This is a genomic window from Acinetobacter sp. Ac8, from assembly GCF_055392545.1.
Genome location: NZ_AP043689.1, coordinates 2531068 through 2588738, shown reverse-complemented (window position 1 = coordinate 2588738; position 57671 = coordinate 2531068). Strand labels below are relative to the sequence as shown.

Annotated in this window: 52 protein-coding genes, 1 pseudogene and 1 riboswitch (2 of these 54 only partly in view); of the genes and pseudogenes, 30 read left to right on the top strand and 23 right to left on the bottom strand. The window is 37.7% G+C overall.

All coding sequences use genetic code 11. The features are described 5' to 3' along the window. Nucleotides 1–2478: the 5' portion of a trifunctional transcriptional regulator/proline dehydrogenase/L-glutamate gamma-semialdehyde dehydrogenase gene (putA, locus tag ACZ5QH_RS12250; protein WP_303576873.1), read on the bottom strand. Its footprint begins 1278 nt before the window's first position; the window shows 2478 of its 3756 coding nt (coding positions 1–2478); its start codon is at nt 2476–2478; its stop codon lies beyond the left edge, outside the window. Nucleotides 2479–2598: 120 nt separating this feature from the next. Here putA and ACZ5QH_RS12245 point away from each other — a divergent pair, with 120 nt between their 5' ends. Continuing rightward, nucleotides 2599–3096, top strand: coding sequence for an Lrp/AsnC ligand binding domain-containing protein (locus ACZ5QH_RS12245; protein WP_004821915.1), 498 nt, complete (start codon nt 2599–2601; stop codon nt 3094–3096). A 51-nt stretch (nt 3097–3147) separates the two neighbouring features. On the opposite strand, the gene putP is transcribed toward ACZ5QH_RS12245, so the two are convergent. After that, on the bottom strand, nt 3148–4653 hold the full coding sequence (putP, locus tag ACZ5QH_RS12240; protein ID WP_303576875.1) for a sodium/proline symporter PutP: 1506 nt from the start codon (nt 4651–4653) through the stop codon (nt 3148–3150). A 374-nt stretch (nt 4654–5027) separates the two neighbouring features. Here putP and aspA point away from each other — a divergent pair, with 374 nt between their 5' ends. Continuing rightward, nucleotides 5028–6479: an aspartate ammonia-lyase gene (gene aspA, locus ACZ5QH_RS12235; RefSeq protein ID WP_303576876.1), complete on the top strand. Its 1452-nt coding sequence runs from the start codon at nt 5028–5030 to the stop codon at nt 6477–6479. 144 nt (nt 6480–6623) lie between these two features. Next, the gene (locus ACZ5QH_RS12230; protein ID WP_303576877.1) at nt 6624–7625 is read left to right on the top strand and encodes a DUF4349 domain-containing protein; all 1002 of its coding nucleotides are present in this window, start codon (nt 6624–6626) and stop codon (nt 7623–7625) included. Nucleotides 7626–7679: 54 nt separating this feature from the next. Here the strand turns inward: ACZ5QH_RS12230 and ACZ5QH_RS12225 are convergent, their stop codons facing one another. After that, a complete protein-coding gene (locus ACZ5QH_RS12225; RefSeq protein WP_303576878.1) occupies nt 7680–8381 on the bottom strand; it encodes an SIR2 family NAD-dependent protein deacylase in 702 nt (233 codons plus the stop codon). 87 nt (nt 8382–8468) lie between these two features. Between ACZ5QH_RS12225 and ACZ5QH_RS12220 the strand changes: the two genes are divergently transcribed. Next, entirely contained in the window at nt 8469–8630 is a 162-nt protein-coding gene (locus ACZ5QH_RS12220) for a hypothetical protein (protein ID WP_303576879.1), read from the top strand. A 137-nt stretch (nt 8631–8767) separates the two neighbouring features. Here ACZ5QH_RS12220 and ACZ5QH_RS12215 read toward each other — a convergent pair whose 3' ends face one another. Together ACZ5QH_RS12215 and ACZ5QH_RS12210 are read right to left on the bottom strand one after the other, a co-directional pair. Then, nucleotides 8768–9103, bottom strand: a complete 336-nt coding sequence (locus tag ACZ5QH_RS12215; protein WP_004821903.1) for a hypothetical protein — start codon at nt 9101–9103, stop codon at nt 8768–8770. 109 nt (nt 9104–9212) lie between these two features. Further along, on the bottom strand, nt 9213–10511 hold the full coding sequence (locus ACZ5QH_RS12210) for an MFS transporter (RefSeq protein WP_303576880.1): 1299 nt from the start codon (nt 10509–10511) through the stop codon (nt 9213–9215). 320 nt (nt 10512–10831) lie between these two features. Here ACZ5QH_RS12210 and ACZ5QH_RS12205 point away from each other — a divergent pair, with 320 nt between their 5' ends. Next, nucleotides 10832–10996 carry a hypothetical protein gene (locus ACZ5QH_RS12205; protein WP_303576928.1) on the top strand — a complete coding sequence of 55 codons (165 nt, stop codon included), beginning with the start codon at nt 10832–10834 and terminating at the stop codon, nt 10994–10996. A gap of 136 nt (nt 10997–11132) precedes the next feature. Here ACZ5QH_RS12205 and benE read toward each other — a convergent pair whose 3' ends face one another. From benE to catA, 6 genes are all read right to left on the bottom strand, one after another. Beyond that, nucleotides 11133–12359, bottom strand: coding sequence for a benzoate/H(+) symporter BenE (gene benE, locus ACZ5QH_RS12200; RefSeq protein ID WP_303576881.1), 1227 nt, complete (start codon nt 12357–12359; stop codon nt 11133–11135). Nucleotides 12360–12418: 59 nt separating this feature from the next. Then, complete coding sequence (gene benD, locus ACZ5QH_RS12195; RefSeq protein ID WP_303576882.1) at nt 12419–13204, bottom strand: benzoate diol dehydrogenase BenD; 786 nt, start codon at nt 13202–13204, stop codon at nt 12419–12421. 27 nt (nt 13205–13231) lie between these two features. Next, complete coding sequence (gene benC / locus ACZ5QH_RS12190) at nt 13232–14248, bottom strand: benzoate 1,2-dioxygenase electron transfer component BenC (RefSeq protein ID WP_303576883.1); 1017 nt, start codon at nt 14246–14248, stop codon at nt 13232–13234. Nucleotides 14249–14357: 109 nt separating this feature from the next. Next, entirely contained in the window at nt 14358–14867 is a 510-nt protein-coding gene (gene benB, locus ACZ5QH_RS12185; protein ID WP_303576884.1) for a benzoate 1,2-dioxygenase small subunit, read from the bottom strand. Then, entirely contained in the window at nt 14864–16264 is a 1401-nt protein-coding gene (gene benA / locus ACZ5QH_RS12180) for a benzoate 1,2-dioxygenase large subunit (RefSeq protein ID WP_004719896.1), read from the bottom strand. The genes benB and benA overlap by 4 nt, the downstream gene beginning before the upstream one ends. Before the next feature lie 82 nt (nt 16265–16346). Next, entirely contained in the window at nt 16347–17267 is a 921-nt protein-coding gene (gene catA, locus ACZ5QH_RS12175; RefSeq protein ID WP_004719897.1) for a catechol 1,2-dioxygenase, read from the bottom strand. 282 nt (nt 17268–17549) lie between these two features. Between catA and ACZ5QH_RS12170 the strand changes: the two genes are divergently transcribed. The 3 genes from ACZ5QH_RS12170 to ACZ5QH_RS12160 all read left to right on the top strand — a co-directional run bounded on the left by ACZ5QH_RS12170 (nt 17550) and on the right by ACZ5QH_RS12160 (nt 21688). Next, nucleotides 17550–18476 carry a LysR family transcriptional regulator gene (locus ACZ5QH_RS12170; protein ID WP_004821871.1) on the top strand — a complete coding sequence of 309 codons (927 nt, stop codon included), beginning with the start codon at nt 17550–17552 and terminating at the stop codon, nt 18474–18476. 461 nt (nt 18477–18937) lie between these two features. After that, the gene (locus tag ACZ5QH_RS12165) at nt 18938–20311 is read left to right on the top strand and encodes an MFS transporter (protein ID WP_303576885.1); all 1374 of its coding nucleotides are present in this window, start codon (nt 18938–18940) and stop codon (nt 20309–20311) included. Nucleotides 20312–20422: 111 nt separating this feature from the next. Further along, nucleotides 20423–21688, top strand: a complete 1266-nt coding sequence (locus tag ACZ5QH_RS12160) for a DcaP family trimeric outer membrane transporter (protein ID WP_303576886.1) — start codon at nt 20423–20425, stop codon at nt 21686–21688. A gap of 464 nt (nt 21689–22152) precedes the next feature. On the opposite strand, the gene ACZ5QH_RS12155 is transcribed toward ACZ5QH_RS12160, so the two are convergent. Continuing rightward, nucleotides 22153–23064, bottom strand: a complete 912-nt coding sequence (locus ACZ5QH_RS12155; RefSeq protein ID WP_303576887.1) for an alpha/beta fold hydrolase — start codon at nt 23062–23064, stop codon at nt 22153–22155. Between the two features lie 8 nt (nt 23065–23072). After that, on the bottom strand, nt 23073–23624 hold the full coding sequence (locus ACZ5QH_RS12150) for a PadR family transcriptional regulator (protein WP_303576888.1): 552 nt from the start codon (nt 23622–23624) through the stop codon (nt 23073–23075). Nucleotides 23625–23792: 168 nt separating this feature from the next. Here ACZ5QH_RS12150 and ACZ5QH_RS12145 point away from each other — a divergent pair, with 168 nt between their 5' ends. The 3 genes from ACZ5QH_RS12145 (at nt 23793) to ACZ5QH_RS12135 (ending at nt 27541) form a co-directional block, all read left to right on the top strand. Then, nucleotides 23793–25817 (top strand): NADPH-dependent 2,4-dienoyl-CoA reductase, encoded by a 2025-nt coding sequence (locus ACZ5QH_RS12145; RefSeq protein WP_303576889.1) that lies wholly within the window; start codon nt 23793–23795, stop codon nt 25815–25817. 139 nt (nt 25818–25956) lie between these two features. Then, nucleotides 25957–26367: a nuclear transport factor 2 family protein gene (locus ACZ5QH_RS12140; RefSeq protein WP_056511542.1), complete on the top strand. Its 411-nt coding sequence runs from the start codon at nt 25957–25959 to the stop codon at nt 26365–26367. Nucleotides 26368–26458: 91 nt separating this feature from the next. Continuing rightward, nucleotides 26459–27541, top strand: a complete 1083-nt coding sequence (locus tag ACZ5QH_RS12135) for a YheT family hydrolase (RefSeq protein ID WP_303576890.1) — start codon at nt 26459–26461, stop codon at nt 27539–27541. A 290-nt stretch (nt 27542–27831) separates the two neighbouring features. On the opposite strand, the gene ACZ5QH_RS12130 is transcribed toward ACZ5QH_RS12135, so the two are convergent. After that, nucleotides 27832–28707 (bottom strand): LysR substrate-binding domain-containing protein, encoded by an 876-nt coding sequence (locus ACZ5QH_RS12130; protein WP_004821857.1) that lies wholly within the window; start codon nt 28705–28707, stop codon nt 27832–27834. 145 nt (nt 28708–28852) lie between these two features. Here ACZ5QH_RS12130 and ACZ5QH_RS12125 point away from each other — a divergent pair, with 145 nt between their 5' ends. Next, nucleotides 28853–30271: an aspartate ammonia-lyase gene (locus tag ACZ5QH_RS12125; protein WP_303576891.1), complete on the top strand. Its 1419-nt coding sequence runs from the start codon at nt 28853–28855 to the stop codon at nt 30269–30271. 144 nt (nt 30272–30415) lie between these two features. Here ACZ5QH_RS12125 and ACZ5QH_RS12120 read toward each other — a convergent pair whose 3' ends face one another. Next, entirely contained in the window at nt 30416–30880 is a 465-nt protein-coding gene (locus ACZ5QH_RS12120) for an internalin (protein ID WP_303576892.1), read from the bottom strand. A gap of 229 nt (nt 30881–31109) precedes the next feature. Here ACZ5QH_RS12120 and ACZ5QH_RS12115 point away from each other — a divergent pair, with 229 nt between their 5' ends. The 10 genes from ACZ5QH_RS12115 (at nt 31110) to ACZ5QH_RS12070 (ending at nt 42670) form a co-directional block, all read left to right on the top strand. After that, a complete protein-coding gene (locus ACZ5QH_RS12115; RefSeq protein WP_303576893.1) occupies nt 31110–32750 on the top strand; it encodes a CTP synthase in 1641 nt (546 codons plus the stop codon). A 30-nt stretch (nt 32751–32780) separates the two neighbouring features. Further along, nucleotides 32781–33638, top strand: coding sequence for a 3-deoxy-8-phosphooctulonate synthase (gene kdsA / locus ACZ5QH_RS12110; RefSeq protein ID WP_004719923.1), 858 nt, complete (start codon nt 32781–32783; stop codon nt 33636–33638). A gap of 45 nt (nt 33639–33683) precedes the next feature. Further along, nucleotides 33684–34973, top strand: a complete 1290-nt coding sequence (gene eno / locus ACZ5QH_RS12105; RefSeq protein WP_004719930.1) for a phosphopyruvate hydratase — start codon at nt 33684–33686, stop codon at nt 34971–34973. A 404-nt stretch (nt 34974–35377) separates the two neighbouring features. Next, nucleotides 35378–35764 carry a cell division protein FtsB gene (gene ftsB, locus ACZ5QH_RS12100; RefSeq protein ID WP_004719933.1) on the top strand — a complete coding sequence of 129 codons (387 nt, stop codon included), beginning with the start codon at nt 35378–35380 and terminating at the stop codon, nt 35762–35764. After that, a complete protein-coding gene (gene ispD / locus ACZ5QH_RS12095) occupies nt 35727–36446 on the top strand; it encodes a 2-C-methyl-D-erythritol 4-phosphate cytidylyltransferase (protein WP_034615302.1) in 720 nt (239 codons plus the stop codon). The genes ftsB and ispD overlap by 38 nt, the downstream gene beginning before the upstream one ends. Before the next feature lie 99 nt (nt 36447–36545). Then, nucleotides 36546–37682, top strand: coding sequence for a rod shape-determining protein RodA (gene rodA / locus ACZ5QH_RS12090; protein WP_004719936.1), 1137 nt, complete (start codon nt 36546–36548; stop codon nt 37680–37682). Between the two features lie 551 nt (nt 37683–38233). Beyond that, entirely contained in the window at nt 38234–39502 is a 1269-nt protein-coding gene (locus ACZ5QH_RS12085; RefSeq protein WP_004719943.1) for a D-amino acid dehydrogenase, read from the top strand. Nucleotides 39503–39520: 18 nt separating this feature from the next. Next, the gene (locus ACZ5QH_RS12080; RefSeq protein ID WP_004821845.1) at nt 39521–40180 is read left to right on the top strand and encodes an Imm19 family immunity protein; all 660 of its coding nucleotides are present in this window, start codon (nt 39521–39523) and stop codon (nt 40178–40180) included. Nucleotides 40181–40472: 292 nt separating this feature from the next. After that, nucleotides 40473–40561: riboswitch (glycine riboswitch) on the top strand. A gap of 173 nt (nt 40562–40734) precedes the next feature. Further along, the gene (locus ACZ5QH_RS12075; protein WP_303576894.1) at nt 40735–41979 is read left to right on the top strand and encodes a D-amino acid dehydrogenase; all 1245 of its coding nucleotides are present in this window, start codon (nt 40735–40737) and stop codon (nt 41977–41979) included. 82 nt (nt 41980–42061) lie between these two features. After that, entirely contained in the window at nt 42062–42670 is a 609-nt protein-coding gene (locus tag ACZ5QH_RS12070; protein ID WP_239045532.1) for a DUF4303 domain-containing protein, read from the top strand. An 80-nt stretch (nt 42671–42750) separates the two neighbouring features. Here ACZ5QH_RS12070 and nfsB read toward each other — a convergent pair whose 3' ends face one another. From nfsB to ACZ5QH_RS12055, 3 genes are all read right to left on the bottom strand, one after another. Further along, a complete protein-coding gene (nfsB, locus tag ACZ5QH_RS12065) occupies nt 42751–43404 on the bottom strand; it encodes an oxygen-insensitive NAD(P)H nitroreductase (RefSeq protein WP_004821838.1) in 654 nt (217 codons plus the stop codon). A 98-nt stretch (nt 43405–43502) separates the two neighbouring features. Beyond that, nucleotides 43503–44249, bottom strand: a complete 747-nt coding sequence (locus tag ACZ5QH_RS12060) for a UDP-2,3-diacylglucosamine diphosphatase (protein WP_303576895.1) — start codon at nt 44247–44249, stop codon at nt 43503–43505. Nucleotides 44250–44342: 93 nt separating this feature from the next. Then, complete coding sequence (locus tag ACZ5QH_RS12055) at nt 44343–44852, bottom strand: peptidylprolyl isomerase (RefSeq protein ID WP_004821835.1); 510 nt, start codon at nt 44850–44852, stop codon at nt 44343–44345. Between the two features lie 168 nt (nt 44853–45020). Here ACZ5QH_RS12055 and ACZ5QH_RS12050 point away from each other — a divergent pair, with 168 nt between their 5' ends. Together ACZ5QH_RS12050 and ACZ5QH_RS12045 are read left to right on the top strand one after the other, a co-directional pair. Beyond that, nucleotides 45021–46742: a glutamine--tRNA ligase/YqeY domain fusion protein gene (locus tag ACZ5QH_RS12050; RefSeq protein WP_303576896.1), complete on the top strand. Its 1722-nt coding sequence runs from the start codon at nt 45021–45023 to the stop codon at nt 46740–46742. Between the two features lie 136 nt (nt 46743–46878). Next, entirely contained in the window at nt 46879–47199 is a 321-nt protein-coding gene (locus ACZ5QH_RS12045; protein ID WP_034615323.1) for a pyrimidine/purine nucleoside phosphorylase, read from the top strand. Nucleotides 47200–47223: 24 nt separating this feature from the next. Here the strand turns inward: ACZ5QH_RS12045 and ACZ5QH_RS12040 are convergent. Continuing rightward, a pseudogene (locus ACZ5QH_RS12040) lies at nt 47224–48119 on the bottom strand (LysR family transcriptional regulator). Nucleotides 48120–48223: 104 nt separating this feature from the next. Here ACZ5QH_RS12040 and ACZ5QH_RS12035 point away from each other — a divergent pair. Beyond that, complete coding sequence (locus tag ACZ5QH_RS12035; protein ID WP_303576897.1) at nt 48224–49276, top strand: aldo/keto reductase; 1053 nt, start codon at nt 48224–48226, stop codon at nt 49274–49276. Between the two features lie 110 nt (nt 49277–49386). Beyond that, nucleotides 49387–49830, top strand: a complete 444-nt coding sequence (locus ACZ5QH_RS12030; RefSeq protein ID WP_244012707.1) for an SRPBCC family protein — start codon at nt 49387–49389, stop codon at nt 49828–49830. Nucleotides 49831–49887: 57 nt separating this feature from the next. Here the strand turns inward: ACZ5QH_RS12030 and ACZ5QH_RS12025 are convergent, their stop codons facing one another. Then, complete coding sequence (locus tag ACZ5QH_RS12025; RefSeq protein ID WP_004821822.1) at nt 49888–50424, bottom strand: lecithin retinol acyltransferase family protein; 537 nt, start codon at nt 50422–50424, stop codon at nt 49888–49890. 188 nt (nt 50425–50612) lie between these two features. On the opposite strand from ACZ5QH_RS12025, the gene ACZ5QH_RS12020 reads away from it, so the two are divergent. Continuing rightward, entirely contained in the window at nt 50613–51371 is a 759-nt protein-coding gene (locus ACZ5QH_RS12020; protein WP_303576898.1) for a phosphodiester glycosidase family protein, read from the top strand. A gap of 90 nt (nt 51372–51461) precedes the next feature. Here ACZ5QH_RS12020 and ACZ5QH_RS12015 read toward each other — a convergent pair whose 3' ends face one another. Together ACZ5QH_RS12015 and ACZ5QH_RS12010 are read right to left on the bottom strand one after the other, a co-directional pair. Next, nucleotides 51462–51707, bottom strand: a complete 246-nt coding sequence (locus tag ACZ5QH_RS12015; RefSeq protein WP_004719975.1) for a hypothetical protein — start codon at nt 51705–51707, stop codon at nt 51462–51464. Nucleotides 51708–51900: 193 nt separating this feature from the next. Further along, nucleotides 51901–53142 carry an OmpP1/FadL family transporter gene (locus tag ACZ5QH_RS12010; protein ID WP_303576899.1) on the bottom strand — a complete coding sequence of 414 codons (1242 nt, stop codon included), beginning with the start codon at nt 53140–53142 and terminating at the stop codon, nt 51901–51903. 516 nt (nt 53143–53658) lie between these two features. Here ACZ5QH_RS12010 and ACZ5QH_RS12005 point away from each other — a divergent pair. Both ACZ5QH_RS12005 and ACZ5QH_RS12000 read left to right on the top strand, forming a co-directional pair. Beyond that, nucleotides 53659–54288, top strand: a complete 630-nt coding sequence (locus ACZ5QH_RS12005) for a TetR/AcrR family transcriptional regulator (RefSeq protein WP_034615342.1) — start codon at nt 53659–53661, stop codon at nt 54286–54288. A gap of 32 nt (nt 54289–54320) precedes the next feature. Then, nucleotides 54321–55001 carry a class I SAM-dependent methyltransferase gene (locus tag ACZ5QH_RS12000; protein ID WP_034615345.1) on the top strand — a complete coding sequence of 227 codons (681 nt, stop codon included), beginning with the start codon at nt 54321–54323 and terminating at the stop codon, nt 54999–55001. A 153-nt stretch (nt 55002–55154) separates the two neighbouring features. Here the strand turns inward: ACZ5QH_RS12000 and plsB are convergent, their stop codons facing one another. Beyond that, the gene (plsB, locus tag ACZ5QH_RS11995; RefSeq protein ID WP_303576900.1) at nt 55155–57356 is read right to left on the bottom strand and encodes a glycerol-3-phosphate 1-O-acyltransferase PlsB; all 2202 of its coding nucleotides are present in this window, start codon (nt 57354–57356) and stop codon (nt 55155–55157) included. Nucleotides 57357–57588: 232 nt separating this feature from the next. On the opposite strand from plsB, the gene cysK reads away from it, so the two are divergent. Then, nucleotides 57589–57671: the beginning of a cysteine synthase A gene (cysK, locus tag ACZ5QH_RS11990; protein WP_154130056.1), read on the top strand. The gene runs 916 nt beyond the window's last position; the window shows 83 of its 999 coding nt (coding positions 1–83); its start codon is at nt 57589–57591; the stop codon falls past the right edge of the window.

Here is a 57671-nt window from a genome sequence, read left to right as displayed (position 1 = left end):
TTCAGCAATCAGCGGAATCGGTTGACCTGTTGGACTCAGACGTTGTGCTACGGTTTTTTGTAAAATCTTCGCAACTTCAGTGGAACCTGTGAACATAATGCCTTGAATACGCTCGTCTTGGCTAAGTTTTGCACCGACTGTTTCACCACGACCAGGGAGTAATTGTACAACTGATTTTGGAACTCCTGCTTCCCATAAGATTTGAATTGCTTGTGCTGCAATTAATGGGGTTTGTTCCGCAGGTTTAGCAATTACGGTATTTCCTGCAACAAGTGCTGCCGAAATTTGTCCAGTAAAAATTGCAAGTGGGAAGTTCCAAGGGCTGATACATAAAATTGTACCTAAGGGGCTAAGTGCGCTATTTTTTTCGATACTTTGCATTTGAGCTGCATAATATCTGAGGAAATCAACGGCTTCACGTACTTCGGCAATACCATTGCTGTAGGTTTTACCACTTTCACGACACAGTAAAACCATCAGTTCCTGAATACGTGATTCCATAATCGCAGCAGCTTTAAGTAATAATTCTGCACGAAAATCTTGAGATGCGTTTTTCCAATTTTCAAAAGCTTGATGAGCGTTGTTTAAGGCCAAATCAACTTGCGCTGTTTCTGCTTCGATCACATAACCAACCAAATCAGTGTGATCAGCTGGGTTGCGGATTTCTTGCGAATTTATTTCAGCTAAGTCTTGTAAATCAAGCTGATCGACAAGGCTATAACTGTTCCACTGGTGTTTTAAATAGTGCTGAACAGTTTGATTTAAATCTTTTAATTTACTGTCATCGGCTAAGTCTAAACCTTGAGAGTTTTGGCGTATGCCTTGATATAAATCATGAGGAAGCGGAATCGCAGGGTGTTTTAGCCCGACTGTATGTTCTTTTTCTGCAGTATGTAAAATTTCTTGAACAGGATTTTCAATCAACTCTTCAATTTTAATATTTTTATCTGCAATACGGTTAACAAATGAAGTATTTGCACCATTTTCCAATAAACGTCGAACCAAATAAGCCAATAAGGTTTCGTGATTACCGACAGGCGCATAAATACGACATGGAATCCCTAATTTCTGATCCGAAACCTTGCCTACTACTTGTTCATAAAGTGGTTCACCCATGCCATGTAAGCATTGGAATTCATATTGACCAAGATAATATTTTTGTGGATCTGCCAATTCATAAATTGTGGCAAGCGTTTGCGCATTATGTGTTGCAAATTGCGGATACACCTGATCAGGCGCAGCCAATAGTTTTTTTGCACATGCAATATACGACAAATCTGTATGCACTTTACGGGTAAAGACTGGATAGTCAGACATACCGTCAATTTGTGCTTTTTTGATTTCACTGTCCCAGTAAGCACCTTTGACCAGGCGAATCATTAAACGTTTTTGACTACGTTTTGCCAGATCAATAATATAATCCACCACATAGAAACAACGCTTTTGATAGGCTTGAATGACAAAGCCTATACCTTTCCAGTTTGCCAGTTGTGGCTCAAAGCATAAACGCTCAAGTAATTCTAAAGACAGCTCTAAACGATCCGCTTCTTCTGCATCAATATTAAGACCAATATCATAGGTCTTAGCTAAAAGTGCTAAATTTAAAATACGAGGATAAAGTTCATGATGCACACGTTCGGTTTGAGAACGTTGATAACGTGGATGTAAAGCCGAAAGTTTAATTGAAATTCCAGGGCCGGTATAAACATCTTTACCTTCAGACGCTTTACCTATGGCATGAATCGCTTGTGTATAGTCTTCGAAATAGCGATCTGCATCGTGTTCAGTCAGTGCTGCTTCACCAAGCATGTCATAAGAATAACGGAAACCTTTGTCTTCAAGAGTTTTGGCATTGTCCAAAGCCTCTTCAATGGTTTCACCAGTAACAAACTGTTCACCCATCATACGCATTGCTGCATCAACTGCTTTACGGATGATGCCTTTACCCGTACGTGCTAAGAGCGAAGTGAGGATCCCCGAAAGGCTGGTTTGTTTAGGTGTTTCCATCAACTTGCCAGTCAGCATGAGTCCCCATGCAGCAGCATTGACAAACATGAGATTACTTTGGCCTAAATGATCTTTCCAGTTACCTTGATTAATTTTATCGCGAATCAATAAGTCTCGGGTCGCACTATCAGGGATACGTAACAAGGCTTCAGCCAAGCACATCAATGCGATGCCTTCTTGTGAAGACAATGAAAACTCTTGCAGCAGACCTTGTACGATACCTGCTTTGCCTGACGAACTTTTACGGTCACGTAAGCTATGCGCTAAGTTAAATGCAATGTCATAAATTTTCTGATTCATTTCTTCAGAAATTTGACTGTGCTCAAGTAAGTTTTCAACACATTCCGATTCAGTACGACGCCACGCATGATTGATTTCTTCTTCAAAATCAGTTTTGTCTTTAAATTCGGTAATGTAATCCAAACTTGGAAGTAGGTTTGCATTTAAAACTTGAGGTGAATCCATATTCATTGTCAACGTCCTGTGACTAGCAAATATTTTTGTTGAGCAGATGGGTTTATATAATTTATGATTACAGAATATTTGGTGAATAACTCACTATAATTTGAATAATATTTAGAGAATTATTCTATGGAAAGTGCTTATTTAAGCTTGGATCGTATAGATATTCGGATTTTGGACATTTTGCAAAAAGATGGAAAAATTTCCAATATTAAGTTGGCTGAAAAAGTTAATTTATCCCCCACAGCTGCGCTTGCTCGGGTGCAAAAATTGACAGGGGAAGGATTTATTTTGGGCTATGAAGCAAAACTAAATCCGAAAATGTTAGGCGCTAATTTTGTGGTATTTGTTGAGATTCTTTTAGACAAAACCACACCCAATGCTTTAGATGCTTTTTCAGATGCCATCGTACAATATCCAGAAATCATGGCATGTCATATGATCAGTGGCGGTTTTGATTTTTTAGTGAAAATTCGATGTGCTGATATGGAGGAGTTTCGTCGTATTTCAGGTCAGGTACTCTGGCAATTGCCTGGGGTTAAGGAAACACGTAGTTATCCAGTGATGGAAGTGATTAAAGACAGCTCACAATTACATTTAAATTTTAAAGCGAAAGTAAAGAAATAGAAAAGGGGCATGAATGCCCCCAACGCTAATGGTTTATTCAAACATGTGAATTTACATATTTTTCATTTCACGGTTATAAATTTGTTCAGCATTTTCAAAACGATCAATTACATCTTTTTCAGGCGCTTTGTCCATTAAACTGACCACAATGATGCTGATGAAAGAAAGCACAAAGCCCGGCACGATTTCATATAAGCCCGTATGCGCCATGGTGTTTTTCCAAACAATTACGGTTACAGCACCGACAATGATACCGATCAATGCGCCATTTAAAGTCATACGTTTCCAAAACACAGACAATAAAATAAGCGGACCAAATGCTGCACCAAAACCAGCCCATGCATAAGCCACTAGACCTAGTACCTTGCTTTCTGGGTTAAATGCCAAAATGATCGCGAGCACTGAAATGGCTAAAACCATTAAACGACCAACCCAAACCAACTCATTTTGTGAGGCTTTTTTACGAAGAAAAGATTTATATAAATCTTCAGTTAAGGTACTTGAGCATACCAAAAGCTGACAACTTAAGGTACTCATGACAGCGGCTAAAATAGCGGCTAGGACAACACCAGCAACCCATGGATTAAATAAGATTTTGGTTAATTCCATAAACACTGTTTCTGGATTTTTTGCCACAATTGCAGCTGATGGAATGTCAGGATTTGCTTGGAAATAAGCAATACCCACATAACCGACAGCAACAGCGCCCGCTAAACATAGAATCATCCATGCCATACCAATACGACGAGCGTTAGGAATGGTTTTCACTGAATCTGCTGCCATAAAACGGACTAGAATATGCGGTTGTCCAAAATAGCCTAAGCCCCATGCCATTGATGAAATAATGGCGATAAAACTAACCCCTTGGAACATATTTGCTGCATGTGGACGTGCGGCTTCAATCAATTGATTGACATGTTGTAAATCACCGACTGCCAAGAAAGTCATAATCGGTGCCAACAGCAATGCAAAAATCATCAAGCCCGCTTGAAATGTATCTGTCCAACTGATTGCAAGGAAGCCACCGATACACACATAACTGATGGTTGCAATTGCGCTGACCCAAAGTGCAGTGGTGTAGTTCATGGCAAAAATACTTTCGAATAAACGTGCACCTGCCACCATGCCTGAAGCACAGTAAATACCAAAGAAGATTAAAATAACCAGTGCAGAAATGATACGGATCACTTTCTTTTTATCACCAAAACGGCTGGTGAAATAATCTGGTAATGTTAATGCATTATTTTGTATTTCAGTATGGACACGTAAACGGCCTGCGACCAAGTACCAGTTGAGCCAAGCACCAATAATGAGCCCGATTGCGATCCACGATTCAGATAATCCAGTCAGGTAAATTGCGCCGGGGAGACCCATGAGTAGCCAGCCACTCATATCCGATGCACCCGCTGAAAGTGCAGTGACAAAACTCCCTAAGCTTCGACCTCCCAAAATATAATCTGAGAAATCGGTGGTTTTTCTATAGGCATATAAGCCTATACAAACCATTGCAATGATATAAAAGATAAACGTGACAACTGTGGGGTTGAGTGAGTCCATATTTAATTCAGTCCTTGTGGAGTAAATCTCCAAGTTTTATTTTTTATCGCATAAGTTTCACGAGCGAATTCTTTCACACAACTAAAAAATATCGCTGTGATTTTTATAAGGTGATTGTGCAAGATTTATGTATCCGATTGTAACTTTAGATACAAATGCAAAAAATCAGCAATTTATATCCAAAAAAATTCTACTGGGAGTGTTTAGTGACTGCGGGATTATACTTTACGCAAAGTTACATTGTTAACGTTTAATTGATAATTCCATAAAATTGTTTATCGAAATGACATATTTTGCTAGTACAAAAGCAGATGAGAAGGAATATTATTATAACTGCACAACTATAGTGCATAAATATATAATGAGCAGATCACATGGAAACGGTTCAACCTGAAGTTACAAGAATAGAAAAAGATTTATTGGGAAGTAAAGAAGTTCCTATAAACAGTTATTATGGCATTCATACAATCCGAGCTTTAGAAAATTTTAATATTTCTAAACATAGCGTTGGTGAGCAAAGCTTTTTTATCCGTGCTTTGGCTCAGGTCAAAAAGGCCTCGGCACAAACCAATTTGCAATTTAATAAGATCTCTGAAGAAATCAGTGTAGCGATTCAAAAAGCAAGTGATCAACTGATTGAAAATCCGCAAAATTGGAAAGATGCTTTTCCATCAGATGTCTACCAAGGTGGTGCGGGGACATCAATTAATATGAACACCAATGAAGTCATTGCCAATATCGCGTTAGAATCTTTAGGTTATGTGAAAGGACGTTATGACATCATCCACCCAAATGACCATGTCAATAAATCTCAATCGACCAATGATGTCTATCCCACCGCATTACGTTTAGCAACTTACTATTCACTGGATTTGTTATTTGAAAAAATCAATAATTTGATTAGTTCACTGACATTGAAATCTGCTGAGTTTCAGTATGTGCTAAAAATGGGACGGACCCAGTTACAAGATGCTGTCCCAATGACATTAGGACAAGAGTTTCATGCCTTTGCGACATTACTCAAAGAAGATGTTCGTCTAATTAAAAAGACCCGTGAACTTTTATTAGAAATTAACTTAGGCGCTACTGCGATTGGTACAGGGGTAAATACGCCACATGGTTATGCTGCGCAGGTCAATGAAAATTTAAAAGCCTTAACAGGTTTAAATTTAATTGGTGCAGAAGATTATGTTGAAGCGACCAGTGACTGCGGTGTATTTATTATCCTTTCAAGCACCTTAAAACGTTTGGCTGTAAAACTCTCTAAAATCTGTAATGACTTACGTCTATTAAGTTCTGGCCCAAGAACAGGTTTATGGGAAATTCGCTTACCTGAATTACAAGCTGGTTCATCAATCATGCCAGCAAAAGTCAATCCTGTGATTCCCGAAGTCGTCAATCAGGTTGCATTTAAAGTGATTGGTAATGATTTAACCATTACTTTTGCAGCAGAAGCAGGCCAATTACAGTTAAATGTGATGGAGCCTGTGATTGCGCTTACCATGAATGAGTCAATTGAGTTACTGATCAATGCGATTCAAACCTTGGATGAGAAGTGTATTCAAGGTGTGGTTGCCAATGAAAAAACCTGTTTTGATGCAGTGATGCGTAGTGTGGGAATTATTACCTTACTTGATCCAATTTTAGGTCATGCAAAGTGTGATGAAATTGGGAAGCAATGTATTGCTGAAAATAAAACCATTCAAGAAGTTGTACTTGAGCAGGGTTTATTGAGCCAAGAACGTCTAGATGAAATTTTCTCTTTTGAAAATATGATTTCAGAAATTGCAGTACAACCCTATGAAGAAATCGGTAAAGCGGGCTAAGTGTTTAAACTGTACCTGTTGATCTATGTATAAAAACTTTGATAAATACAGCATTTAGATGCTGTATTTTTATGCATGGTAAAAAAAGTAAAGTTTCTTTATAATTCAACAAAATTTAAAATCACCAACAAAAGTCAATAATCTATGAATAATAAACATTTAATTCTTGCCTTAAGCTTAGTACTTCTTTCAGGATGCGCGAAAAAGTCGGAACAAGCTGCTGAAAGTTCGGCGTCTGCTCAAGATGCACAAGTCGTTGCTCAGGATGCTGCACAAGCAGCTGATGCCGCAGAAAAAAGTGCTGAGCAAGCTACTGAAAATTCTGTTGATACCATACCAGTGACTGAACAAAAACCTGAAACTATTTTAAGTACCGATGTCAGTCAAGCAGAAAAAGCACGTCGTATGGTGCGTGAAGCTCAGGTTAATTTCACAGCCAAAGATGTGGTTAAAACTGCTTTAGAAATTGATAAGCTCACTTTTCAAGCGGGTGGATTTATAGAGCAGAAAAATATCAGTTTTGATGTACTCGATGTAAAAACACAAAAAATTGCGGATGGTAAAATCCGAGTTTTTGAAAAAGTTGATCCGCATGCAGAGATCATTGTCAGAGTACCGAGTGATAAAGCCGCGTTATATGTCAATCAGTTATTGCCTTTGATGTATTTTTTAAATCAACAGCAATATTCTGCAAAGCGATTTGAGTTAAAGCTTTTAGAAGAAAAAGTCGGACAAACTCAAAGCGTTCCAAGTGATACCAAACAATCACAGCTGAATGAAATTTCCCGTTTAACTCAACTTGAAGTTCAAGATCGGGTACGTTTTAGCACGATTAGTATTGCCATTAAGCAACCCGCGATGGTGAGAGAAAGTCTGGATGTTGATGTTGCTGCTGTGGCACGCTTAAACGGTGATAGTTTTTGGAAGCGTGCTTGGGAAGGTATTCAATATGGCTGGCAATTTATTTTGGATTTGTTGGTTATTTTAGTCACCATTTGGCCACTTTATTTACTGGTATTTCTTGGCTTGATTATTTATCGAGTGGTTAAGCCTGTAATGAATAAATTATTCAATGATTCATCTTCGACTAAACCTTCTAAAGATGTAAAAAAAGATCAGATGAATTCCACAGATGACAATACATGATTTTACTTAGCGCTATGCTGTAATTTTTAAAGCCAGTGCAATTGCACTGGTTTTTTAATGTGTTGTCAGTTTTTCAAAAAGCTGTTGCATTCCTTCAGTCGCATTCATTTTTAAACACTGGTATTGCTGGGGAACACGCTCATAACTGGCTTGCGGGTCAATATAATATGCATCACAGTGTTCTGGAATCTCGTGAATCAAACCTGCCACAGGGTAGACGGTCAATGTGGAGCCAATAACAATAAAAATATCAGCATCACGGATCATCGCTACGGCTTCTTCATACGCAGGAACAGCTTCACCAAACCAAACCACATGAGGGCGAAGTGGATATCCCTCAGGACATTTATGTTGTTCTAGATCCAATTGCCAACCATCTATAGGATAAAACTCATTTGTGTACTGCGCATTGGGTTTAGAACTTTTAGCAAGGCGGATATTGCCATGTAAATGAATAACCTGTTGGCTTCCTGCACGTTCATGTAGATCATCAATATTCTGAGTAATTACAATGACATCAAAATATTGTTCGAGTTGAGCAATGGTATCGTGTGCTTGATTGGGGTGGGCTTTGAGAATATGTTGACGTCGTTCATTGTAAAAACGTTGCACCAAGACAGGGTTACGCTGCCAAGCTTCAGGTGTAGCCACTTCCTGAATATCATAATTCTCCCATAAGCCATTACTATCTCGGAACGTGCTGATTCCACTTTCTGCACTCATTCCTGCACCTGAGAAAACTACAATTTTTTTCATAGGATAAACAATTAAAATTTTTAAAATCCTAACATAAATTGAGTGAAACGTGTTTTCTCATTATTATGACTATCCTGAAGCAGTTAAATGGTGTCAGGCGGCTTATCTCAAGATCCAGAGCATGACCTTGTCAAAGAGGTTTTATATGAGATCATGGGAAATACCAAGCGCAGTATCAAAAAGTATAACCAAACAATTGCCAATATTGCTGCTTCTGACATACCTGAACGTCAAGATGTTTTAATTTAGTCAGTTTTACTGATTTATCATTAATACATAAAGTCTAAGAATCTGAAATATCTAAATTTATAGTGTCAAAATAAGGATATAAAAAGCATGACATTTAGAAGGGGAAGTGGATTCTAATGTCATGATTTATTTTTAAATTATTCAATAAATTTGATTTGTTTAATGAAATAAAAAGACTCATCTGCACTAGGACCAGCAACTCGATCTGCATTTTTTTCAAATTGAATATCTGCTTGGACCTTTTTTTCAATATATTGCTTTTTTAAAATTTGCCCGCCTGTTTCTTCATCATGGTCAAACCATGGCCCGCACTTTTGATTGCAGTATGCATAAATGGTTTTGCCTTGGGTATTTTTTAACAGCAAACCGTTGTCATCAACACCACCACCATTGGCCAGTATATAGTTTTGTGTTTTGGCATTGGCAAAATGACTGATTGAAATACAGGTAAGAATAAGCAATATTTTTTTCATCTTTTCCTCAAGATTTAATAAGACTTTATTGTATATACGCGGTTATTTTACAACAAATGGCATGTATTAAAAGAAAAGGTCTGTAAAAACAGACCTTAAAATACTGAGCTTAATGATCATGATGTAAATATTTCGGCTGTTTAGGGAGTTGCATGCTACAGAAAAGACAAATAATCAGCATGACAATCACGTAAACAAAGAAGCTGTTCTCATGACCAAGATCTTTTAACTTTAATGCAACAGCAGGTGCAGATCCACCAAAGATTGCATTACCGACAGCATAGGCAAAACCAACCCCCAAGGCTCGAATATGTGGTGGGAACATTTCTGCTTTAACTAAACCACTAATCGAGGTATAGAAACTGAGTAACATCATTAAGAAGATCAGTAATAATGTCACGATAAAAGCTGAACCACTAAAGTATGGCATTGCAATGACCATGACAGGATAGATAAAAATGGCACAGCTACTACTAAAGAGCATCATTGAAGCACGACGACCGATTCGATCTGCCAGCATCCCGAACAAAGGTTGTGCACACATAAATACAAATAGGGCAATGGTCATCATATAGCCGACCGTTTTATCGGAAAAACCAAGGCTGGTGATATAGGTTTTTGAATATACTGTGATGATATAAAAACACAATGAACCCGCAGAGGTATAACCAACAACCAGTAGGAACGTATTCCAGTTCTTGCTGAGTAATTCTTTTAAACTGCCTGAACCCTCTTTTGCACTATCATCTTCAGATAAGGTTTCTTTTAAATGTCGACGTGCAAAGAATGAAAGAATGGCAACGACACCACCAATAACAAATGGAATACGCCAGCCACCATCCATTAATTGTTCTTTAGACATAAGGGCCAACATAATCACGCCTAAAAGGCTTGCTAAAAGTTGTCCACCAGACAGCGTGACATATTGAAAAGAGGAATAGAATCCTCGTTGACCTTTTAAAGCAACCTCGCTCATATAGGTCGCAACAGTACCATACTCACCACCTACTGAAAGTCCTTGTAACAGACGTACAGCCAATAATAGAAATGGTGCTGCCATACCGACTTGATCATAAGTCGGGAGTGCTGCAAATAAAAATGAACTGATCGCCATTAATGTAATAGAAATGATCATGGATTTTTTACGTCCATAGGTATCGCCAATCCAGCCAAAGAGCCAACTGCCTATGGGCCGCATGAAAAAACTAGCAGCAAAGACGCCCCACACATAAATTGCTTTTGTGGAGTCATCCATATCTGGAGCGGTTAATGCATGGGTGAAATAGGTTGCGAATGCTGCATAAATATAGAAATCAAACCATTCCACCAAGTTACCAGAAGCAGCCCCAACGATAGCCATGACACGATTACGTTTTTCATGTGGCTGATAAATATGTGTTTCAGTCATAAAATATCCTTATTATGCTGCTACGGTTTTTATGTCTTGAAAATGTGAAAAATCAAATTTTTTGCATTTCAAACTGTTTGGATTTTGCATTTTGATTTTAAGATTAAACGATTATACAAATACGGTGTTGGTACAAAAAATACACAGCTTAATACAGCTATATCTAAAAATTAATGCACGAATGTTCTTGTTTTAATTTGCGTAATATGAGAATTTATTGATTAATTGCATATTGTAAAAATGAAAAAAATAAATAATTATCAAACTGGGTTTTAGATAGATTTGCTGTATGGGCAAGTTGGAATAGTAATGGTGAATATTTGGAATACACAGTTCCAAAAGGTAAAAAATTATACGCTTGGGAAGGTCCAGCAAACAAATCTCAATCTCGTTATTTTGAACAAGGAGAAATTTTTCCAAAAATTGAAAATAGTGATTGGAGTGAAACGATTTGGTATTTAGAAATCACTAATAAACTACAGTGAAATATTTTAAGATTTAACTGCAAGAAATGGCGCTTTCATAAAGCGAAACTTAGTTATATTCCTTAATATGTCATGATAGAAAAATCCCATCGAACTGCATGGGATTTTATACTGATTATTAAGTGATTATGCTGGTTTATTGACTTTGCGGTGAGTCTTGTACTGGAGTTGGAATGGCAGCCTTTGATTGTTGTCGAGTTAAAATCAAGTGTGCGATCATGCCAATACAAATTCCCCAGAAAACCGAACTAAATCCTAAAAAATGCATACCTGATACAGTGGCAAGAAAAGTAATGATGGCAGCATCTCGTTGTGTTTCATCTTTCATTGCAATACCAAGATTGGTGGTAATTGCTCCAAGTAAGGCCAATCCAGCAAGTGCCGCAATCAACTCTTTGGGAAGTATGCTAAATAGCATTACCAAACTGCCTGCAAATAATCCACCTAGAATATAGAAGATGCCATTAGCAATACCTGCGATATAGCGTTTTTCTTTCAATTCATGCGAATCTTTACCCGTGCAAAGTGCAGCAGTAATCGCTGCTAACACAATCGTGATTCCACCAGTAAAAGCCACAGCAATAGAGGTGATACTGGCTATGCTTAAAATCGGTTTAGCAGGTGTGTTGTAATGATTCAGTTTAAGAATTGCCATACCTGGCAAGAACTGACCCGTTAAACTGACAATTGTAAGTGGAATTGCAAGATTTAATGTAGAAGACCAGGTCCATTCTGGACTGATCAGAACAGGAACTGCCAATGAAAAATCCATTGGTACTGGATTGATTTTTCCAAAGATAAAACTGAGCGCAATCCCTGAAAATAATACCCAAATTATGGCATAGCGAGGCGAAAAGCGTTTCGCCAGTAAAAAGCAGAGTAGCATACCAAAAACCACATAGGGCATTGTGTCAGTAGCTTTAAACAGACCTAAACCAAACTGGAACAGAATTCCAGCCATCATTCCTGCTGCCAGCCCTTGTGGTATCCATTTTAAAAGTTTGTCAAAAGAACCAGTAATCCCAATGATAAAAATAATGATTGCAGAAGTAATATAGGCTGCAACAACTTCATTGAGGGAAATATGCGGAAATAAAGCCACCAAGAGCGCCGTTCCCGGTGCTGACCATGCGGTAATAATCGGCGTTTTAAACTTAATGGATAAAATGATTCCAGTGATTGCCGCACCAATAGAGCTCCCCCAGATCCATGATGCCATCATGGTTGAGGAAACATTGGCTTGTTGAGCGGCCTGAAAAAAAATGATCATTGGTCCTGCATAAGAAATCAGTACAGCTAAAAATCCTGCAACTGTCGCTGATAAAGACCAATCTTGTTTTAATGTTTTGAACAGGGATGCCATTGGGCAAAGCCTCCATGCATTGAATTTCAATGATCCTGCTATATAAAAAGAAACCAGTTTTAACCCTGATCACCACCACCTACAGGGACAATAGTACCTGTCATATAAGAGGATTCATCAGAGGCAAGAAATAATATTGCATTGACCTGTTCCTGAATCGAACCATAACGGCCCATAAAAGTACGATCAATGGTTTGATCTACCACATCTTGCATCCATTGTTTTTCATTTTTGGTCAATGCCGTAGTATTGCGCGGGACTTTACGTGGCGGTGCTTCTGTACCGCCAGTCGCAACAGCATTAACCCGGATACCATCTTTGGCATGTTCAAATGCAAGTGCTGTAGTTAGACCATTTACACCACCTTTTGAGGCTGAATAGGGCACTCGATGAATACCGCATGTTGCAATAGAGGATACATTAACAATGGTACCTTTTTGATTTTTGATCATTTCGGGCAGGACTGCTCGACAACACCATAAGGTTGGAAATAGTGAGCGATGCACTTCTTTGATGATTTCTTCTTCAGAAAACGCTTGAAACGGTTTCATCCAAATTGCACCACCGACATTGTTAATTAAAATATCAACACGGTTATAGTGTTCAATGGCTTTAGCAACGACAGCTTGAGCACCCGCTAAAGTTTCCAGATCTGCATTGACGGTGATTGCATCACCGCCAGTTTTGTTAATTTCAACAAGCACGTCTTCGACATATTCTGAACGATCGGCCATAACCACATGCGCACCTTCCGCTGCCACTTGTAGGGCGACACCACGACCAATACCTTGTGCGGCACCGGTAACAATGACAACTTTATTTTTAAATCTTTGGCGATCTGACATTCTTCTCAGCTCCTGAACAGTACGATTTTAGTTTGCAGAGAATTTCTCAAATAAGAAGTTTGCCGGTTTAATCCCTTCAGTATCCAACCAGCCTCGAACAGCTTCAACCATAGGAACAGGGCCACATAAATAAACATCGACGTCACCGCCATTTAACCAGTCATTGTCAATGTGACCTGTCACATAACCTTTGCGTTCATGTGTTGATTCAGCATGTGCAACGACTGTACGGTATTCAAACCATGGCAGTTTATTTTGCAGTTCATTGAGTTTTTCAAGTGCCACAAGGTCAAAGTCATTGGTTACTCCAAATACTAAGCGTACAGGGTGTTGTGAGCCTTTGTCTTCAAGCACTTGTAACATCGACATAAACGGTGCAATACCTGTCCCGCCTGCCAACATAACGACAGGACGAACTACATTACGAAGGTAAAAACTTCCAAATGGACCAGTAAAGGTCATTTTGTCGCCCGCTTTGGCATTTACACTTAAAAAGTCACTCATCTTTCCATTTGGAACATTACGTACCACAAAGCCTGTTAAGCGATTTCCAGGTTTTGAACTGAATGAATAAGAGCGCGTTTCAGTGGTTTGTGGAATTGCCACATTGACATACTGACCTGCAAGAAAATGAATATCGGGCTGACCTTCATCTAATTGAATATCGAAAGTGATGGTGGAATCAGAGAGCTTTTCCACACGAGATAATGTGCCTTGAAATGCATGAATTTCGGTTTTGCATACTTCAGATGAAGCTTGAATCTGAAATACGGCATCAGAAGTAGGTCTACATTGGCAGGCCAAGATATAGCCTTGTTCAGCTTCTTCTGATGTTAAAGCATCCTCAATATAACTTTCTTCAGGCATGTCAAACGAACCAGATTCACAAAAAGCACGACATGTACCGCAAGCACCATCACGGCAATCTAAAGGAATATTGATTTTCTGGCGATATGCTGCATCAGATAAAGTTTCACCTTGTGTAACTGAGATAAAACGCGTTACGCCATCTTCAAATTGAAGAGCAACATTGTGGTTTGACATGGCTGAAAATCCTATAAAAATCTTTAAAACTTTTGAGTGCTTTAGCCAACTTTCCATTTGGCTAAAGCAAACACCTCATATTTTTGTTTACACAATTCGAGATAAAAAATTAGAGGTGGTAAATATCGATGACTTGGTTGATGTAGTCATTTTTTAGCACCACATATTTATTCAGAATTTGTGGTTGTGTAGCAGAAAAGTCGATGACATAACGAGACATACCAAAGTAGCTATAACTGTTTTTGTAACGAAAGCTCAGCGTATTCCAGTTAAAGCGGACTGTGACTTTGTCACCATCTCTTTCGATAATTTCAATATTGCTAATATTGTGGCAAGTGCGTGTATCAGGCATGGTTGCTGAAGAACGTTCAGTTTTAATCCGGAAAACACGGTCTTCCAAACCTTGACGGTCAGGGTAATAAATCAAAGAGATTTCAGACTGAGGATCTTCGGTTAAACGATCGTCATCATCCCAAGCAGGCATCCAAAAACATGCCGAAGGTGAGTAGCAGGCGAGCCATTGATCCCATTGTTCATCATCTAAAAAACGTGCTTCGCGGTAGAGAAATTGCGCAATATTTTCTAAAGTAACTTGATCGATGTTTGCTGTTGCATTCATGCTGTTGCTCCTTGCTGAGATGTTTCTTGTTGAGCAAGATTTTTTTCAGATTGAATGGCATGTTTCATCATTTCTAACCAGTATTGATGTTGGGCGAGATATAAGCCTTCATCTTCTGTTTTAATACCACTCAGTTTAGGTTTTAAACCAATTTCATTGGCCGCATCATCCGGTCCTTGAATCCAGTGTTTTGATCCACGGCACATGTCATTCCATTCAAGCTCAATACCAGCATAACCGGCTTGACAGGCACGGAATTCTTCAAGGTCATCAGGAGTTGCCATGCCCGAAGCATTAAAGAAATCTTCGTATTGGCGAATACGTCGTGTACGTGCTTCAGGGCTTTCACCTACAGGTGCAATACAGTAAATCGTCACTTCAGTTTTATTGACTGAAATTGGACGCAATACACGAATTTGCGAACCAAATTGATCCATGAAATAGACATTTGGATAAAGGCATAAGTTACGTGAACGTTCGATCATCCATTTCGACATTGGCGCACCGAATTTTTCAGTATACTCATCAGCTTTTGGATAATTAGGACGATCTTCGGGGTTTGCCCATTGAGTCCATAACAGCATATGTCCATGCTCAAAACCGTATGAACCGCCACCTTGTTTGCCCCAAGCACCTGCACTCATTGCACGGACATTGTCATTTTCTTGCTGTTTTTCTTTACGTTGCTGTGTGGTCGCTGCATAGTTCCAATGTACAGCCGAAACGTGGTAACCATCTGCACCATTTTCAGCAGTCAGTTTCCAGTTGCCTTCATAGGTATAGGTTGAAGCACCACGTAAAACCTCTAAGCCTTGCTCAGATTGGTCGACAATCATGTCAATGATTTTGGTTGTTTCACCTAAAAACTCTTCTAAACTTGGTACATCTGGATTTAAACTGCCAAATAAGAAACCTTTATAGCTTTCAAAACGAGCTACTTTTTTCAGGTCGTGTGAACCTTCTTTATTGAAGCAGTCTGAATAACCAGCATCGCTTGGATCTTTAACTTTGAGTAGTTTCCCAGAGTTATTAAATGTCCATCCATGGAATGGGCATGTATAAGTCGCTTTGTTACCACGCTTATGGCGGCAAAGTTGTGCGCCACGGTGTGAACACGCATTGATCATGGCATTTAATTCGCCATTGCGATTACGCGCAATCATAATGGGCTGACGCCCCATAGTAGTGGTGTAATAATCGTTGTTATTTGGAATTTGGCTTTCATGTGCCAAGTAAACCCAGTTGCCTTCAAAGATGTATTTCATTTCTAGGTCAAAAAGGGCTTGATCTGTGAAAACAGAACGATGAAGTTTAAATTCACCCGTTTCAAAATTATCGACTAAGAGTTCGTCAATTCGATCAAGATGGCTGGTATTTATAACAGGAATACGTGGCATATGGGTTCTCCGACTTTCCAAATGAGAGGAAGTCCCCGAAGTGCTGCAATAGTGCAAACATTTCGGTTCCGTGCGTGTGGGTTTAAGCGCTTGCGCGACGACGATCTACTTCTGTAGATGGTGCTTTAGATTGTTCTTTTACCAGTGCTACATTGAATGAAATACGTTTAAATGGTTTGTTGAGACCACGACGAGCAATTTCAGCTTCATCACTGATATCAATAGCTGTTGCCACTAAGCCATCGCGTGTTGCAAAAGCAAAATCATCCCAAAGGTATTGATCACCTTCGATGTTGAATTGTGTGGTTAATTTGCGATAGCCGGGCGCAGATACGAAATAATGCACATGAGATGGGCGGTTACCATGGCGGCCTAATTTGTTCAGTACAAACTGAGTTGTCCCTTGTGGTGGACAGCCATAGCCAACGGGCATAGTTGTTTGTGCAACATACTGACCATTGCTATCAGTCAATATGCTACGGCGTAGATTAAAATCTGACTGTGATTTATCAAAGAAAGAGTAATTACCTAAACTGTTAGCATGCCAAATTTCAACTTTAGCATTTGGGATAAGATTGCCATCTGTGTCAGTGACTGTACCTTCAATAAATAAGGTGTCGATTTTATCGCTCTCTGAACCATCGTCCATACGAGAAAAGCCGACGGACTCAGGCGCACCAGCGACATATAATGGGCCTTCAATGGTGCGTGGTGTGCCACCTGTGATACCTGCTTTTGCATCTGCTTCATCAGCACGTAAATCCAAATAATGTTCCAAACCTAAACCCGCTGCTAAAAGACCAAGTTCATTGGCTTGACCCGCATCGGTAAAATATTCTAGGCCTTTCCATAATTCACTTTGTGAAATGTCTAAATCTTCAATGGCTTGAAACAAGTCAGCTAATAAACGTACCACTACTTGTTGTACACGTGTATCGACTGCACCTGTTGCAGTGTCTACATTCATTTGTTTGACCAAAGTATCGATTTCTTGACGGTTCATACTAGATCTCCTGCAGTATGCGTGGTTTGGCATTGCATACGAAAAAAATCGTTTGAAACTTTGCTGCCCACTTTCCATGTTATTCATGTGCGAGATTTAAAGCTGGAACTGATAAAAGTGATTCATTGGGCTAACAGAATGAGATTCTTTGGCTGGCTGTGAATATCAAAAGTTTTACAGTCTTGCTTTACATCTTGCTTTTGATATACCTTAAAAGAATGGATGATCGCTGTCTAAGATCAAATTTGCATTTTTTTATATCTTAAAGGTATGGAGTTTGAGATGGAACTCAGGCATTTGCGCTATTTTGTTGCTGTTGTAGAAGAACAAAGTTTTACCAAAGCAGCAGAAAAGCTTTATATTGCTCAGCCTCCACTGAGCAGACAGATTCAAAACCTTGAAGGTGAATTGGGTATCGCGCTTTTTGAACGTGGAAGCCGTCCGTTAAAAACCACAGAAGCAGGACAATTTTTTTATCAACACGCTGTTAAACTTTTGTCTAATGCCGAAGAAGTAAAGTCCATGACCAAGCGAATTGGCTTGATCGAAAAAACGGTGACCATGGGGTTTGTGGGTTCTTTATTGTATGGTTTGTTACCGAAAATCGTTTATATGTTCCGCCAACAGCAGCCACATTTAAAAATTGAGCTGATTGAAATGAGCACCAAAGATCAAATTCAGGCGCTTAAAGAGGGACGTATTGATGTTGGATTTGGACGTTTAAGAATTTCTGATCCTGCCATTAGGCGAGTTTTGTTGCGAGAGGAGCCGTTAATGTTGGCTGTCCATATCAGTCATCATCTCGCGACAGATTCTAAGGGTACTTATTTTGCCGATATTGAAGATGAGAACTTATTTCTTTACCCAAGTCACCCTAAGCCCAATTTTTCTACCCAAGTACGTCATCTGTTTTCCGAGCATGGTCTAGATCCTAAGAATCTAAAAGAAGTTCGAGAAATTCAACTGGCTTTGGGATTGGTTGCTGCGGGTGAAGGCGTATGTATTGTGCCTGAGAGTGCAAAAACCATTCAATTGCCGAATTTAATCTATATCCCATTGTTAGATAGCTCTGCAAAAAGTCCAATTTTTATGGCAATACGTTGTATGGATGAAAGTGAAAATATTCGGTCTTTATTTGATTGTATTTATCAGGTTTATGATTTAGAAGGCTTTCAATATGATCGTGCGAGTTTTACGACGATATATTAGGCTTCTTTCCTAAGTTCTTTTTTAAATCATAAATCAACATAAAATCCCCCTCATCCTAGCCTTCTCCCCCAAGGGAGAAGGGACTTTCAATACCAATTTTATTCACGCCATATGATCATTTTTTCGATTTATGAAAAATCCATTCAGTTCAAGCATTGAATGAAAAGTCATTTATAGATGTTATTATGCGTGAAAAGTAACATATTGAAAAATCAGAACAAGTCGATTGATTGGTTCTAAAACTCTAAAAATATCGAGATAATCATTAAAATAAAAAATAAATCATTGAAAATATAAAGCCCGATTTCTTTAATAATTATTTTTAACCTATTGTTTATTCATTAAAAAATATTAAACCGACTTTTAAGGTATGGATATATATGCAATCGGTTTTGGACAAAAAATAACAGCTGCCTCATTGTTTGAAAAAATTTCGTAGCGTTTCACCGCAGGAGGCAAAAGTGCAAACGAGTAAACTAAATATTAATCGCATCGTGGATGAAGCAAAATTCACCCCTTTTCATTGGGGCGTTCTATTGTGGTGTTTATTAATTATTATTTTTGATGGTTATGATCTGGTTATTTATGGCGTAGCTTTACCTTTATTGATGCAAGAGTGGGGATTAACTGCTGTACAAGCAGGCTTGCTGGCCAGTACAGCACTTTTTGGCATGATGTTTGGTGCAATGAGTTTTGGAACACTGTCTGATAAGTTGGGCCGTAAAAAAACCATCATGATTTGTGTGGCTATTTTTAGTGGATTTACCTTTCTCGGTGCATTTGCATCAACCCCCGTTGAATTTGGGATTCTCAGATTTTTAGCAGGACTTGGTATTGGTGGTGTGATGCCGAACGTGGTGGCTTTAATGACTGAATATGCGCCTAAACGTATACGTAGCACACTGGTCGCTGTGATGTTTAGTGGCTATGCCATTGGTGGTATGACCTCTGCCTTGCTGGGTGCTTGGCTGGTGGTCGATTATGGTTGGAAAATCATGTTTTATATCGCCATTATCCCATTCTTGGCTTTACCACTTATTTGGAAGTTTTTACCTGAATCATTGATGTTTCTAACTCACCAAGGCAAGACCGATCAAGTACGAGAAGTGGTGCAGAAAATTGCACCACAGCAACAGATTCATGCATCGACTCAATTTGAATTAAATGAAGTCACCGCTGGTGATGAAGCACCGTTACGTGCATTGTTTCAGCAAGGCCGTCGATCAAGCACAGTAATGTTCTGGATTGCTTTCTTTATGTGTTTATTGATGGTTTATGCACTCGGAAGTTGGTTGCCTAAACTAATGATCCAAGCAGGCTATTCACTGGGTGCAAGTATGATCTTCTTATTTGCATTAAATATTGGTGGTATGGTTGGTGCAATTGGTGGTGGTGCTTTGGCGGATAAATTTCATATTAAACCCGTATTGACCATCATGTTTACGGTTGGTGCGATTGCGCTCATTTTCCTTGGTTTTAAAAGCCCACAATTCATTCTCTATACCTTGATTGCAATTGCTGGTGCTGCAACCATTGGTTCACAAATTTTACTCTATACCTTTGTTGCACAATTTTATCCAGCAACAGTACGTTCTACAGGTATGGGGTGGGCATCAGGCATTGGACGAATTGGTGCCATTGTTGGACCAGTCTTAACAGGTGCATTGCTGACCCTAGAGTTACCTCACCAAATGAATTTCCTTGTTATCGCTGTTCCAGGATTTATTGCAGCACTGGCAATATTCTTTGTGAATTTAAATGCTTCAGTGGAAAAAACTCAAACGGTCGAAGCAGTAACAACTCAACAAAATATTGTTGGAAATACAATTAACTAAGCTCGTAAACCAAACTTACTCACTGAATTGCTATCTCAGCCCGAATCATGAAGATGACGGCTGCTCAATAAATACGAAAATTAAACCGTAGAGAATAGGATGATTTCTACAATGCATATTTTTAAATACAACATTATTTTGGTGTCAATGGGATTACTTAGCCTAAATATGGCACATGCAGATTCGATGACAGAAGTGGAACAGTTACGTAATGAAGTTAAACAATTACGTGAAATGATTGAACAACAGCAACAGGTGCAAAATAAGCAAATTGTGGCATTGGAAAATAATGTTAAAACGGCACAGGTTGTATCGCAGGCAAAAGATCAAAGCTTTGCACGAACAAAAGCAGGTGCAGAAGTAACACTATATGGGAATATCCGTGCGGATCTATTGTATCAGTCGGAAGGTGGAAGTGCCGATCGACTGTATAATCAGATCAATAGCGTACCGTTTAAAGGCCATAATGAAAGTAGTGATCAATTAAAATCGACTCTTGCAGCGACACGTTTAGGTTTAGATTTTAAAACTGCTGACAAAGATATTTCTGGAAAAATAGAAGTTGATTTCTTGGGCGCGAATGATGGACTTAGAATTCGCCATGCCTATTTTAATTATGGTCAATGGTTGATTGGTCAAACATGGTCTAACTTTGCAGTGCCTGATTATATGCCAGAAACAATTGATGCTTTGGGTTATGTGGGGGGCGCTGTTAAACGTGATGCACAAATTCGTTATACCCATAAATTTAATGCAGAAACACAGCTGGTAACGGCTTTGGAAGATTCCAAAGATGCCTTATCGAATATGCGGATCCCGGTTTTATCAACTCGATTAAATCAATCATTTGCTGATCGAGCGGGTGCATTGAGTTTGCGAGGCATGGTTAGTGAAAAGAGAACAGTTGCTGATAATGAACTCGCTTGGGGTGTTGGACTTGGAGCAAAATACGATATTTCTGCAAAAACTACACTTAAAGCAGATTATTATCATGTTAAAGGCGACTCAAGTTTAGTGTCATGGACGAACCAAGGCTTTGCTATAGATGCCAATAAAAATATCATGGCGCTGAATCAATTTGACTCAATCACTGTGGGGGTGACGCAACAGTTTAACTCACAATGGCGAGGAACATTGGGATATGGCTATATGAAAGCGGATGAAAATCAGGATTATATTCGATATTTGAGTGATCCGACTAAAGCCAATAAAACACTTTGGCAAGCTTGGGCCAATGTATTTTATAGCCCGAAAAAGCCGTTAAGTTTTGGTCTGGAATATGTTTATGGTGAGCGTAAAGCCTTTGTTGCAGCGCCTAATGGACAGGATACAGGTGAGGACAATCGTTTTAATGCAGTTGCGATCTATAATTTTTGATAAATACTTCTATTTAGTCTTCTTGCGAAAGTAAAGTTTTAGAGGATATTAAAATGAGGTGAAGTCTTTAAAAAATATCAAACTTATACCATTCTATAAACGTTAATTCATATGGTGATAAAGTTTGTACGGCCATACCTTGCATTTAAAGTTTAAATATATTTGCGTAGGCGATGCCTCCCTTTTCAGGGATGAAAAGGGATAAAAATCCTCTGTTGGTGTTGGGTGAGAGGTACGTCCTGTGCCTCCACCCAACGGCGACATCCATGTCGCCTCACGATAGAATGACCATGTATGGTTCAATAATGTATAAAGCTGTTTAATTTATATGATGATCAATTTATGGATTGGTATTAAATAACGACTTTAAAAGCATTTTTTAAAAATAACATGAGTAATTTGATGAAAAACCTCTTTTAATTTGATTTAAAAGAGGTTTTTATATTGTTCGTTATTCGTTTAAATTAAGCGGATTCTTTTAAAAATAAACGGATTGCTTGGCTAAATTTTACGGGCTCTGTAATAAGCGGGGTATGCCCTGAACGTTTAAAAATAATATTTTTCGCATTGGCCAAACTGTCAGAAATTTGCATTTGACCTTCAGCAGGATAGAGCGATGACTTTTCCCCAATAAAGAATGTAGTTGGACATTCCAATTGTGAAATTGCCTGACGATAATCTTCATCATGGTTGAGATAATTATCGATATACCAAGTTAAATAATCCATTCGACGGATAGGCAATAAATGTTTTTGTAATTGTGGATGTTTAAGCGCCAAATTAAACATAAATGGGCTTAATTTATTACTGCCCTGAATTTTAATAAAATTTAACCAAATTTGAATCAGCTCAGTTCGTGGTTCAATCGGTAATTCATCGACAAAGCGATAGTTGGAATATTGATGTAAAAAATCAGAGAAGTCTTTTAGCAATCTTTTAATTTTAAAATACTTTTTCCCAAATAATCCAAATTCCCAAGTATCATCCGTTGGGATTTTAGGGGTTTGATCAATGTGTAGATAAGCTTTGAGTTTTTCAGCCAAATTGCCATATTGCATCCCATGCATGGCAGTGGTTGCTCCCATGGAATAACCCATAAGAATAAAATGATCTAAATTTAACTGGTCAATTAAGCTTTCAAGATCACGCCAATGGTTGCTAATCGCATCGATTTCTTGAGGGATCTTACAGGTTCTAGAGCCACCAAATCCACGCCAATCTGGGATATAAAATTTATAATGTTTAATATTAGGCAGTAAAAAGGGAAGCCATTGCCAACTATGCATACCTAAACCAGACAGGACCAGTACAGGTTCACCCTGACCAATTTCACGGACAAATAATTTTTCACCATCTGGCATTGTATAGTGTGGCATGAAGTTTCCTATGAATTCTCTTTATTCTCAAACGCTTTAAGCTGTGGAATGACTTGGTCGAGCCAATTGATCCAGCCCATTTCTAAGTCTATACCCAATTGTAAAATCATTTTGTGAATATATAAAGTTCGATTCAGTTGCTCGATTTGTTCAAAATCTTTGGAAAAAATCTGGCGGTATAGTTTTAAATTTTCACGATGTAATTCTAAATGACGCTCAAGTTCAGGTAAAACAGTATTTCCACCAAATTGTGCTTCTGCCCTTAAGCGAACCATAATTTCTTCACGAAGCTGTGCAGGCTGGCCTTGTTTGACCATCCAGTCAGCCAGTTCGACCCGTCCAAGTTGCTCAACTTGATAGGTTTTTTTACGGCCATGATCAGACTGATCTTCAAGGGTGGAAATCCAGCCTTTCTTTTGCATGCCGTTAAGTTCACGGTAGATTTGTTGATGCGTTGCATTCCAGAAGAATCCCATAGATCGGTCAAAGCGTCGCGCCAATTCAAAACCTGTACTTGGCTTCTCTATCAGACTGGTCAATAAAACATGGGCTAATGACATTGTGTAATATCACATCAACAAAATGAATATAAAGTCATTATGCAACATGTTGCATAAAAATCAAATCTCGATTATAAATACTCACACTATGCAACTTGTTGCATTAAACAGATATGAAGTGTCATTTAACAGATTGATAGCTAGCGAAAGCACGCCAAGGGAGTTCACATGTCTAATTATCCGCATTTACTTGCGCCTTTAGATTTAGGCTTTACCACATTAAAAAACCGTGTATTGATGGGTTCAATGCATGTTGGACTAGAAGAAGTTCAAGGTGGCTATGAACGTATGGCTGCATTTTATGCAGAACGTGCAGCAGGTGGAGTGGGCTTAATTGTGACGGGTGGTATCTCACCCAATGATCATGGGGTAACATTCTTTGGCGGTTCAAAACTGGATCATTTAGAAGAAGCAGAAAAACATAAGGTCATTACCAAAGCTGTGCATGATGCTGGCGGTAAAATTGCATTGCAAATTTTACATACAGGTCGTTACTCGTATCAGCCTGAAAATGTTGCACCATCCGCGATACAAGCGCCAATCAATCCAACTAAACCGCATGCTTTAACTTCAGCAGAAGTTCATCAAACCATTGCAGACTTCGCCAATTGTGCAAAATTGTCACAAATCGCAGGTTATGATGGTGTGGAAATCATGGGATCAGAAGGTTATCTGATCAATGAGTTTATTGCTGCACGTACCAATCACCGCGATGATGAATGGGGCGGAAGTTATGAAAATCGTATCCGTTTCCCGATTGAAATTGTCAGAAGAACACGTCAGGAAGTGGGCGAAAACTTCATCATTATCTATCGTTTATCTATGCTGGATTTGGTTGAGGGTGGTTCTACACTTGAAGAAGTGATTCAACTTGCGAAAGAAATTGAAAAAGCTGGTGCAACCATTATCAATACTGGAATTGGTTGGCACGAAGCACGTATTCCAACCATTGCTACCAAAGTACCGCGTGCCGCATTTACTTGGGTGACCAAAAAATTAAAAGGTTCGGTCAAAGTTCCTTTAGTGACCTCAAACCGTATCAATACACCTGAAATGGCTGAGCATGTCTTGGCTCAAGGCGATGCCGATATTATTTCGATGGCGCGCCCAATGCTTGCAGATTCGCATTTTGTATTGAAAGCTGAACAAGGCCGTGCTGATGAAATCAATACCTGTATCGGTTGTAACCAAGCTTGCTTAGATCATATTTTTTCAATGAAAATTGCAACGTGCTTGGTCAATCCACGTGCATGCTATGAAACTGAACTTATTTTCAAAGAATCGCCAGTTGCTAAAAATATTGCTGTAATTGGGGCAGGTCCAGCAGGACTTAGTTTTGCAACATATGCAGCTGATCGTGGACACAAAGTTACAATCTTTGAAGCATCTAATCAGATTGGTGGTCAGTTTAATATTGCAAAAACCATTCCTGGCAAAGAAGAGTTCTATGAAACTTTACGTTATTTTAAACGTAAAATTGAATTACAACCGAATATCAAACTAGTACTTAACCACACTGCAAGCTATGAAGAATTAGCAACAGGTGACTTTGATGATGTTGTGGTGGCTACAGGTGTAACGCCTCGTCATTTAAATATTGAAGGTATCGATCATCCAAAAGTTTTGTCATATATCGAGGTTTTACGTGAGCGTAAACCTGTCGGTAAAAAAGTAGCAATTATTGGTGCAGGCGGTATTGGTTTTGATACTGCTGAATATCTTTCCCATGAAGGCGAGAGTGGCAGCTTAAATCCACAAAAATTCTATGATGAATGGGGAATTGATACATCCTATGAACATGTCGGTGGCTTGAAACAACCTGAGATTGAACAATCTCCTCGTGAAATCTACTTACTGCAACGTAAAGCCAAATCTGTTGGTGCTGGTTTAGGCAAAACAACAGGTTGGATTCATCGTACTGGTTTAAAACATCGCCATGTCAATATGATTCCTGGTGCAAGTTACGACAAGATTGATGATCAGGGCTTACATATTACAGTTGGCGAAAAAACCATGATTTTAGATGTCGACAATGTGGTGATTTGTGCGGGCCAAGAACCGTATACAGCAATGTTTGATCAACTCCAAGCTGATGGAAAATCTGTACATTTGATTGGTGGTGCGAAAGAAGCGGGTGAGTTAGATGCGAAGCGTGCAATTCGCCAAGGTGCTGAATTAGCAGCTGTGATTTAAAAGGATTAACGCTGTTTGAATTCCTTCTCTTTAAGCCATGTGTAGTGCGAAGTATGCTGCGAGAGAAGGGATTTTATGAATGATCTTTAAAAATAATGGACATAAATTCAAAGTATTTCAAATCAAAGGGATATAAAAAATGAGCTATACAAATACCAAACCTGCAATCCGAAAATGGCACAACATGCTGGAAAGTCGAGACATGAGTCTTTTAAATGAATTACTGGCAGACGATGTGGTTTTTCGTTCACCTGTGGCTTATAACCCCTATGAAGGTAAGCAAGTGGTCTTTTTCATTTTAAGTAATGTGATTCAAATTTTTGAAAACTTTACATATCATCGAGAATTTTTTACAGAAGATGAGCAAAGTGTAGTTTTAGAATTTTCTGCCAATGTGGGTGAAAAAAAATTAAAAGGGATTGATATGATTCGTTTTAATGAACAGGGTCAAATTGTTGATTTTGAAGTGATGATTCGACCAAAAAGTGGTTTGGAAGCATTGGCTGCTCAAATGGGGCAACGTATGGCCAGCTTTATACCTAAAGCCTAATTACGTATATACTGCAATAAATAAAATTAAGCGTGAAAAATTTCTTAATTTTTAAAATGATGATGAGTGATAAAAAGAGTTGAGGTGGAAAATGTCTGTATTATATAAGTTTACTGAGATTAGCCAAGATTTATTGGATCAAGTGACAGGTGCTGAATTACCAAAGCTGTATTTTAATCAGCAAGGGAAAATGTCTGAGATTATCAAGAAACTGCCTCAACTACAGGATAAATATCGTCCTACACCATGGCTCAGCAATACCCATGCTCACCTGTTATATTTTGATTTAATTAAGAAAAAATCCGTTAAGCTGGACTATGATCGAATCGATCAGCTGACCATGCAAGATGGTGGGGTTACGGCAATTTCTTGGTATGGCTACGATTTACCACAAGAAACCCCAACTATCGTGATTATGCATACGATTACAGGCACACCTGACAGTATGCGTGAATTGGTCAAAGATCTCCATGAATATACGGGATGGCGTATTGCATTATGTCTACGCCGTGGGCATGCAGGCTTACCTATGCCTGTTCCTTTAATGTCGATTTTTGGTTCAACTTCTGATTTAAAAGAGCAATTGGCTTCGATTCAAAACACATTCCCACAATCTGATCTTTATGCAGTAGGTTCTTCCGCTGGTACAGGCCTACTTGTGCGTTATCTTGGTGAACAAGGCCTAGATACACCTTTTAAAGCTGCTTTTGCCATGTGCCCTGGTTATGATACCGAGCTTGGATTTCAAAATGTCCATCCTTTCTATACCAAAGTCATGACCAAAAAATTGTTTAAGGCATTTATTAAGCCTTATGAGCAAACATGGACACCATTACATTCTGTACAAAATGTTCTACAAACGAAAACCCTACAAGAGTTTCAAACTGAATATTTTGAAATGGCTGGTTTTTCAGATTATGAAAGCTATTCAAAAGCCACAAATCCAATTTATGTATTTGAAAATGTTAAAATTCCATTAATGATTCTAAACTCAGAAGATGATCCTGTATGTTCAATCAAGAATTTAGAGCCGTTTAAAGAAACTATTCAAAATATGGACAATGTTGTGGTGGTGACAACTAAAAAGGGCAGTCATTGTGGTTTTTATGAAGGACTTAATACCAAATCTTGGGCTTCGCGTTTAATGGCTGATTTTTTAAGACAGTATTCATGATGATACGCAGTATCAATAAATATCTCTTTAAGTTAAAAAACTGACAGATCAGACTATTATCATTTGATTTGTCAGTTTTAATTTTTCAACTGGGCGTTTAATTGATCCTAAGTTGCTAGATTAAGATAAATATTAGACTTCTTTTATGAGTCCATTTTAAAACACAGACCAACATAAAATCCCCCCTCATCCTAGCTTTTGCCCAGTGGGAAAAGGCACTTTCAATATCGATAGATTCACGCTACATGATCATTTTTTGAAGTAAGAAAGATCTTTATTAAAATAAAGGCCTATTTAAGCGCTAAATAATTCCAAACAAAATTTATCTTTTGCGAGTAAATAATATTGCTACGAACGATATAAATATCTTGAAAGAAACTATAACCATCAAGTATTTTTAATTTACTTTCATTTATTTCTTCTTCAATCAGTAAGCGAGGTAGCCAAGCTACACCTAAGCCTTGTAAAGCCAAGGCTTTTAAGTCACTGGCATTATCTGTTTCATATAACGTTCGGTAATTGAGTTTACTTTCTATAATTTTATCTACACATTTTCTCAGATAGGCTTGTTTACTATAGGCCAAAAGGGGGAAGGTTTGGTTGAGTTGATATTTAGGCAATCCATTTTTACTGGCTGTAACAGGTACAATTTGCATATTTACAATTTTATGATAGGTAAAAAGTGTGAGATCCAATTGTTGTAAAGTGAGTTGATCACAATAACAAATTAGAAAATCACAAGAACCTTCTTTTAATAAATGTATCCCTTGTTGCAGATTTGCAGCAATAATTTCTAACTTTAGATCATTATAGTCTGAGTATAGTTTTTGAATAAATTTGGGAAAAAACTGCGTGATGAGTGAGTGTGATACTGCAAATTTAATTGAGAGTTCATTATCCTTAATGTTTTTTTCTAAATACTTTATTGTTGTATCCATTTGGTTCTGAATGTTTTTTGCTGTAGAAAGCAAGACTTGACCAGCATCTGTAAAATCAATGTTTTTACTATAACGCTTTAAAATTTGAAACCCTAACGACTCTTCAATATTTTGTATTCTACGTGTAAAAGCAGATTGAGTGACATGACGTATAGCTGCAGCTTTAGAAATGGATTTTTCTTGGTCTAATGCAAGAAGATCCTCTATCCACCGAATTTCAAGCGTCATGTTCAATCACCAATAAATATTTAACTCAAGCAAAGTATAACAAGTGATATGCAAAAAATGCATACAGATATATTTTTTTACATTGGTCAAGTTTAGATTGTTTCACCTAAGATGAATTGATTATCTTCGTAGAGTTACATTGCAAATGAACATTGAAATTAAAACGAGAACTGAGAAAGATCTATTGGGAATGAAAGAAGTCCCATTTCATTGCTATTACGGTGTACAAACATTAAGAGCGGTTGAGAACTTTAATCTAAGTGTGCATAAATTAAGTCATTTTCCTATTTTTATTCAAGCGCTTGCTATGGTGAAGTCTGCTTGTGTAGAGGCTAATTTTAAATTAAATAAAATTGAAGAAAATAAATATAAAGCGATTCAACATTCATGTCAGCAATTAATAAATGGTTCATACCATAATCAATTCCCTATTGATATGATTCAGGGTGGGGCAGGAACTTCTACAAATATGAATGCAAATGAAGTTATTGCAAACATTGGATTAGAGTTTCTTGGTCATGCAAAAGGCGAATATCAATATCTACATCCCAATAACGATGTAAATATGTCTCAATCGACCAATGATGTATATCCAAGTGCAATAAAAATAGGTCTATTATTTGCATTGGATCAACTCAACGTTCCGTTTCAAAAACTAATTGAAAGCCTAGGTCGCAAAGCTGAAGAGTTCTCTGATATCTTGAAAATGGGACGTACTCAGTTACAAGATGCGGTGCCGATGACATTAGGGCAAGAATTTAATGCTTTTGCGCATACCTTACAAAATGATTTGCAAAAGTTAAATCATATTATGCCTGATTCACTCAGTGTGATTAATTTAGGTGGGACAGCAATCGGTACGGGAATTAATACCGAGGTTGAGTATCGCTTAAATGCCATTCAAGCTTTATCAGAAATCACGGGTAAAAACATTTCAAGCTCGCCTGATTTGATTGAAGCGACTACAGATATGGGTGACTTTGTACTTTTATCGAGTTTACTCAAACGTACTGCAATAAAGTTGTCTAAAATCTCTAATGATTTACGTTTGTTATCGAGTGGGCCGCGTACTGGTATAGGTGAGATACAATTGGAACCACGTCAGCCTGGTAGTTCAATCATGCCAGGAAAAGTAAATCCAGTGATTCCTGAAGCGATGAATTTGGCGTGCTATCAAATTATTGCAAATGATTTAGCAATTACTTTGGCTGCAGAGGGTGGTCAACTACAATTAAATGCGTTTGAACCATTAATTGCGCTTAAACTATTTGAATCTATTGAGTTATTAGGCAAAGCGATGCAAATGCTGAATGAAAAGTGCATCCAAAATATTCGTGCCAATGCAGCGCATTGTCAGCATTTAGTGGATAACTCAATTGGTATCATTACTGTGTTAAACCCATATTTAGGTTATGAAACCACTACACGAATTGCAAAGATGGCAAATGAATCTGGGGAGAGTGTTTTGGCTTTGATCAAAGCAGAGGGATTACTTTCAGATGAAATTTTAGCAGATGTGCTCGCTGTTCATAATATGGTTCAGCCAAAGCAACATGCGGCTTAGTTTTTAAAAGCTACAGGTACAATTAAACTCATTCATGACTTATCATAAGAAATTCAGTTTCATATGGCATATGCAACTGAATACTTATACGGAGTTATAAAAAAAGGGAAATCATCATTTCCCTTTTTTTAGCGATGCAAAATCTTAGTTTTTCAAAGCTGGTGTAGCAGCAGCGATGGCAGCGGCAACAGCATCATCTTCAGATTGTGCTGAACCAGAGCTTGCTTTTGGTGCTGGTGTTTTGGTTTGTGCAGTTTCAGTTTTTACTGACTCTGCTTTTGCAGGCTTCGCCTCAGTTGCAGCAGGTTTACTTTCCGCTTGTGCACTTGGCATAGTTGCATGGGCTTCATGCGTTGCTTCACGGCGAATTTCAGTGCTTGTATTTGCTGTTTCTGTGCGTTCAACTTCTACATGTGCCGGAATTTCGACTTGTTGTGCATTATTCTGCTCAACGCTTGGTAAGCTTTCAAACTGTGTAGGTTCAGAAGTCGCAGGTTGAGCAGTTTCAACTTTCTCTGGCTCAGCTTCTTTAGGCTCTTCTTTTTTTACACAAGCAGATACCAAAAGCGCTGTCGCAATTGCACCACAAATTAAAAATTTCTTATTCATAATGACTCAAAACAAAACGTATTAAAGAGATGTTACTTAGTATAACAGCAAAATGATATTTAAAAATCACCTTATCAAGTGCTAATTTTTTATTGGAAATGCTGATAGAATAGCCAATTGTTTATTGTTCTATGAATTGATGTGAATTGACTTTGCTTTCTTGGTACAAGGTAAAGTAAAATCGCACAACATTGTAGGCCAATTTAGGCTCCATTGTACGAGAAACTTAATGACCCATTTTATATTCGTAACTGGTGGTGTTGTATCATCACTAGGTAAAGGTATTTCAGCTGCTTCAGTTGCTGCACTTTTAGAAGCCCGTGGTTTAAAAGTAACCATGGTCAAAATGGATCCATACATTAATGTCGATCCTGGGACTATGAGCCCATTCCAGCACGGTGAAGTATTTGTCACAGAAGATGGTGCTGAAACTGACTTAGATTTGGGTTATTACGAGCGTTTCTTACGTCGTGCCAAAATGACCAAATTGAATAACTTTACTTCAGGTCGTGTTTATCAAGACGTTTTAAATAAAGAACGTCGTGGTGATTATCTCGGCGGTACAGTACAAGTTATTCCACATATTACGGATAATATTAAAGAACGTGTTCTTCGCGCAGGCGAAGGTTATGACGTTGCCATTGTGGAAATCGGTGGCACAGTAGGTGACATTGAATCTCTCCCATTCATGGAATCTGTACGTCAGTTGATGGTTGAGCTTGGTCATAAACGTACCATGTTGATGCATTTGACTTTATTACCTTATATCAAGTCTGCTGCTGAACTTAAAACCAAACCAACTCAACATTCTGTTAAAGAATTATTGTCGATTGGTATTCAACCAGACATTCTGATTTGTCGTACTGAACATGATGTTGACGCAGATACCACCCGTAAAATTGCACTCTTTACAAACGTTGAAGCGCGTGCTGTTGTGGTGTGTAAAGATGCACGTTCAATTTATCAAATCCCACGTACATTCTATGAACAAAACGTTGATGATTTAATCTGTGAACGTTTTGGTTATGACAGCTTACCTGAAGCCGATCTTTCGGATTGGGATCATGTGGTTGAAGCATTATTGAATCCAGAGTACACAGTTCGTGTGGCGATGGTGGGTAAATATGTTGAATTGCCAGATGCATATAAGTCTGTCAATGAAGCACTTTTACATGCGGGTATTCAAAATCGTGTCAAAGTTCAAATTGACTATATCAATGCTGAAGAGCTTGAAAGCCAAAATCCTGCTGAAGTATTAAAAGATATTGATGCAATATTGGTTCCTGGTGGTTTTGGTGAACGTGGTACTGAAGGCAAAATGCAGGCGATTCAATATGCCCGTGAAAACAAAGTACCTTTCTTGGGTATTTGTTTAGGTATGCAATTGGCCGTGATTGAATTTGCTCGTCATGTTGCTGCTATGCCAGAAGCGACTTCTACAGAGTTTAATCGTTCAACAAAATTCCCATTGATTGGTTTAATTACTGAATGGTTAGATGAACGTGGTGAAATCCAGCATCGTAGTACTGAGTCAAACCTTGGTGGCACAATGCGTTTAGGTGCACAAAAATCAGAATTGGTTGAAGGCACTAAAACACGTGAAGTCTACGGCAAAGCGGAAATTACTGAACGTCATCGTCACCGTTATGAAATGAATGATCGCTTTATTCCTGCAATTGAACAGGCAGGTATGAAAATTTCGGGTTATTCGACAGCGCAACATCTTGTTGAAACTGTAGAAATTCCTGAACATCCTTGGTTTATTGCTGTACAATTCCACCCGGAATTTACAAGTTCACCACGTGATGGACATCCATTATTTGCTAGTTTTATCGATGCCGCTAAAAAGCAGCACCAAAACAGCAAGTAAGTATGTAAGAACTTAAACTAGGAAGTTTAAATGTCACAATTAAAACCACAAGAAATTGTACGTTTAGGCGATATACAAATGGCAAATCACTTGCCATTTGTATTATTCGGCGGCATGAACGTACTTGAGTCGAAAGACTTGGCTTTTGAAATTGCAGAAACGTATGTCGATATCTGTACTCGTTTAGAGATACCGTATGTATTTAAAGCCAGTTTTGATAAAGCTAATCGTTCAAGTTTACATTCGTTCCGTGGCCCCGGTTTGGAAAAAGGCATCGAATGGTTAGGCGACATTAAAAAGCATTTTAATGTTCCGATTATTACCGATGTTCATGAACCTCACCAAGCTGCAGCTGTCGCTGAAGTTGCTGACATTATCCAGCTTCCTGCATTTCTCAGTCGTCAGACTGATTTGGTTGAAGCAATGGCGAAAACTCAAGCCATTATCAACATCAAAAAAGCACAATTCCTTTCTCCTCGTGAAATGAGCCATATTCTAAACAAATGTTTAGAAGCGGGTAATAACAAGCTCATTTTGTGTGAACGTGGTACGTCATTTGGCTATAACAACTTAGTTGTTGATATGTTGGGTTTCGACATCATGAAAGAAATGAATGTGCCAGTATTTTTTGATGTCACGCATGCATTGCAAACACCGGGCGGTCGTGCTGATTCAGCAGGTGGTCGTCGTGCGCAAATCACGACCTTAGCACGTGCGGGTATGGCAACAGGGCTTGCAGGTTTATTTTTAGAAAGTCATCCAGACCCTGAAAATGCAAAATGTGATGGTCCTTGTGCATTACGTATGTCACAGCTTGAGCCATTTTTAGCACAGTTAAAAGAATTGGATACCTTAGTTAAAGGTTTCAAAAAGTTAGATACACATTGATGCGCTTAGAAAGCATCTTATTTTTAATCAACTGAGGAATTATTCATGAGCCAAATCGTTGACATTCGTGCACGTGAAATTTTGGACTCTCGTGGTAACCCAACCATCGAAGCAGACGTAATCCTAGACTCTGGCGTTGTTGGCCGTGCATGTGCACCATCTGGTGCTTCAACTGGTTCTCGTGAAGCTTTAGAACTTCGTGACGGTGATCAATCACGTTACTTAGGTAAAGGTGTTCGCACTGCAGTTCAAAACGTAAATGGTCAAATCAAAGACTTATTAAAAGGTCAAAACGTATTTGAACAAAAAGCGCTTGATGACAAAATGATTGCGCTTGATGGCACTGAAAACAAAGAAAAATTAGGTGCAAACGCAACATTGGCTGTATCTTTGGCGGCTGCACGTGCGGCTGCTGTTGAGAAGAAAACTGAATTGTTCCAATACATTGCAGATCTTCGTGGTCAAACAACTTTGTCTATGCCTGTTCCAATGATGAACATCTTGAACGGTGGCGCACATGCGGACAACACTGTTGATATTCAAGAATTCATGATTGAGCCTGTAGGTTTCACATCTTTTGCTGAATCTTTGCGTGCTGGTGCTGAAATTTTCCATGCTTTGAAATCTGTATTGAAAAAGCAAGGTTTAAATACAGCAGTTGGTGATGAAGGTGGTTTTGCACCTAACTTACGTTCAAATGAAGAAGCAATTACTGTTATTCTTTCTGCAATTGAAACAACTGGTTATAAAGCAGGTTCTGATATTATGCTTGCGCTTGATTGTGCATCTTCAGAATTCTACAAAAATGGTCAATATATTCTTGCGGGTGAAGGCAACAAAGCATTCACAAGCAACCAATTTGCTGACTATCTTGCTGGCCTTGTTAAACAATATCCAATTATCTCAATTGAAGATGGTTTAGATGAGTCTGACTGGGAAGGTTGGAGCTATTTAACTTCTATCCTTGGTGATAAAATCCAATTGGTTGGTGACGATTTGTTCGTTACAAACCCTAAGATTTTACAACGTGGTATTGATGAGAAAGTAGGTAACTCTATCTTAATCAAATACAACCAAATCGGTACTTTGTCTGAAACTTTAGATGCAATCTATCTTGCTAAAGCCAATGGTTATAGCACTGTGATTTCACACCGTTCTGGTGAAACTGAAGATTCTACAATTGCAGATCTTGCAGTGGGTACAGCAGCGGGTCAAATCAAGACTGGTTCACTCTGCCGTTCTGACCGTGTTGCAAAATATAACCAATTGCTTCGTATTGAAGAATTGACTCATGCTGCTTATCGCGGTAAAGCTGAGTTTAAAGGTTTAAATTAATATCTTTTATTGATTTAAATTAAAAAAAAGCCATTCTTTTATTTGATATAGGGAATGGCTTTTATATACGCTAAAAAATAATCCTGAATAGTCTGCTTTAAGTGAAATTTAATATCATGTAATTGATTGATAATAAAATTTAAGGTGAAAATTTAATTAACTTAGTTTATTGAAAAAGAAAATTTATAATAAATAATATCGCGATATGTGAGTTTTTAGCATAAAGATAATTTTTAGATGTTTAATTACAAAGTAGATTATTGATCACCCACTTATTTTTTATAAAGAAAGAAAACTTATTTTGTTCTAGTTTTGCAGTTTTCGCATAGTTTAGTGTTCTTCATACAAAATATTTGATGTATATTAGCATCTTAATTTAATGCTGTTACTCAAGACGCAAATCCATGTTAGAAGTCTTTAAAACAACTTCAAGTAAAGTGATTGCAGTACTCGCGATTTTAATCGTTGTGGTATTACAATATCGCTTTTGGTTCGGTGAGGGTGGTCATTTCCCTCATCAAGCTTTACTACAGCAAATTGAACAGCAAGCTGAAGTCAATGCTGAGTTAAAAGAACGCAACCGAATTCTTGCTGCTGAAGTGTATGATTTAAAAAATGGTGCTGAAGCCATAGAAGAACATGCACGTTTAGACCTTGGTCTAGTCAAGCCACATGAAACTTTTGTACAGATGAGTACCATCAGTACCCATTACAAACCTATTTATACCGATCCAAGTGTAGATTTAAGAACCAATGAAGATGACAACGAACCTGCGCCAGAACAACCGTAAAATTTGGGCAATTGTTCCTGCGGCTGGCTCAGGGCGTCGTTTTTCAAAAACCGAACTTAAACAATACCAAGTCATCCAAAATCAAACAGTGTTAGCGCATACCATAGCGCGTCTAAACGATTTACCGCTTGCGGGTTATGTACTCGCTGTTGGTGAGCAAGACCATTATGCGCAAACATTGCCATTAAAAAATAAACATTTGAGTCATTTTTGTTTGGGTGGTGCAGAGCGTGTTGATTCGGTTTTAAATGCGTTGCGTTATTTAGAACAATTTGCGCAAGCCGATGATTTGGTTTTTGTACATGATGCTGCTCGTCCTTGTGTGACACAACAATGTCTTGAAAACTTAGTCGATACCGCAATAAACCTAAACAGCAGTGCAATTCTTGCAATTCCTGTAAGAGACACTTTGAAGTGTGTTGAAAATCAGCAAGATATCAATAAAACAGTCAGTCGGGATCAATTGTGGCAAGCACAGACACCACAAATTTCTACCTTTTCAAAGCTTAAAACAGCAATCGAAACGGCTTTAGCGAATAATATTGTCATTACAGACGAGGCGAGTGCATTGGAATATATCAATGAACCTGTCAAAGTGGTCATGGGGCGTTCTGATAATATTAAAATTACCTATCCAGACGATTTGGAGTTGGCCAAGTTAATTTTGCAATCGCAGCAATAAAACAACGAAAATAAAAATAATTATGCATTGATTGATTTTCTCAACCGCTATTTATCTCTATAATTTGACCAGATTAAACTAGGTTTAAGATTTGTATTCATGACACCATCGCCACAGTATAAGTTTTTACGTCAATCAGTCAGAGATGGTTTAAGTATTAATCAAAAAGTTTCAAGGTGGGACAAACTACACCTTGATCCTTGGTTATTAGGCTTTTTAATTATCAATGCGATTTTGGGTTTATTGATGGTCTATAGCGCATCTTCTGAAGATATGTCTATGGTCATTCGACAAGCCGTGAGTTTCGGTGTTGGTTTTGTTTTACTTTTTATTTGCGCACAAATTCCACCAAAAGTATATCAAGCGATTAGTCCTTGGTTTTATTTGTTTGCAATTTTGTTGTTGATTCTGGTTTTATTGGTCGGTGATGTTCGATTAGGCGCAAAGCGCTGGCTGACTATTCCTGGGATTGGCAGTATGCAACCCAGCGAATTTATGAAGTTTGCCATGCCATTGATGATGGCATGGTATTTTGCACGTAACCCGTTGCCGCCTAAGTTTAAACACATTGTAATTGCCTTGGTCATCATGATGGTGCCTTTCGTATTGGCGTTGTTACAGCCAGATTTGGCAATTGGTATCGTGATTGGTGGTGTGTTTGCTTTGTTTTTAAGTGGCATGTCGTGGACTCTAATTATTGGGACCTTAGCGGCATTGGCACTGGCTTTTCCTTTAATTTGGACTTTTGTATTACAAGCTTATCAAAAGAAAAGGATTATGACCTTATTTGACCCTGAGTCAGATGCGCTTGGGGCAGGATGGAACATTATCCAATCTAAAATTGCGATTGGTTCAGGTGGAATGACTGGGCGTGGATTCTTAGAAGGAACACAGTCTCAGCTCGGTTATTTACCTGAACATCATACTGATTTTATTATGTCGACCTATGCTGAAGAATTTGGCTTTATTGGGGTGTTCTTCTTATTTGCACTTTATACCGCAATGATTTTTAGATGTATGATCATTAGCTTAAGCAGCTTCCATAACTATGGCCGTTTATTGGCAGGTACGATTGGTTTGTCTTTGTTTTTCTATGTATTTGTAAACTCGGGTATGGTCAGTGGGATTTTACCTGTAACTGGCGATCCATTACCGCTGATGAGTTATGGCGGATCAGCCGTAATTGCATTGTTAGCGAGTTTTGGTATCGTCATGTCTATCCATACGCATAAATAAAATCTTTGCAATTTAGAATTTCTCAATCTAAAGCTATTCCTTCTCTTTTTTAAGAGAAGGATGGTATCAAACATAAATAAAAATATTTTTCTTGGAATCTAATCGCTTATATAGTCAACCTGTCAAAAGCTCAGATACAAAAATACAGTTTCTCCTCATTAATAAAGATCTTTCATAAATCAAAATATGATCCTGTGGAGTGAATTATATTGGTATTGAAAGTTTCTTCTCCCTGTGGGAGAAGGCTAGGATGAGGGAGCTTTAGTTTCAAAATTTTAAAAGACTTAAGCTTCATTTATGATCAGTGACTTGATAGAAATCACTTTTATGAATAATTAGGTGGTTTGACTATAGCTTACTGATAGTTTAAAAATCATGTGATATTGTGAATGATTCATCTATTTAAAGTTGAATCAAAGCTGACATTTCAACATCAAATCGGTATTGCTAAATCTGTTCTAAGTGCTAAATTAAAATAGTCATATAAATTATTTCTCTAACTACATCATTTTTATTATAAGACGATTAATTCGTATAAGGTTCGGTTCAGTATGCATATCATCATCATGGGGGCAGGTGTTATTGGTACAACATCCGCCTACTATCTAAAACAAGCAGGTCATGAAGTCACTGTGATTGATCGACAACCCAATGTGGCTTTAGAAACCAGTTTTGCCAATGCTGGGCAGATTTCTCCGGGTTATGCATCACCTTGGGCTGCGCCAGGTATTCCACTAAAAGCGTTTAAATGGATGTTTCAACCACATTCACCATTGGCGATTAAGCTAACAGGTGATATGCATCAGTATCAGTGGATGGTCCGGATGTTAGCTGAATGTAATATCAATCGTTACCAGATCAATAAAGAGCGAATGGTGCGAATTTCTGAATATAGCCGTGACTGTCTGGATGAGTTACGTGCAGAGACCAAAATTCATTTTGATGAACGTCAACTAGGCACATTACAACTTTTTCGTAAACAACATCAATTGGATGTGGCAGGCAAAGATACTGAAGTTTTAAAACATGAAGGTGTACCATTTGAGTTGTTGGATAAAGCTGGGGTTATCAAGGCTGAACCTGCTTTAGCCCATGCAACAGTTGATTTTGTTGGTGGTTTGCGTTTACCCAATGACCAGACAGGTGATTGTCAAAAATTCACAACAGAGTTGGCGGAACTTGCTGCCAAACAAGGGGTCAATTTTTTATTTAATACGGTAATCGAATCAATCGAAAAAGATGCTGAACGGATTACCGCGATTCACTTGAAAGATGGTAGCAAAATCAAGGGAGATGCTTATGTCATGGCATTGGGCAGTTATAGTCATGAAATGCTCAAACAATTGGAGATAGATGCACCTGTATACCCATTAAAAGGCTATTCGATCACCACCAAAATTGTTGATCCTGCACTATCACCTGTTTCTACAATCTTAGATGAGTCTTATAAAATTGCCTTAACCCGTTTTGATGATCGAATTCGTGTAGGGGGTATGGCTGAAATTAATGGTTTTGATCGCTCTTTAAAATCTAGCCGTGAAGACACTTTGCTTATGGTTTTACAACAATTATTTCCAAATGCAAGTGACATATCAGATGCACATTTCTGGACGGGTTTAAGACCAGCCACGCCAGATGGCACCCCGATTGTTGGTAAAACAAGGTATCAAAATCTATATACCAATACAGGGCATGGCACCTTAGGTTGGACTATGTCATGTGGTTCAGCAAAATTATTATCCGATATTATTTCTGGAACCACACCACAAATTGAATATGATGATTTGAATGTGTTCAGATATGACTCAGTGAATCACTAAGATGATTGTTAAAACGCTATGAATCAAAATCATCAAGTGGCAGAACAGGAAATTTCATTTTCCAATGTGCATTTTTGGCATTGGTTTCTGCTTTTATTCCGTGGTTTTGATGAAGAAAAAGAGCTGAATTTAGATGAGGCGATTCAGGAAGCGGTTGGTTTAGATCCGTATAGCAAGGAATTGGCAGCGTGGTATCAATCATTTCTACCCAGTGAAAATAATAGCATTCGAAATTATCAATTTTCCATTAGTGCGGATATTCGGGTAGATATCCAGTTTACCCAAGAGCAGATTAATTATTATCTCAATGATCTATATATAGGCAATCTGGGTGGGCACTTTGAAGCATGGTTTTTTACCCTAAAAGAACTTTTGAGTTTTCAATTGAATGATCAGCATTTCTTATTATTGTTAACGATGTTGGGTGTTGAACCTCAACAGACTTTAGAGGCTAAAATTCAAATATCAAAAAGATTAAATAACATTCCGTCATTTCAAGGGCAACAAGATTACATCGCAAATTGTATTGTGAATGGTTTAAAGATGAATCAAGAATTTTATCAGGATGAACAAATCGGGATATTAAATCGACAAAATCATAGTATGCGTAATGTTGAGTTATATCCTGATGATTTGGAACATATAAAAACCATTAATCTTATTTTAAAGCATGAATAAATATGAAAATAATAATAAAAGCGTTGTTTACCGCGATTAGAAATGGAGAAATGAAAAACATTCGCTGTAACTTTGCAAGATATTCGACAACTTTTCAAGAATTGACAAAGCTTGATGCTGACTTCAATCAAGCTACAACAGAGCCAGAGTCGCTGAACAAGTTAATCGCTAAGCTATTTAATTCTTAAGCAATTTAAAGATCTTAATTTTTAATTTAAAAATTAGAGAATAATTGAACATATTTTACTTGTATTCGAACAAATTCATGGCATATTAATTGCTAATACAAGGAAAGATGATTGCAGGAGAGAAGTCTCTTGTGGACTCGCCGAAGGAGCAACGACCCCGGAAACTCTCAGGCAAAAGGACTGTAATCATTGTAAAACCTCTGGAGAGAAGTCATTCTATTGAAAACAAAAAAGAAATGACTCACCGAAGGGGATGGTAAAGCCTAAATAGTTTAGGTTTTTATCGAAGCTCTCAGGTACACATGACAGATGGGGCATACATTGACAATGTAATAAAAAAATATTGCATTTCAACGGAGTGTGCGTATGTGTCATGTCGTCATTATTGGTTCTGGTATTACAGGTGTTACCTCTGCCTATGAACTTGCTCAATTAGGTTATCAAGTTACTGTTATTGATAAACATTTATTTCCTGCTATGGAAACATCTTTTGCCAATGGCGGGCAGCTGTCTGCATGTAATGCTGAAGTGTGGAATCAAAAATCCACTGTGTTAAAAGGCATTAAATGGATGGCGAAGAAAGATGCACCATTATTGCTCAATCCATCTTTTGATTTGCACAAATATGCATGGCTGGTCGAATTCCTTGGCAATATCAAACACTATGAAGCAAATACTCAAAATACAGTGAAAATGGCACTTTTAGCGCGTCAAAGGCTATTTAATATTGCTGAACAAGAAGGGATAGATTTTGACTTAGAAAAACGAGGCATCTTGCATTTCTATCATTCGGAATATGATTATAAAGTTGCAACTAGTGTAAATGAATTGCTATGTAAAGGTGGTCTAGAACGCCATGCAGTGACCAATGAAGAAATTAAATCCATCGAACCGAGTTTGACAGGTGAATACTATGGTGGTTTTTATTGCCCAGGTGATGCAACTGGTGATATCCATAAATTTACTACGGGACTTGCCAAAGCCACTGAAAAATATGGGGTAAAATATTTATTTGGTATGGAAGTTGTTGATGTAGAGCACACAGCCAACGGGGTGAATATTAAATACCACTCAAGTGTTGAAAATATGGAAGGCAGCTCAGTAGCAATCGAACAACTCAGTGCAGATGCCGTGGTGATTTGTGGTGGTGTTGGCAGTTACCAATTGGCCAATCAATTGGGCGATCGTGTGAATGTTTATCCTGTAAAAGGCTATTCAATCACCGTACAATTGGATGATGAAAAAAGTATCAATGGCGCACCTTGGGTCAGCTTGCTCGATGAAAGTGCGAAAATCGTCACGTCACGATTAGGTGCTAATCGTTTACGTATTGCTGGAACTGCTGAATTTAATGGCTATAATCGAGATATCCGCTCAGATCGTATCCAACCTTTAACAGATTGGGTTAATAAGAATTTCAATATTTCAACCGAGCATTGTATCCCGTGGGCGGGTTTACGTCCGATGATGCCGAATATGATGCCAGTGGTAAAACGTGGAAAACGTGAACGGGTATTTTATAATACAGGGCATGGACATTTAGGCTGGACGTTGTCTGCTGCAACAGCTGTGATGATTAGTCAGGAAATTGCAAGCTCGCATCCGATTTAATCGTATAGGCAATACTTTGGTATTTGCACTCTGGTGAATGTCGATATTCACCAGAGTGCTGATAAAAATAATTAGGTGTGTTATGAATATAGAATCAACAACGCAAAAGCACTGGCATGAAACGAGTTATGCAAAGTTAGTTGAATCGATTCAATATATTGCACAAAATTATCACGATGTGTACGCCTTGGCCTTGTACTACTATTGTGACGATGATGAACCTTGTTTTCCCAAAGTTGAACTTAACTTTAATACCAATCAACAGTTTCAAGCGCAAATTTCTGAAGCGTCGAGTCAAGCTGAAGCGAAATGGAATTATGCCTATTGGTTACAAGAACCGTCTTGGGATATTGGTGGAGAGAATGATCAGCTTTTGGCACAATGGTTTGAGCAAACGCCATTTTATTATTCTCAAAAACAGATGGAATATGCTGAACAAGAAGATGATGCGCTATTTAATGAACTTTTAGAAAAAGGCGAGCAGTTTGCTCAATTGTTTATTACACAAATAATCAAAATGGTTCAGCAATTATTTTCTGAAAATATTCTTCAAGATACATTTGGGAAAAATCTTCCAGTCATTATTCATGAGCTTGAATATTATGAAGAACCCATTTCGTGGACCAAAAGAGCCAATCCAAGTGCATTAATCAATGAATTTATGGATGCCTGTGAAAGTGATTTCTCTTAACAAAATATGCTTATGATTCAATGCTGAGGGACGTGATGTGCCCCACAGCACTTATTGAGTGGAAGCAAGCACTTTAAACGTTATAGACGAGTAAAGACTTCTTCTTGGGTCAAACGAGACTTGGGCAGTTTTGCATTAAAATCACTATCACTACGATAACCGAGTGTCATAATCACAGACGGGACCAAATTCTTTTCAATTAAGCCTAATTCTTCAGTCAGAATATCTTCGTCAAAACCACCGATTGGCGTTGCATCGATACCTTCAATACCTGCAGCTAATAGCATTTGACCCAGTGCGATAAAGGTTTGATTTTCCGCCCAGCGCTGAATATCACCTTTTTCATTACGATAATAAGAGACATAGCCTGTACGACTGTCTTTTTGACCTTGCTTGGCCTTGTCATCTTTAAAACGACCACTGAGATCATCTTGCTGAAGTAAATTACTCAGATGCTGTTCTGTGATATCGGCTTTGGTACAGAATAAAATCGTATGTGATGAATCTAAAACCTTTGGTGCGTTGTAGCTATATTTCCCGACTAAGGCTTTAGCAATACGCTGTTTGGCTGCATCATTCTCAGCAATAAAAAAATGCCAAGGCTGGATATTGATTGACGATGGGGTTAAACGCAGGATTTCAAGTAAACGTGCAAATTGTGCTTGAGGAATCTTTTTAGAAGAATCATAAGCTTTTGTGGTGTAACGTGTTTTTGCTACATTTAATACATCCATAAGGAGATCTCATATATCGTAAATTTTCGATATATTGTATGCTAAAATCGCGAAATTTGAATCTTCAAAACGTAAATAAAGGTGAAAAATCATGATTTTTAATCATGGGTAAAGTGATTTTTATCTGAAATTGTCCATTTAATAAATTTCCAATCCGCATTTTCATCCACTTCTAAAATCATTGCTTCAGATGTTTTTTCACGCCAATCCCCTAAAACAATTCTAGCTTTACCATTTACATCATGAATTTCAGGGCGATGAGTATGACCATGAACCAACAGATCGACATTATTAACTGCTTTTTCTACTGCTTGTTGGTTAACATCCATAATTTCATAGGATTTATTTTGTTGAGATTCACGGCTTTTTTTACGAAAACCATTGGCAAGTTTTTGTCTAAAACCAAGTGGAGTGCTTTTTAAAAGTCCCAATACAATTGGATTGCGAATAATTTTTTTAAATCGTTGATAAGAAATATCATCGGTACATAAAGCATCGCCATGTTCAAGACGGAATCTTTTTTCACCAATGTTAAATGTATAAAATTCAGGAAGTAATTTACCATTAAACTGATTTAAAAATGTTTGCCCTAAAGCAAAATCACGATTACCCACTTGAAAATAAATTTGATTACCAGCTTGCAAGGAAAATTGTTTTAGATGCTCAATAATTTCATCTAACCAAGGCGCAGTATAATCATCCCCAATCCAAGCATTAAACCAGTCACCGAGAATAAACAGTTGCGTATTTTGATATTTATAGTGTTCTAATAAATCAAAAAACCCTCGAACCAGTCGAGGGTGTTCTGGTGACAAATGTAAATCAGCGATAAACAGATAGGTCACTTATTTTTCCTATTTAATAATTCCTCCCAAGCTTGCTTTGTAAAGGGAACAGTATTCCTTTATTTAAAAGTCAGCTTCGGGAGGATTTATAAATTATTCAGAGATAATTTTTGCAGATTCAATCACAATGTTTTCTAAAGGAACATCAGCATGATAACCACGGTTACCTGTACGAACGCCTTTGATTGCTTCAACGATGTCTAAACCTTCAGTTACTTTACCAAATACTGCATAACCCCAACCTTGAGCAGTTTTACCTGTATGGTTAAGGAAAGAGTTGTTTTTTACATTGATAAAAAATTGTGCAGAAGCAGAGTGAGGCGCTTGAGTACGTGCCATTGCAATCGTACCTTCGTCATTGCTTAAACCATTGTCCGCTTCATTTTCAATTGAATCACGTGTGGTTTTTTCTTTGAAGTTTTCATCCATGCCACCGCCTTGGATCATGAAACCATCAATAACACGATGGAAGATTACGCCATCATAAAAACCATCACGAACATATTCTAAAAAGTTAGCAACAGTTTTTGGTGCTTTTTCAGAGTTAAGTTCAAGAACAATACGTCCTTTGTTGGTGTTTAATTCGACTTGAGGAAAACTCATTCTATAATCTCCTAATCATGACTAAAAATGTCATGGGTTTTTGGTTGAGAGAAGCATAAGCAAACTGTAAACTACATAGCAAGTAAAAATGTGAAATTCTTTTGTTAAAAAAGGATAAAATCACATTTTCTATATTCAATTTTAACTTTTAGAAGTGATTTATCAACTATGAAGCCAAATGATGTTGTTTCAGAACTGCCAAAAACCCCGACAAATAGTCCAAGCCCTGTCGATAATGCGCAGCAAGAACAACAAGCGGGCTTAGATTTTGTACGCCAAGTCATTACAGAGGATTTGGCAGCGGGCCGTACACAAAAAGTTGTTACACGTTTTCCACCTGAGCCAAATGGTTATCTACATATTGGCCATGTAAAGGCTATTTGCTTAAATTTTGGCATCGCTCAAGAATACGATGGTTTGTGTAACTTGCGTTTTGATGACACCAACCCAGATGCTGAGGAACAAGAATATGTTGATGGTATTGCCAATGACGTAAAATGGTTAGGTTTTGAATGGAATGGCGAACCCCGCTATGCATCAAGCTATTTTGACCAATTACATGCGTGGGCAGTTCAGTTGATCAAACAGGGCGATGCTTATGTAGATTTACAAAGCCCAGAAGAAATTAGAATTAATCGTGGTAATTTTGTTGAGCCAGGTAAAAACTCACCTTATCGTGATGCATCTATTGAAGAAAACCTTGCTCGTTTTGAAAAAATGAACAATGGTGAGTTGGCAGAGGGTGAAGCAGTATTACGTGCCAAAATTGATATGACATCACCAAATGTACATATGCGTGATCCAATTCTATATCGTGTACTTCATTCAGAACATCACCAAACGGGTGATAAATGGAAAATGTACCCAATGTATGACTATGCTCATCCATTGTCAGATGCGATTGAAGGGATTACCCATTCATTATGTACCTTAGAGTTTCAAGACCATCGTCCATTTTATGATTGGGTGGTTGAAAAAGTGCATTCACAATCAGTTCCACGTCAGTATGAATCTAGCCGTTTAAATATAGACTATACGATTACCTCTAAACGTAAATTACGTAAATTGGTAGAAGGTAACTATGTTCATGGTTGGGATGACCCGCGTATGCCAACTGTGGTGGGCATGCGTCGTCGTGGTTTTACCCCTGAAGGGTTACGTGAGTTCTGTAAGCGTGTAGGCGTGTCTAAAACAGACGGTATCGTTGATGTGGCTATGCTTGAGTTCTGTATTCGTCAATCTCTTGAAAATACAGCAGCACGTGGTATGGCTGTTTTAAATCCGCTGAAAGTAACTTTGACTAACTTGCCAGCAGATTTGGACTTAAGCCATGCACGTCATCCAAATGTAGATATGGGCGATCGTATTATTCCTTTAACCTCTGAAATCTTTATTGATCGTAAAGACTTTGAAGAAGTTCCACCAAAAGGTTTTAAACGTTTAGTTCCTGAGGGTGAAGTACGTTTACGTCATGCTTATGTGATCAAGTGTGATGAAGTGATTAAAGATGCCAATGGCGAAGTGATCGAGTTGAAATGTTCAATTGATCCTGAAACTTTAGGTAAAAACCCAGAAGGTCGTAAAGTGAAAGGCGTTGTACATTGGGTTTCTGCGTCGAAAGGGATTCCTGCTGAGGTTCGTGTTTACGATCGTTTATTCACCGAAGCTGCACCAGATGCAGATGATAATTTCTTGGCAAATTTAAATCCAGAGTCTTTAACGGTACTTCAAGCGGTGATCGAGCCTGCTTTGGCCCAAGCGCAACCAGAAGATCGTTTCCAGTTTGAGCGTGAGGGTTATTTTGTTGCGGATCAATATGATCATACAGCAGATAAACCTGTGTTTAACCGTGTCTTAGATTTGAAAGATAGCTTTAAACCGGGTAAATAATTTTATTCAATCTTGAATAAAATCATGATTTAAGACCTAGCTTCGGCTAGGTCTTTTTTATGCTGTTTAAAATTGATTGAGGAATACTATAGAAAAGCGATATAGTAAATGCACAAATAATAATCAGGACAAAAATATGTCTTCCCAATTTGATTTTGTTACGGTCCATATTAAACCTAATGTTCATTATAAAGGGCGCTCAATCAGTTATCTTATCGAATGCAAAGATGGTTCGAAGAAAACATTAGGGGTCATTTTACCCACAGAGAAACCTTTAACTTTTGAAACGCATGTGACTGAGCGCATTGAGATTGTCTCTGGAAAATGCTTGGTTCGGATAGCAGATCAAGAAGAAATGGAAGTCTATAGTTCTGGAGAGTCTTTTACTGTTCCTGCAAATAGCCGTTTTAGTCTGCAATCCAGCGAAGTTGTAGATTATGTTTGTCATTTGGAATAACGGATAACGTTAGCCAAATCATCATTAGAATTCTTTAAAGTAATCCTGTAAATACTCAATAAAAACTTTACTTTATCAGAGATTAATTTTTTATCGGGAATAACAGCATAAATAGCAGTGGGTTCTATCATAAAATCAGGAAGCACATGAACCAGTTTTCCTGAATCTAAATCGTTTTTGACATGCCAAAGTGAGTGATTAGATATGCCGAGCCCTGCCAAAGATGCCTGACGAATCCCTTCGCCTGAGTTGGTAATAAAATAGCCATTTACCTGAATATCTAATCTTCTATTTGGGTTAGCATGATCCACAAAGTTCCATGTATTGCTGATGCCTTGTTGATGACGTTGCACGATACAACGATGTTGCTGTAAATCCTCTAAACGTTTCGGGATACCAAATTTAGCGAGATATTCAGGTGCAGCACAAAGTAAGCGCTTATTGATAGCTAATGGTTTTGCGATGAAAGAAGAATCTTGTAGTTTGCCAATGCGAATCGCAAGATCCATGCCTTGACTAATAAGATCTACATTTTGGTCATTTAAATCTAAATTGATTAATAATTCAGGGTGTTGTTTTAAAAACTCAGCAATAACCTAAACCAGTATCTGTGTTCCAAAGGTTGCGGAAGCCGTGATATTGATGCTTCCTGAAAGTTTTTGATCTTGAAGCTTTAAATTTTCGGTTAATGTCTGGAAACTATCGAGTAGTGGACGTCCTTGCTCAATCAATATTTTGGCTTCTTCGGTCAGACTCAGTTTCCGTGTCGTGCGATAAAAAAGTTTAAGACTGAGCTGATTTTCAAGCCTTTGCACTCGTTGACTTGCCACTGAAACTGCAATATTGGCTTCTTTTGCCGCTTGGCTGATTGAACCTAAATCTGCGACACGTAAGAAGAATTGAAAGTCTTGTGTATTCATTTTCCATAAAATCGAAAAAGTAATTCCTTATTATCCTGATTTTTAAAATAATACCAAGTTGTTATTTTGTGATGAGACACATTATTCAATCAAGGTGAATGATCATGAAATATAATTTTTTAGGCAATTCTGGTTTAAAAGTATCTGAGTTGGGATTTGGTGCTGGAACCTTTGGTGGGAAAGGTCCTCTATTTTCTGCATGGGGACAAGCAGGGCAGAAAGAAGCCAATCAAATGATTACTACATGTATAGATGCAGGAATTAATTTCTTTGATACGGCCGATGTGTATTCAGACGGTGAATCTGAAAAAATGCTTGGAATTGCATTAGCGCCGTATCGGCACAGTGCAATTATTTCAACTAAAGTTGCGCTTCGTAGCAATGAACAAGTGAATCAGGTCGGATTGAGTCGTCATTATTTAATTCATGCTGTAGAGCAATCATTAAAACGCTTAAATACAGACTATATCGATGTTCTACAGTTACATCAGTTTGATAGCTTTACTTCGTTAGATCAGCTTATGAAAACTTTAGATGAATTGGTCCGAAGCGGAAAAGTTCGTTATATCGGGGCTTCTAATTTTTCAGGCTGGCAATTGATGAAAGCGCAGTCGATTGCAGATCGTTATGGTTATGAAAAAATGGTGGCACATCAAGTGTATTATTCATTGATAGGTCGGGATTATGAATGGGAACTGATGCCTTTAAATCATGATCAGCATATTGGTGCTGTTGTGTGGAGTCCTTTGGGATGGGGACGTTTGACAGGTAAGTTTGATCGTGAGCATCCTTTGCCTGAAAATAGTCGCTTACATGAAACAGCACAATTTGCGCCACCTGTAAACGAAGAATATCTCTATCAAGTGATAGACGCATTAAAACAGATTGCATTAGACACGGGATATTCAGTCCCTCAAATTGCTTTAAAATGGTTGCTCACACGTCCTACAGTGTCTACTGTACTGATTGGTGCTCGAAATCAACAACAATTGCAAGATAATCTCATTGCAACAGATCTAGTGCTTACGGATTCACAATTACAGCGTTTAAATCAAGTCAGTGCGGTTTATCCAGCATATCCATATTACCCGTATTGGAATGGTCAATTTTCAGAGCGCTATCAGCGCATTGTTGAATCATCACTTATTCAAAACTAATTCGTTAAATTTGTTAACAAAAACATGATACTGATTACATAGCACTTATGTTATCAGTATCACTTTGTTATCCATATATAGTTCTATATAAGCTTAGAAGAGTAATAAGAATGAATCCAACCATTGAAACTCAAATGTTAATTCGTAAACCTGTCTCTGCGGTTTTTAATGCATTTATTGATCCTGAAATTACTTCAAAATTCTGGTTTAGTCGTTCTACAGGCCCGCTAAAAGAAGGTAAAATTGTGCAATGGAGTTGGGATAAGTATCAAGTCAGCGCAAAGGTTATGGTATTTAACATTATTGAAAATAAATTGATTCAAATTACTTGGGGTGAACCCAAAACATCGGTAGATTTTATATTTGAAGAAATTAGCCCCGAGCACACCTATTTAAAAATTAGAAATTACGATATTTCACTACAAGGCTCTGAACTGATTCAATTTATTATAGATGCAACTGGGGGATTCACCACAGTGCTGGATGGTTTAAAAGCTTATTTGGAACATGGAATAGAACTCAAATTGGTTGAAGACAAATTTCCACCATTTTAATGGTGATTTAAAATCAGGGCTTTGCCTAACGTCATGTGAACAACCTAGTTGAGTATTTTACTTTTTAGGCTGTTGTTCTTTAAGTGATAAATAGGTTGGAAGTTTTAATTTTGACTGAGCCCTGAGTTTCATTTTTATATATAAAACCAATGCAAAACAGGTGGTTGCAACTGTTAAAAATAAGCCATTCATATAGGTCATGATTGAACTGATATAGCCAATCGTGGTTAAACGGTTCATCATTTTTACCACTTGAGGGCTACTTTCAACCCCTGTAATTGCCCAACTACACAGATGTTCACAATTATTGATAATCAAATGGTAGCTGTTTTCGTTCATACGTGTACGCATACGTCGGACCACATGACGACCAGAAAACTTAGGTTGATCATAGTAACGGACACGAATCACTTTACCATGTGAAAATTTTTCAAGTGAAGTGATTTCGATAGGACGTTTTTTTACAAAATGTGCCAGCCCAGAATAATGTATAACACGACCTTTACCAGCATAGATTCCATGATGGCTATAGCCAAAATGTTTGACGATTAAATGCGCACCTAACGGGTATTTAGCTATTTGTTTTGTCTGCATATTCCACTCAGTTCAAATAAAGTGTACACATGTATTTAATTGAAAGGATAGTTTGATTATAACCATGCAAAATGAATTTGATAGCCCTTAAAGTGATAATTAAGTAAAAAAATGCATTAAAAGTGCTAATTAGCCTTCATTATTCAATAGATCACACGATAAAATATGACGCTTTGAATGGGGATGTTATGAATTTTAAAACTGGGGTATATGCGCTGATAAGCATGATGGGTTTGAGTGCACTTTCCTTTCAAGTCAATGCCAATACTGACTATATCAAAATAATCAAAGACAAGAAGGTGATCGCAGATGCTGTTCGTATCGACGATCTGGATCAGTTACAACTATTTTTAAAAAACCAACAAGGGCAAACCTATAAAAAGTTCGCAGCTGTGCAAAAAGAGCGTAAAAATTGTCAGATCAGTTTTGCCATGAATGCAGGAATGTATCACCCTAATTTTGCACCAGTAGGCTTGTACATTGAACAAGGTAAACAACAAATAGAATTAAACCAACAAAAAAACAAATTTGGTAATTTTTTTATGCAACCCAATGGTGTGGTTGCTTGGAACAATAAACAAGCTGTGATTAAAACCACAGAGCAATATCTTAAATCTAATTTTAAAGCTCGCTATGCTACACAATCTGGTCCAATGTTATTGATCAATGGTGAGATCAATCCAATTTTTGTTAAAAACTCAGATTCGTTAAAAGTTCGCAATGGGGTGGGAATTAAAAATAATCAACTGTATTTCGTGATAAGTCGTGGAAAAATTAATTTTTATAATTTTGCTGATATTTTTAAGTCGCAGCTTAAAACAGATCAAGCTTTATATTTAGATGGTTCAATTTCAAGTGCATTCATTCCACAAGTGAAAAGAAATGATCAGACTTATGATTTAGGCCCGATGTTTATTTATAGTGAAGCAAAAAATTGTGACGATTAAAATGGCAAAATTAAAGTTTTAGTTTTTATTTACAGGAAAAAAATGGATGCCTGCAAATAGAAGCATCCATTTTTGTAAATCAAGGATAAATTACTTAACCATACCAATGATTGAAGATTGTGCTTTACAGGCTTGAATAGCGTCTTCTTTAGATAACTTTTTAATTTCTTCTTCAAAGGCTTTTTTCTGTTCTTTTAGTGAATCTTCAGGAATGCCACTTTGTTTTGCCAAGTCTTCCATATGCTTCCAAGATTCTTCACATTCCTTTGGCATACCACCACATGCGGTTAAGATAGTGCCTAAAGCGAGAATTGGAATTAAACGTAATAATTTCATATTCTGATCCTTTAATTTAAGTTGGTTTTTTACTCAGGTTTATTCATATTGATCATTAAAATTTATAGCGTATACAAATGACGGAAAAATGAATTTGTCTTTGAATAAAAAGAAAAAGACTTCATTCTCAAGTATATACACTAGAATGAAGTCTACGCTAAAAAATAATTTTAACAAGATCACGCATCGAGCATTAGAAACGGTAACCTATTTTTAGACCATAGCCTATGGCATTGTTGTCTTGATAATCGCCTTGTTGGGCAATTTCTGAAGCACCGGGTACCGGAATGTAATAGGTACCATCTTGTGCCGTGGCGTCCCCAATCCAAATATATTTGATGCTTCCTGCGATAAAGTAATTGTCAGTAGGATTGTATTGAACACCCAACCCTAAGCCCCAACCGCCTTTGGTAGGATTTAATACAGAAGCAGGATTTCCAGTACCAGAATCCCATGAAACATCAGCCGACCCAGCCCATTTTTGTGTGAATTGATGTCCTAAGCCAACAGTGATGCTGTATTGGTCTTTTTGATAGTCATCCAGATTAAATCCACCAGCATATAGGCCTTGGCTTAACTCAGCCGTTGCCAGTTCAGTGAGTGCGCCAAACTGTGTTGGACGGATTCTAAAATCTTTCCAATTTACCCAACGCGCATTTAAATATGCCAACGTATCTTTATAAACCCCTGTTTGAAAATCTAAATTTACCGATTGTGGCGTGTTGATTTCTGTATCTTTATCAGTGGTGAATGCTAAAGGTTGTCCAAAAATGGTTTCTTGAGCATCTATTTTGTGCTTGATTTTAGAACGATAAGTCACGGCTGCCTTTAAAGCAATTTCAGGAATCTGAAAAGCAGCACCAGCAAGCCATCCAACAGCACTATCTTGTTTAAAGTTGGCATCATAGCCATTAAACACACTCATCGAATTACCACGTAAAGACACTTTACCTTTGACTGTCTGGTATACGCCACCGCCGTAGAGGTTAAAATGAGCATCTGGCTGAAAACCAAATAGCATCGCAATATTTTGAGTATCAACATCCGCAAGGGTACCTTTCATACTGATTTCAGTATCAGAGAAGGTATTATTGCTACGTAAAGGATATTCGATTGCAGCACCATAAGGTTGATCATAGATGAGCCCAAAGGAAACTTTTGGCGCAATTTGCAGTTTTAATGCTGCATTATAGTATTGATATGATTGTGCCATATCACCTGTACTCAGATCATTGCTGCCTGCATTGACTAAATCAGGTCGATTTCGGACTTTGCCTGATACTTTCGGGTCAACTGCGGCAATACTGGCTTCGAAATAATTCTTGTCTTCAAGAAACGCCAGTATCGATTGACCAGATTGATCCATCGCAGCTGCATGAGTATAAGCAGTGGGTAAAACGCTGAGGATACTGAGAATGAGTGATTGAGTTTTCATGCTTTTCTTTCCTTGAATGTTTTTTTTATTTCGCATATAAAATTCAGACAAAACTATAGTGAATAATAGAGGTTAAGCTATTAGTTTATTTAAGTTTTATCTGAAAGCTTTATGATTTTAGTGAATCATTTTTACTGGATTTAATAAAGGGGTGTAATGACCAATTTAAGGGGGGATTATCGGACAATTCATATGTGCATTGTCTTAAGAAGTTGCCTTAGATCATTGAAGAATATTGAAGGATCAATCGCTGATTTAAAAATGATTATTTTCCAAAAAGAAGTAATTTAAAATGACTGCTTTGATCGATCAGGAATTGATAGATCAGCAATGGTACAAAATAACCTCAACAAGATGATTAAGTTCATCAATGATTTATTAAATATTGAGTCAAGCGATCTAGGTGGATAGCTTATTGCTGCAAAATTTATTAGTATTTAATCTGAATTACCTTGTCATACCAACAGGGTAAACTATTCGCTGCCAGTTTATTTGGAATGGAATTTACGTATCGCTATGAACTATAAAAGATCCTCTGTCATGGAAGAGAAAATGCAACAGAACCGCGAGATGATTTTATTGTCTGCACGAGAACTGGTTGCACAAGGAGGATTTAAAGATGCACAAATTCAAGCGATTGCAGATCGGGCAGGCGTTTCAAGTGGACTGGTCTATCGTTATTTTGAAAATAAAAATCAGGTATTGATTGAAGTTTTAAATGCGGCGATTCATATCGAAGTCAATATTCTCAATGATATTGCACATACCCAACTCAGCGCTGTAGAAAAACTAGATCGCGCCGTTACAACTTTTGTAAAAAGGGCAATGAATAGCCCTCGACTGTCTTATTCTTTATTATTTGAACCTGTCGATCCTCAATTTGAGTTAGAACGTTTTCAAAGCAAGCAATTGATTAAAGAAAGTATTATTAAAATTTTGACCGAAGGACGTCATTCAGGTGAGTTTATTTTTGAGGATTTAAATACCACCGCATTGTGCATCGTGGGTGCAATGACTTTTGTTGTGATTGAACCTTTAAGTATCGCCAAGACCAAGCGTTTTGATAAAAGCTATAAAGAGTATTTTGTAAAACAAATCGCTGATTTTTGTTTACAGGCAGTGAAAGTCAAACATCCTCAGGAATAATAATATTAATCATCATTGCAAGGCTTAAAGAAATGGCAAAGGACTTTAATAATCCAGTTGTAGTTGAAGGATATGATGCACATATTCGTAAATTAATTCCCGGTTATGAACTGATACATTTACAAGTCCATGCTGTATTAAAGAGCTATGTATCGACTCAAGCGAAGATTTTAGTCGTGGGATGTGGTACAGGTTATGAACTGCAATATTTGGCTGAGCAATTTCCTCATTGGAATTTTACAGCAATAGATCCTGCAGCAAATATGATTGATAAAGCCAAACAACATATAGCAGATTTAGGGCTTTGTTCTCGAATTCAGTTTATACAAGGTGATACATCTGTTCTTAAACGAGTCGATGTGAGTTTTGATGTGGCTTTGGCGATCTTGGTTTCACATTTTGTTCCAGTTGATGCAAAAGCACAATTCTTAAAAGATATTGCAAATCACCTAAGCAGTACTGGTCTATGTTTAAGTTATGAGTTGATGGAAATTTCGAATACCAAACAATTACAAGCTTTAAAAAATCTGAGTTTAGCAACCGGATTAACAGAAAAACAGGCGCAACTTATGACCGATCGTATTGAACAAGATTTTGCTTTAATTTCTGTTGATGAAATGAGTGCTTTGTATTTACAAGCAGGTTTTAAGCGTGTGGAAAACTTTGCTCAAGTATTGAATTATCATGGTTTTATTGCATTTAAAACGGATTAAGAAAAACCTCTAAGTAATAACTAAAAATCATTTTTTGCTTAAAGTAAATCAATCAGTCATATTTCTATGAGCTATATACGCTTATAAAAAAGTTCCTTATCCAAATGGTTGAAGGAACTTCTTTATTTTGGATCATCGTCAAAGCTTAAAAGATTATTTCTCTTTGCTTTCTTTTTCAGGTTCTTTCACCACATTGACATCATATAGATGAGCAAGGGCGGAAAGTAAACGAATTTTAGGATCTGCATTTGAAATCTTAATGCTTTGATCTGCTTCAAGTGTGATTAATTTCTCCGCAACAAAATAATCGACAATTTGTGTGATTTCACTCTCAATCTCAGACTCATCCCATTTTAAAAAGAAGGCTTTTTGTATAAGTGGGTATTGTTCGATGACTTGGGTATATAAATCAGATTTTGAAATCTCAAATTGCTGCTGCTCTGTTTCAACACGCAATACTTTGGCAATCAGTGCTGGCAGGATAAACGTGTGCAGAATGTTATTACTGAAATACTTAAGTAAGCCCACCTGTATATCACTGACTTTCACCCAACGTTCATTATCATGCTCAATCAATTCAACTTGTTTAAGCTTCATGGCATATTGAATGATTTCTGTGTTGGAAAGCTCAGTGATTTGCATACGCTCATCATAACGATGCTGTTTGAGTAGATTACGGAATTGTTCTAAACGTACCAATACTTCACGCTCTGCCAAAGCATGCGTTGGTGCATTTAACAAGACTAGAGAAATCAAACTGATAGGATTAATCACTACGGCTTTATTGATATTTTCCAAAATATCAAATGCAACATCATTGACCGTGGCTTTAACAGACTCAGGCATCTCTTCATGCAAAGCAACACGTTGTGGAGCATTGTTCTTTTTTAAGATCTCTTCAAGGAAAACTGGTTCACCTAAATTGACGTGGACAACACCAAAGACTTTTTCAATCTTTTGAATAGATTTAAGTAGTCCAAATAGTGATTCAGCTTGTTTTTTCTGTCCACCCAGTTCTTTTATGTATGAACTGCCTTCGATCAGTTTTTCATATCCAAAGTAAGTCGGAATAAAGGCAATCGGTTTACTATTCCCACGCAAATAACTTTGGATGGTCATTGCGAGCATCCCTTTTTTAGGCGGCAATAAAAGTCCAGTACGAGAACGACCACCTTCAATAAAATATTCCATTGGTGTATTTCGATTGAGCATACTGTAGATATATTCTTTAAAGACAGCGGTATAAAGCGCATTACCATTAAAGCTACGTCGAATAAAGTATGCACCTGCACCACGCATCAGTTGCCCAACCACAGGCATATTTAAATTAATACCTGCTGCAATATGCGGAACCATCAAGCCACGGTTATAAATCACATAAGACAATAACAAATAGTCAATGTGGCTGCGATGACAAGGGGTATAGACAATTTCATAATCTTTGGCAAGTTCACGAACTGTATCGAAATTATGTACTTCGATACCGTCATAGAGCTGGGTCCACAATTTAGTTAAAGCAATTTCAGCAAAGCGTAAGGTCGAATAAGAGAAATCAGAGACGATTTCATCGAGGTATTTATGCGCGAGTGCTTCGGCTTCATTGATGCTAATTTTTTTATGAATACTTTCATTGAGAATGGCTTCTTTGACCGCATCACTCACCATGAGTTTGTTAATCACATTGCGACGATCTGAAATATCAGGACCAAGAATTGCTTCTTTATAGCCATTAAATTGTTTATTGAGCTCAGTCACCACATAATGCGCTGGTGAAAAATTGGGTGTGAGTTCAATGGCTGAATCGATTAACTGGCGTAAAGAAACTGCTTGATGGAATTCAATATAATTATTACGGCCATACAGGGTAATATTCAGTGCTTGCTTAATGCCCGTTGGTTTAGCCCAAGCATCGGTCATCAATGCTTTATACCAGCTATCTTCATTCTCTGGTGCACGTCCCCATAAAATTGTTGTTGGTACTAAAAGCACATCTTGCTCAGGATGTTTCAGTAAATATTCGACTAAGCGAATAATTTTATCTGGGTAGTATGCAGAAGCATTGCTTTTTGTTGGTTCTAAAATGATAAAACGATCATCTTCCTGATAATCTGCCCCTAGATTAAGTGGCGCAAAAGCAGGGCTGAGTTTTCTTTTTTCTGTTTCATTGTCGATCAAGACTTTATTTGAAGTTGAGTCGTCTTGAATGACATAACAAATCGGAAAATTAGCTGTGTTTGGATCATTAACTGTATTTTCAAGAGTTTTTGTATCGCCTAAAACTTGTGGGCTGACGATTTTATCTAAGATTTTTTTTGTAAATTGACGATAAAATTTTTGATAAGCATTACTTGCCATAATATTCTCTGAATATGAGTCATATCGTTATTATGCTTGAAATAATATACAAATATATAGTTTGATTTGACGACAAATCGGTCAAACACTTTGCCTAAAAACTAAACTTATGATTTTTATCAATAAACTATTTCGATATTGGTATAATTAAATTCAGTTACTCAATATCAAAGTTTCATAGAAAAGCATTATGATAGATTGATATAAATTCATTTAAATTCAAGGAAAGGTCATGTCTACAGATCCAAATTTTCCAGCAACTGAAAACTTAGGGATTGCTGTTTATTCTAATAATGCTGAGGCAATTGGAAATAC

Bases quoted from the DNA above. Each gene is read 5' to 3' on its own strand.
- ACZ5QH_RS12245 (WP_004821915.1), top strand. From the start codon at position 2,599: ATGGAAAGTGCTTATTTAAGCTTGGATCGTATAGATATTCGGATTTTG.
- putP (WP_303576875.1), bottom strand. From the start codon at position 4,653: ATGGACTCACTCAACCCCACAGTTGTCACGTTTATCTTTTATATCATT.
- aspA (WP_303576876.1), top strand. From the start codon at position 5,028: ATGGAAACGGTTCAACCTGAAGTTACAAGAATAGAAAAAGATTTATTG.
- ACZ5QH_RS12230 (WP_303576877.1), top strand. From the start codon at position 6,624: ATGAATAATAAACATTTAATTCTTGCCTTAAGCTTAGTACTTCTTTCA.
- ACZ5QH_RS12225 (WP_303576878.1), bottom strand. From the start codon at position 8,381: ATGAAAAAAATTGTAGTTTTCTCAGGTGCAGGAATGAGTGCAGAAAGT.
- ACZ5QH_RS12220 (WP_303576879.1), top strand. From the start codon at position 8,469: ATGGTGTCAGGCGGCTTATCTCAAGATCCAGAGCATGACCTTGTCAAA.
- ACZ5QH_RS12215 (WP_004821903.1), bottom strand. From the start codon at position 9,103: ATGAAAAAAATATTGCTTATTCTTACCTGTATTTCAATCAGTCATTTT.
- ACZ5QH_RS12210 (WP_303576880.1), bottom strand. From the start codon at position 10,511: ATGACTGAAACACATATTTATCAGCCACATGAAAAACGTAATCGTGTC.
- benE (WP_303576881.1), bottom strand. From the start codon at position 12,359: ATGGCATCCCTGTTCAAAACATTAAAACAAGATTGGTCTTTATCAGCG.
- benD (WP_303576882.1), bottom strand. From the start codon at position 13,204: ATGTCAGATCGCCAAAGATTTAAAAATAAAGTTGTCATTGTTACCGGT.
- benC (WP_303576883.1), bottom strand. From the start codon at position 14,248: ATGTCAAACCACAATGTTGCTCTTCAATTTGAAGATGGCGTAACGCGT.
- benB (WP_303576884.1), bottom strand. From the start codon at position 14,867: ATGAATGCAACAGCAAACATCGATCAAGTTACTTTAGAAAATATTGCG.
- benA (WP_004719896.1), bottom strand. From the start codon at position 16,264: ATGCCACGTATTCCTGTTATAAATACCAGCCATCTTGATCGAATTGAC.
- catA (WP_004719897.1), bottom strand. From the start codon at position 17,267: ATGAACCGTCAAGAAATCGATACTTTGGTCAAACAAATGAATGTAGAC.
- ACZ5QH_RS12170 (WP_004821871.1), top strand. From the start codon at position 17,550: ATGGAACTCAGGCATTTGCGCTATTTTGTTGCTGTTGTAGAAGAACAA.
- ACZ5QH_RS12160 (WP_303576886.1), top strand. From the start codon at position 20,423: ATGCATATTTTTAAATACAACATTATTTTGGTGTCAATGGGATTACTT.
- ACZ5QH_RS12155 (WP_303576887.1), bottom strand. From the start codon at position 23,064: ATGCCACACTATACAATGCCAGATGGTGAAAAATTATTTGTCCGTGAA.
- ACZ5QH_RS12150 (WP_303576888.1), bottom strand. From the start codon at position 23,624: ATGTCATTAGCCCATGTTTTATTGACCAGTCTGATAGAGAAGCCAAGT.
- ACZ5QH_RS12145 (WP_303576889.1), top strand. From the start codon at position 23,793: ATGTCTAATTATCCGCATTTACTTGCGCCTTTAGATTTAGGCTTTACC.
- ACZ5QH_RS12140 (WP_056511542.1), top strand. From the start codon at position 25,957: ATGAGCTATACAAATACCAAACCTGCAATCCGAAAATGGCACAACATG.
- ACZ5QH_RS12135 (WP_303576890.1), top strand. From the start codon at position 26,459: ATGTCTGTATTATATAAGTTTACTGAGATTAGCCAAGATTTATTGGAT.
- ACZ5QH_RS12130 (WP_004821857.1), bottom strand. From the start codon at position 28,707: ATGACGCTTGAAATTCGGTGGATAGAGGATCTTCTTGCATTAGACCAA.
- ACZ5QH_RS12125 (WP_303576891.1), top strand. From the start codon at position 28,853: ATGAACATTGAAATTAAAACGAGAACTGAGAAAGATCTATTGGGAATG.
- ACZ5QH_RS12120 (WP_303576892.1), bottom strand. From the start codon at position 30,880: ATGAATAAGAAATTTTTAATTTGTGGTGCAATTGCGACAGCGCTTTTG.
- ACZ5QH_RS12115 (WP_303576893.1), top strand. From the start codon at position 31,110: ATGACCCATTTTATATTCGTAACTGGTGGTGTTGTATCATCACTAGGT.
- kdsA (WP_004719923.1), top strand. From the start codon at position 32,781: ATGTCACAATTAAAACCACAAGAAATTGTACGTTTAGGCGATATACAA.
- eno (WP_004719930.1), top strand. From the start codon at position 33,684: ATGAGCCAAATCGTTGACATTCGTGCACGTGAAATTTTGGACTCTCGT.
- ftsB (WP_004719933.1), top strand. From the start codon at position 35,378: ATGTTAGAAGTCTTTAAAACAACTTCAAGTAAAGTGATTGCAGTACTC.
- ispD (WP_034615302.1), top strand. From the start codon at position 35,727: ATGAAGATGACAACGAACCTGCGCCAGAACAACCGTAAAATTTGGGCA.
- rodA (WP_004719936.1), top strand. From the start codon at position 36,546: ATGACACCATCGCCACAGTATAAGTTTTTACGTCAATCAGTCAGAGAT.
- ACZ5QH_RS12085 (WP_004719943.1), top strand. From the start codon at position 38,234: ATGCATATCATCATCATGGGGGCAGGTGTTATTGGTACAACATCCGCC.
- ACZ5QH_RS12080 (WP_004821845.1), top strand. From the start codon at position 39,521: ATGAATCAAAATCATCAAGTGGCAGAACAGGAAATTTCATTTTCCAAT.
- ACZ5QH_RS12075 (WP_303576894.1), top strand. From the start codon at position 40,735: ATGTGTCATGTCGTCATTATTGGTTCTGGTATTACAGGTGTTACCTCT.
- ACZ5QH_RS12070 (WP_239045532.1), top strand. From the start codon at position 42,062: ATGAATATAGAATCAACAACGCAAAAGCACTGGCATGAAACGAGTTAT.
- nfsB (WP_004821838.1), bottom strand. From the start codon at position 43,404: ATGGATGTATTAAATGTAGCAAAAACACGTTACACCACAAAAGCTTAT.
- ACZ5QH_RS12055 (WP_004821835.1), bottom strand. From the start codon at position 44,852: ATGAGTTTTCCTCAAGTCGAATTAAACACCAACAAAGGACGTATTGTT.
- ACZ5QH_RS12050 (WP_303576896.1), top strand. From the start codon at position 45,021: ATGAAGCCAAATGATGTTGTTTCAGAACTGCCAAAAACCCCGACAAAT.
- ACZ5QH_RS12045 (WP_034615323.1), top strand. From the start codon at position 46,879: ATGTCTTCCCAATTTGATTTTGTTACGGTCCATATTAAACCTAATGTT.
- ACZ5QH_RS12035 (WP_303576897.1), top strand. From the start codon at position 48,224: ATGAAATATAATTTTTTAGGCAATTCTGGTTTAAAAGTATCTGAGTTG.
- ACZ5QH_RS12030 (WP_244012707.1), top strand. From the start codon at position 49,387: ATGAATCCAACCATTGAAACTCAAATGTTAATTCGTAAACCTGTCTCT.
- ACZ5QH_RS12025 (WP_004821822.1), bottom strand. From the start codon at position 50,424: ATGCAGACAAAACAAATAGCTAAATACCCGTTAGGTGCGCATTTAATC.
- ACZ5QH_RS12020 (WP_303576898.1), top strand. From the start codon at position 50,613: ATGAATTTTAAAACTGGGGTATATGCGCTGATAAGCATGATGGGTTTG.
- ACZ5QH_RS12015 (WP_004719975.1), bottom strand. From the start codon at position 51,707: ATGAAATTATTACGTTTAATTCCAATTCTCGCTTTAGGCACTATCTTA.
- ACZ5QH_RS12010 (WP_303576899.1), bottom strand. From the start codon at position 53,142: ATGAAAACTCAATCACTCATTCTCAGTATCCTCAGCGTTTTACCCACT.
- ACZ5QH_RS12005 (WP_034615342.1), top strand. From the start codon at position 53,659: ATGAACTATAAAAGATCCTCTGTCATGGAAGAGAAAATGCAACAGAAC.
- ACZ5QH_RS12000 (WP_034615345.1), top strand. From the start codon at position 54,321: ATGGCAAAGGACTTTAATAATCCAGTTGTAGTTGAAGGATATGATGCA.
- plsB (WP_303576900.1), bottom strand. From the start codon at position 57,356: ATGGCAAGTAATGCTTATCAAAAATTTTATCGTCAATTTACAAAAAAA.